59 protein-coding genes and 1 tRNA gene (2 of these 60 only partly in view) are annotated in these 55,857 nt (G+C 58.2%); 28 read left to right on the top strand and 32 right to left on the bottom strand.

The window, feature by feature from the left end; genetic code table 11:
• The 3 genes from EDC30_RS05125 to EDC30_RS05115 form a co-directional block, all read left to right on the top strand.
• Nucleotides 1–86: the end of a pseudouridine synthase gene (locus EDC30_RS05125; protein WP_132257701.1), read on the top strand. 475 nt of this gene lie to the left of the window's left edge; only the last 86 of its 561 coding nucleotides appear in the window; its start codon lies off the left edge, out of view; it ends in the stop codon at nt 84–86.
• Nucleotides 87–281: 195 nt separating this feature from the next.
• Nucleotides 282–467 (top strand): hypothetical protein, encoded by a 186-nt coding sequence (locus EDC30_RS05120; RefSeq protein ID WP_132257700.1) that lies wholly within the window; start codon nt 282–284, stop codon nt 465–467.
• 99 nt (nt 468–566) lie between these two features.
• Nucleotides 567–1,019 (top strand): DUF192 domain-containing protein, encoded by a 453-nt coding sequence (locus EDC30_RS05115; RefSeq protein ID WP_132257699.1) that lies wholly within the window; start codon nt 567–569, stop codon nt 1,017–1,019.
• A gap of 91 nt (nt 1,020–1,110) precedes the next feature.
• Here the strand turns inward: EDC30_RS05115 and rpsT are convergent, their stop codons facing one another.
• Nucleotides 1,111–1,374, bottom strand: coding sequence for a 30S ribosomal protein S20 (gene rpsT / locus EDC30_RS05110; protein WP_132257698.1), 264 nt, complete (start codon nt 1,372–1,374; stop codon nt 1,111–1,113).
• Nucleotides 1,375–1,653: 279 nt separating this feature from the next.
• Here rpsT and murJ point away from each other — a divergent pair, with 279 nt between their 5' ends.
• Together murJ and EDC30_RS05100 are read left to right on the top strand one after the other, a co-directional pair.
• Nucleotides 1,654–3,204, top strand: coding sequence for a murein biosynthesis integral membrane protein MurJ (gene murJ, locus EDC30_RS05105; protein ID WP_132257697.1), 1,551 nt, complete (start codon nt 1,654–1,656; stop codon nt 3,202–3,204).
• A 62-nt stretch (nt 3,205–3,266) separates the two neighbouring features.
• On the top strand, nt 3,267–4,100 hold the full coding sequence (locus EDC30_RS05100) for a SirB1 family protein (protein WP_132257696.1): 834 nt from the start codon (nt 3,267–3,269) through the stop codon (nt 4,098–4,100).
• Nucleotides 4,101–4,111: 11 nt separating this feature from the next.
• Here EDC30_RS05100 and EDC30_RS05095 read toward each other — a convergent pair whose 3' ends face one another.
• Nucleotides 4,112–6,055 (bottom strand): ATP-binding cassette domain-containing protein, encoded by a 1,944-nt coding sequence (locus EDC30_RS05095; RefSeq protein ID WP_132257695.1) that lies wholly within the window; start codon nt 6,053–6,055, stop codon nt 4,112–4,114.
• Nucleotides 6,056–6,254: 199 nt separating this feature from the next.
• On the opposite strand from EDC30_RS05095, the gene EDC30_RS05090 reads away from it, so the two are divergent.
• Both EDC30_RS05090 and EDC30_RS05085 read left to right on the top strand, forming a co-directional pair.
• Nucleotides 6,255–6,329, top strand: a tRNA-Arg gene (locus EDC30_RS05090).
• Nucleotides 6,330–6,537: 208 nt separating this feature from the next.
• Nucleotides 6,538–7,107 carry a PEP-CTERM sorting domain-containing protein gene (locus EDC30_RS05085; protein ID WP_132257694.1) on the top strand — a complete coding sequence of 190 codons (570 nt, stop codon included), beginning with the start codon at nt 6,538–6,540 and terminating at the stop codon, nt 7,105–7,107.
• Here EDC30_RS05085 and EDC30_RS05080 read toward each other — a convergent pair.
• Together EDC30_RS05080 and EDC30_RS05075 are read right to left on the bottom strand one after the other, a co-directional pair.
• Nucleotides 7,104–7,898, bottom strand: coding sequence for a hypothetical protein (locus EDC30_RS05080; protein ID WP_132257693.1), 795 nt, complete (start codon nt 7,896–7,898; stop codon nt 7,104–7,106). The two genes, EDC30_RS05085 and EDC30_RS05080, sit on opposite strands and share 4 nt — an antisense overlap.
• Nucleotides 7,899–8,100: 202 nt before the next feature.
• The gene (locus tag EDC30_RS05075; RefSeq protein ID WP_132257692.1) at nt 8,101–8,676 is read right to left on the bottom strand and encodes a hypothetical protein; all 576 of its coding nucleotides are present in this window, start codon (nt 8,674–8,676) and stop codon (nt 8,101–8,103) included.
• A 455-nt stretch (nt 8,677–9,131) separates the two neighbouring features.
• On the opposite strand from EDC30_RS05075, the gene EDC30_RS05070 reads away from it, so the two are divergent.
• Nucleotides 9,132–9,983, top strand: a complete 852-nt coding sequence (locus tag EDC30_RS05070; protein ID WP_132257691.1) for a fumarylacetoacetate hydrolase family protein — start codon at nt 9,132–9,134, stop codon at nt 9,981–9,983.
• 64 nt (nt 9,984–10,047) lie between these two features.
• Here the strand turns inward: EDC30_RS05070 and EDC30_RS05065 are convergent, their stop codons facing one another.
• The 6 genes from EDC30_RS05065 to EDC30_RS05040 all read right to left on the bottom strand — a co-directional run bounded on the left by EDC30_RS05065 (nt 10,048) and on the right by EDC30_RS05040 (nt 15,338).
• Nucleotides 10,048–10,803 carry an ABC transporter ATP-binding protein gene (locus EDC30_RS05065; protein WP_132257690.1) on the bottom strand — a complete coding sequence of 252 codons (756 nt, stop codon included), beginning with the start codon at nt 10,801–10,803 and terminating at the stop codon, nt 10,048–10,050.
• Complete coding sequence (locus EDC30_RS05060) at nt 10,800–11,615, bottom strand: ABC transporter ATP-binding protein (RefSeq protein WP_424446899.1); 816 nt, start codon at nt 11,613–11,615, stop codon at nt 10,800–10,802. Before EDC30_RS05060 ends, EDC30_RS05065 begins: the two co-directional genes overlap by 4 nt.
• Entirely contained in the window at nt 11,612–12,784 is a 1,173-nt protein-coding gene (locus EDC30_RS05055; protein ID WP_424446902.1) for an ABC transporter permease subunit, read from the bottom strand. The genes EDC30_RS05060 and EDC30_RS05055 overlap by 4 nt, the downstream gene beginning before the upstream one ends.
• A 49-nt stretch (nt 12,785–12,833) precedes the next feature.
• On the bottom strand, nt 12,834–13,763 hold the full coding sequence (locus EDC30_RS05050) for a branched-chain amino acid ABC transporter permease (RefSeq protein WP_132257689.1): 930 nt from the start codon (nt 13,761–13,763) through the stop codon (nt 12,834–12,836).
• Between the two features lie 120 nt (nt 13,764–13,883).
• Entirely contained in the window at nt 13,884–14,831 is a 948-nt protein-coding gene (ispH, locus tag EDC30_RS05045) for a 4-hydroxy-3-methylbut-2-enyl diphosphate reductase (RefSeq protein ID WP_132257688.1), read from the bottom strand.
• A 51-nt stretch (nt 14,832–14,882) separates the two neighbouring features.
• Nucleotides 14,883–15,338, bottom strand: a complete 456-nt coding sequence (locus EDC30_RS05040; RefSeq protein WP_132257687.1) for an FKBP-type peptidyl-prolyl cis-trans isomerase — start codon at nt 15,336–15,338, stop codon at nt 14,883–14,885.
• Between the two features lie 121 nt (nt 15,339–15,459).
• Here EDC30_RS05040 and radC point away from each other — a divergent pair, with 121 nt between their 5' ends.
• From radC to rpmG, 3 genes are all read left to right on the top strand, one after another.
• Nucleotides 15,460–16,134 (top strand): RadC family protein, encoded by a 675-nt coding sequence (gene radC, locus EDC30_RS05035; RefSeq protein ID WP_132257686.1) that lies wholly within the window; start codon nt 15,460–15,462, stop codon nt 16,132–16,134.
• 232 nt (nt 16,135–16,366) lie between these two features.
• Nucleotides 16,367–16,603, top strand: coding sequence for a 50S ribosomal protein L28 (gene rpmB, locus EDC30_RS05030; protein WP_132257685.1), 237 nt, complete (start codon nt 16,367–16,369; stop codon nt 16,601–16,603).
• Nucleotides 16,604–16,633: 30 nt separating this feature from the next.
• Complete coding sequence (rpmG, locus tag EDC30_RS05025; RefSeq protein ID WP_119785276.1) at nt 16,634–16,801, top strand: 50S ribosomal protein L33; 168 nt, start codon at nt 16,634–16,636, stop codon at nt 16,799–16,801.
• A gap of 192 nt (nt 16,802–16,993) precedes the next feature.
• Here rpmG and EDC30_RS05020 read toward each other — a convergent pair whose 3' ends face one another.
• From EDC30_RS05020 to EDC30_RS04995, 6 genes are all read right to left on the bottom strand, one after another.
• Nucleotides 16,994–18,193 (bottom strand): DesA family fatty acid desaturase, encoded by a 1,200-nt coding sequence (locus EDC30_RS05020; protein ID WP_132257684.1) that lies wholly within the window; start codon nt 18,191–18,193, stop codon nt 16,994–16,996.
• Between the two features lie 116 nt (nt 18,194–18,309).
• Nucleotides 18,310–19,602, bottom strand: coding sequence for a mechanosensitive ion channel family protein (locus EDC30_RS05015; RefSeq protein WP_243656654.1), 1,293 nt, complete (start codon nt 19,600–19,602; stop codon nt 18,310–18,312).
• A gap of 5 nt (nt 19,603–19,607) precedes the next feature.
• Entirely contained in the window at nt 19,608–20,864 is a 1,257-nt protein-coding gene (locus tag EDC30_RS05010) for an RsmB/NOP family class I SAM-dependent RNA methyltransferase (RefSeq protein WP_132257683.1), read from the bottom strand.
• A 48-nt stretch (nt 20,865–20,912) separates the two neighbouring features.
• Complete coding sequence (purN, locus tag EDC30_RS05005; protein ID WP_132257682.1) at nt 20,913–21,524, bottom strand: phosphoribosylglycinamide formyltransferase; 612 nt, start codon at nt 21,522–21,524, stop codon at nt 20,913–20,915.
• 122 nt (nt 21,525–21,646) lie between these two features.
• The gene (locus tag EDC30_RS05000; RefSeq protein WP_424446898.1) at nt 21,647–22,102 is read right to left on the bottom strand and encodes a barstar family protein; all 456 of its coding nucleotides are present in this window, start codon (nt 22,100–22,102) and stop codon (nt 21,647–21,649) included.
• A complete protein-coding gene (locus tag EDC30_RS04995) occupies nt 22,065–22,433 on the bottom strand; it encodes a guanyl-specific ribonuclease (protein WP_243656653.1) in 369 nt (122 codons plus the stop codon). Before EDC30_RS04995 ends, EDC30_RS05000 begins: the two co-directional genes overlap by 38 nt.
• Nucleotides 22,434–22,757: 324 nt before the next feature.
• Here EDC30_RS04995 and EDC30_RS04990 point away from each other — a divergent pair, with 324 nt between their 5' ends.
• Nucleotides 22,758–23,099, top strand: a complete 342-nt coding sequence (locus tag EDC30_RS04990) for a PXPV repeat protein (protein WP_132257680.1) — start codon at nt 22,758–22,760, stop codon at nt 23,097–23,099.
• Nucleotides 23,100–23,148: 49 nt separating this feature from the next.
• Here the strand turns inward: EDC30_RS04990 and EDC30_RS04985 are convergent, their stop codons facing one another.
• The 8 genes from EDC30_RS04985 to EDC30_RS04950 form a co-directional block, all read right to left on the bottom strand.
• Nucleotides 23,149–24,390: a patatin-like phospholipase family protein gene (locus EDC30_RS04985; protein WP_132257679.1), complete on the bottom strand. Its 1,242-nt coding sequence runs from the start codon at nt 24,388–24,390 to the stop codon at nt 23,149–23,151.
• Nucleotides 24,391–24,557: 167 nt separating this feature from the next.
• Entirely contained in the window at nt 24,558–26,612 is a 2,055-nt protein-coding gene (locus EDC30_RS04980; RefSeq protein WP_132257678.1) for a sodium-translocating pyrophosphatase, read from the bottom strand.
• A gap of 162 nt (nt 26,613–26,774) precedes the next feature.
• Entirely contained in the window at nt 26,775–27,431 is a 657-nt protein-coding gene (adk, locus tag EDC30_RS04975; RefSeq protein WP_132257677.1) for an adenylate kinase, read from the bottom strand.
• A gap of 157 nt (nt 27,432–27,588) precedes the next feature.
• On the bottom strand, nt 27,589–28,341 hold the full coding sequence (kdsB, locus tag EDC30_RS04970; RefSeq protein ID WP_132257676.1) for a 3-deoxy-manno-octulosonate cytidylyltransferase: 753 nt from the start codon (nt 28,339–28,341) through the stop codon (nt 27,589–27,591).
• A gap of 74 nt (nt 28,342–28,415) precedes the next feature.
• Nucleotides 28,416–28,613, bottom strand: a complete 198-nt coding sequence (locus EDC30_RS04965) for a Trm112 family protein (RefSeq protein ID WP_132257675.1) — start codon at nt 28,611–28,613, stop codon at nt 28,416–28,418.
• A complete protein-coding gene (gene lpxK / locus EDC30_RS04960) occupies nt 28,594–29,652 on the bottom strand; it encodes a tetraacyldisaccharide 4'-kinase (RefSeq protein ID WP_132257674.1) in 1,059 nt (352 codons plus the stop codon). Before lpxK ends, EDC30_RS04965 begins: the two co-directional genes overlap by 20 nt.
• 14 nt (nt 29,653–29,666) lie before the next feature.
• Nucleotides 29,667–30,098, bottom strand: coding sequence for an ExbD/TolR family protein (locus tag EDC30_RS04955; protein ID WP_132257786.1), 432 nt, complete (start codon nt 30,096–30,098; stop codon nt 29,667–29,669).
• 21 nt (nt 30,099–30,119) lie between these two features.
• A complete protein-coding gene (locus EDC30_RS04950) occupies nt 30,120–30,725 on the bottom strand; it encodes a MotA/TolQ/ExbB proton channel family protein (RefSeq protein ID WP_132257673.1) in 606 nt (201 codons plus the stop codon).
• Here EDC30_RS04950 and EDC30_RS04945 point away from each other — a divergent pair.
• From EDC30_RS04945 to EDC30_RS04895, 11 genes are all read left to right on the top strand, one after another.
• Nucleotides 30,708–31,001 (top strand): hypothetical protein, encoded by a 294-nt coding sequence (locus EDC30_RS04945; protein ID WP_165973733.1) that lies wholly within the window; start codon nt 30,708–30,710, stop codon nt 30,999–31,001. The genes EDC30_RS04950 and EDC30_RS04945 overlap by 18 nt on opposite strands.
• Before the next feature lie 78 nt (nt 31,002–31,079).
• Nucleotides 31,080–32,441, top strand: a complete 1,362-nt coding sequence (gene xseA / locus EDC30_RS04940) for an exodeoxyribonuclease VII large subunit (RefSeq protein WP_132257671.1) — start codon at nt 31,080–31,082, stop codon at nt 32,439–32,441.
• A 100-nt stretch (nt 32,442–32,541) separates the two neighbouring features.
• On the top strand, nt 32,542–33,120 hold the full coding sequence (sodB, locus tag EDC30_RS04935) for a superoxide dismutase [Fe] (protein WP_132257670.1): 579 nt from the start codon (nt 32,542–32,544) through the stop codon (nt 33,118–33,120).
• 321 nt (nt 33,121–33,441) lie between these two features.
• Nucleotides 33,442–34,062: an NAD(P)H:quinone oxidoreductase gene (gene wrbA / locus EDC30_RS04930; protein ID WP_132257669.1), complete on the top strand. Its 621-nt coding sequence runs from the start codon at nt 33,442–33,444 to the stop codon at nt 34,060–34,062.
• Between the two features lie 216 nt (nt 34,063–34,278).
• A complete protein-coding gene (locus EDC30_RS04925) occupies nt 34,279–34,686 on the top strand; it encodes a DoxX family protein (protein WP_207907209.1) in 408 nt (135 codons plus the stop codon).
• Nucleotides 34,686–35,069 (top strand): OsmC family protein, encoded by a 384-nt coding sequence (locus EDC30_RS04920; RefSeq protein ID WP_132257668.1) that lies wholly within the window; start codon nt 34,686–34,688, stop codon nt 35,067–35,069. Before EDC30_RS04925 ends, EDC30_RS04920 begins: the two co-directional genes overlap by 1 nt.
• Nucleotides 35,070–35,071: 2 nt before the next feature.
• Nucleotides 35,072–36,001 carry a pirin family protein gene (locus tag EDC30_RS04915; protein ID WP_132257667.1) on the top strand — a complete coding sequence of 310 codons (930 nt, stop codon included), beginning with the start codon at nt 35,072–35,074 and terminating at the stop codon, nt 35,999–36,001.
• Nucleotides 36,002–36,317: 316 nt separating this feature from the next.
• Complete coding sequence (locus EDC30_RS04910; RefSeq protein ID WP_132257666.1) at nt 36,318–37,496, top strand: cation:proton antiporter; 1,179 nt, start codon at nt 36,318–36,320, stop codon at nt 37,494–37,496.
• Between the two features lie 4 nt (nt 37,497–37,500).
• On the top strand, nt 37,501–38,625 hold the full coding sequence (locus tag EDC30_RS04905; RefSeq protein WP_132257665.1) for a YbdK family carboxylate-amine ligase: 1,125 nt from the start codon (nt 37,501–37,503) through the stop codon (nt 38,623–38,625).
• 181 nt (nt 38,626–38,806) lie between these two features.
• Nucleotides 38,807–40,420: a sensor domain-containing diguanylate cyclase gene (locus EDC30_RS04900; RefSeq protein WP_165973732.1), complete on the top strand. Its 1,614-nt coding sequence runs from the start codon at nt 38,807–38,809 to the stop codon at nt 40,418–40,420.
• Between the two features lie 377 nt (nt 40,421–40,797).
• A complete protein-coding gene (locus EDC30_RS04895) occupies nt 40,798–42,141 on the top strand; it encodes an alpha/beta hydrolase family protein (protein ID WP_243656652.1) in 1,344 nt (447 codons plus the stop codon).
• Nucleotides 42,142–42,295: 154 nt separating this feature from the next.
• Here EDC30_RS04895 and pcaC read toward each other — a convergent pair whose 3' ends face one another.
• Complete coding sequence (gene pcaC, locus EDC30_RS04890) at nt 42,296–42,688, bottom strand: 4-carboxymuconolactone decarboxylase (RefSeq protein ID WP_424446897.1); 393 nt, start codon at nt 42,686–42,688, stop codon at nt 42,296–42,298.
• Between the two features lie 294 nt (nt 42,689–42,982).
• Here pcaC and EDC30_RS04885 point away from each other — a divergent pair, with 294 nt between their 5' ends.
• Nucleotides 42,983–45,148 (top strand): YgiQ family radical SAM protein, encoded by a 2,166-nt coding sequence (locus EDC30_RS04885; RefSeq protein WP_243656664.1) that lies wholly within the window; start codon nt 42,983–42,985, stop codon nt 45,146–45,148.
• A gap of 35 nt (nt 45,149–45,183) precedes the next feature.
• On the opposite strand, the gene EDC30_RS04880 is transcribed toward EDC30_RS04885, so the two are convergent.
• A complete protein-coding gene (locus tag EDC30_RS04880; protein WP_243656651.1) occupies nt 45,184–46,344 on the bottom strand; it encodes an HPP family protein in 1,161 nt (386 codons plus the stop codon).
• A gap of 140 nt (nt 46,345–46,484) precedes the next feature.
• Here EDC30_RS04880 and EDC30_RS04875 point away from each other — a divergent pair, with 140 nt between their 5' ends.
• From EDC30_RS04875 to EDC30_RS04860, 4 genes are all read left to right on the top strand, one after another.
• A complete protein-coding gene (locus EDC30_RS04875) occupies nt 46,485–46,907 on the top strand; it encodes a MarR family winged helix-turn-helix transcriptional regulator (RefSeq protein ID WP_132257662.1) in 423 nt (140 codons plus the stop codon).
• Nucleotides 46,908–46,934: 27 nt separating this feature from the next.
• Nucleotides 46,935–48,692: a chloride channel protein gene (locus tag EDC30_RS04870; protein ID WP_132257661.1), complete on the top strand. Its 1,758-nt coding sequence runs from the start codon at nt 46,935–46,937 to the stop codon at nt 48,690–48,692.
• Between the two features lie 86 nt (nt 48,693–48,778).
• Nucleotides 48,779–49,135, top strand: coding sequence for a hypothetical protein (locus EDC30_RS04865; protein ID WP_132257660.1), 357 nt, complete (start codon nt 48,779–48,781; stop codon nt 49,133–49,135).
• An 84-nt stretch (nt 49,136–49,219) separates the two neighbouring features.
• Nucleotides 49,220–51,232, top strand: coding sequence for a TonB-dependent receptor (locus EDC30_RS04860; protein ID WP_132257659.1), 2,013 nt, complete (start codon nt 49,220–49,222; stop codon nt 51,230–51,232).
• A 13-nt stretch (nt 51,233–51,245) separates the two neighbouring features.
• On the opposite strand, the gene EDC30_RS04855 is transcribed toward EDC30_RS04860, so the two are convergent.
• The 6 genes from EDC30_RS04855 to EDC30_RS04830 all read right to left on the bottom strand — a co-directional run.
• Entirely contained in the window at nt 51,246–52,010 is a 765-nt protein-coding gene (locus EDC30_RS04855; RefSeq protein WP_132257658.1) for a Mut7-C RNAse domain-containing protein, read from the bottom strand.
• A gap of 31 nt (nt 52,011–52,041) precedes the next feature.
• The gene (gene phaP, locus EDC30_RS04850; protein WP_132257657.1) at nt 52,042–52,599 is read right to left on the bottom strand and encodes a TIGR01841 family phasin; all 558 of its coding nucleotides are present in this window, start codon (nt 52,597–52,599) and stop codon (nt 52,042–52,044) included.
• Between the two features lie 107 nt (nt 52,600–52,706).
• Nucleotides 52,707–53,966, bottom strand: coding sequence for a TIGR03862 family flavoprotein (locus EDC30_RS04845; RefSeq protein ID WP_132257781.1), 1,260 nt, complete (start codon nt 53,964–53,966; stop codon nt 52,707–52,709).
• A gap of 11 nt (nt 53,967–53,977) precedes the next feature.
• Complete coding sequence (locus EDC30_RS04840) at nt 53,978–54,703, bottom strand: pseudouridine synthase (protein ID WP_132257656.1); 726 nt, start codon at nt 54,701–54,703, stop codon at nt 53,978–53,980.
• 75 nt (nt 54,704–54,778) lie between these two features.
• Nucleotides 54,779–55,699, bottom strand: a complete 921-nt coding sequence (locus tag EDC30_RS04835; RefSeq protein ID WP_243656650.1) for an RluA family pseudouridine synthase — start codon at nt 55,697–55,699, stop codon at nt 54,779–54,781.
• 16 nt (nt 55,700–55,715) lie between these two features.
• A protein-coding gene (locus EDC30_RS04830; protein WP_132257655.1) for a CYTH domain-containing protein crosses the window boundary here: on the bottom strand, nt 55,716–55,857 show its 3' end. It continues 323 nt past the right edge of the window; the window shows 142 of its 465 coding nt (coding positions 324–465); its start codon lies off the right edge, out of view; the stop codon is at nt 55,716–55,718.

Genomic DNA, 55,857 nt, shown 5'->3' with positions numbered 1-55,857 from the left:
TCGCGATTGGCCCCTTTGCACTGGAAACCCACCCGCTTTTGCCGGGGGAGTGGAGCGAAGTCAGCCAGGAAGAATTGGTTAAATAAGTGGATCAAGCATTTTTGCCAATCCAGTCTGCCCGGCATATGCCTCGGCTGGGCATGGAATCGCAACAGTCAATTCACTCGACGAAAATAATTTGAATCGCCAGGCAATCTTGTCAACCGGATGCTCCAGGCATCGTTATAGGCAATGATTCGACAGAATCATCCAATCTCACGAATACTTATTAGGAGTCACACATGAAGAAGATTCTTGCTGCCCTGGTTGCCGGCCTGTTCGCCACTTCCGTTTTCGCTCAAGCTGCAGCTCCTGCTGCCGCTCCTGCAGCTCCTGCCGCTGAAAAAGCTCCGGCCAAGAAAGCAGCTGCGAAGAAGTCCCACAAAAAAGCCAAGCGCCATGCAAAGCATGCTGCCGCTGCCAAGTAATAGGCAATCAGTAATAAGCAAAAAGGCAGGCGCGTCCTGCCTTTTTTGTTTTCCGCTATTTTTGTATGATCAGCCTATTCCCATCTTTTTGACTTCAGCATGAAAAATCCTTTTATTCCGCTGTTCCATGCCACCCTGACTGCCGCGCTACTTCTTGGCGCCGGCACCGCGGCAGCCCAGCAGCCCACGAAATTCCGGACCATTCCGCTGAATATCGGCATCCATGTAATTCAGGCGGAAGCTGCCGCCACGCCTGCTCAGCGCGAACAGGGCTTGATGTTCAGGGAAAAAATGGGGACCAACGAAGGGATGGTGTTTTTGTTCGGCGCGCCGACCACGGTTTGCATGTGGATGAAGAATACCCTGATCCCGCTATCGGTAGCCTTTATCGACGACCAGGGAAAAATCGTCAATATCGCGGATATGAAGCCGCAAAGCACGGAGTCGCATTGCGGCGAGAAGCCGGTTAAATATGCCCTGGAAATGAATCAGGGCTGGTTCAAGCAGAAGAACATCAAGCCTGGAACCGTCGTAGAAGGCTTGCCCCGTTAAGCCGAAACACCAACAACAAAAGCCGCGTATGCTACGCGGCTTTTTCATTCACTGTACTGCCTCTGCCTGGAGCGGATCCAGGCAAGCCTTATCAGGCTAGGGCCTTGATGGCAGCAGCCAGGCGGCTCTTATGACGAGCAGCCTTGTTCTTGTGAATGATGTTCTTGTCAGCGATGGTGTCGATCGTGGACACGGATGCCTGGAAAACCTGAGTGGCAGCAGCCTTGTCACCAGCTTCGATCGCCTTGCGCACGGCCTTGATCGCGGTACGCAGCGTGGAACGCTGGCTGGAGTTATGAGCATTCAGCTTGACTGCTTGACGAGCACGCTTGCGCGCTTGTGCGGTATTTGCCATGAAAATATCCTAATCGATGTCCGAGTAATGCGTTCGCAATACCCATCGGTGCAGGTACCACGAGCCAAATTCTGTAAAGCCGTCGAGTATAAGCTTTTTTCATCGGGTTGGCAATCTATTCCTTGGTTTGCGGAATTTATCTGTCATGCCACGTCTTCCAGTCACTTGTTAATCGCCTCATATCTATTTGATTTCATTTGTTTTATTTCCATTTCAGTCGAGCAGAAGCACGCGCTTTTATCCATTGGCCATGCGGGCTTGCAAGCTATAATTGCCCGCATGAACCTGTATAAAGCCCTGGTCACCGTATCCGGCATGACCCTGTTATCGCGCATCACCGGCCTGCTGCGCGAATTCCTGATAGCCCGCGCATTTGGCGCTTCCGCATATACCGATGCGTTTTTCGTGGCTTTCCGCATTCCCAATCTGCTGCGCCGCCTGTTCGCCGAGGGAGCGTTTTCGCAGGCATTCGTGCCGATTCTCGCCGAATACAAAAACCAGCGCGGTGAAACTGCCACCAAGGAACTGGCGGATCATGTCGCCACCATTCTCGTGTGGGCACTGGTATTGACCAGCCTGGCCGGCATTCTTGCCGCACCGACGGTCGTGTATTTCATCGCGACCGGCTTGAAAGAGGAAGGCGACGTATTCCAGACCACCGTTACGATGACGCGGATTATGTTCCCCTACATCGGGTTCATGTCCTTTGTCGCGCTGGCCGGCGGCATCCTCAATACCTGGCGCGAATTCCGGGTTCCCGCCTTCACTCCGGTTTTGCTCAACCTGGCCTTTATCGCTGCTTCGCTTTTCCTCGCGCCGCACTTGAAGCAACCGGTATATGCCCTGGCGATCGCAGTCTTTATCGGCGGCGTGCTGCAACTGGCCATCCAATTGCCCGCATTGAAAAAGATCGGCATGCTGCCGAGGATCGCCATTAATCCTTTTACTGCATGGAACGATCCTGGCGTGCGCCGCGTCTTGCGGCAAATGCTTCCGGCCACATTTGCTGTCTCGGTCGGACAGGTCAGCATCATCATCAATACCAATATCGCTTCTCGGCTTGCAGACGGCAGCGTGTCCTGGCTGAACTATGCAGACCGCTTGATGGAATTTCCCACTGGAATGTTGGGCGTAGCGCTTGGCACCATTCTTCTTCCCAGTCTTTCAAAGGCGCATGCGGATGGCGACCCTGCGGAGTATTCGTCATTGCTGGACTGGGGCTTGCGCTTAACCTTCTTGCTTGCCTTGCCAGCCGCCGTCGCCTTGGCTGTCCTTTCCGAGCCATTGACAACCACTCTCTTTCACTACGGGAAATTCTCTGTGCAAGCGGTCAAAATGACTGAACAAGCCTTGATCGCCTATGGCGTCGGCTTGCTCGGCCTGATCCTTGTAAAAATTCTGGCACCAGGCTTTTACGCGAAACAAGATATCAAAACGCCTGTCAAAATCGCCATTGGCGTACTGGTTGCCACTCAGTTGATGAACTATGCTTTTGTACCGTGGATCGCGCATGCAGGACTGGCGCTGTCAGTGGGATTGGGCGCCTGCCTGAATGCGAGCCTGCTGTTCCGGGGATTGCGCCGGCGCGGCATCTATCATGCACAAAGCGGCTGGGCCCTCTTCTTCGTCAAACTGGCTGGCGCCGTCATCCTGATGGCAGGCGCGGCTTCATGGAGTGCAGGTCACTTTGACTGGATCGCGTTGCAGGCTCAGCCTTTATTCAGGGTGGGCGCACTGGCCCTCGTGGGGAGCATCTGTGTGCTGACCTATTTTGCAGCCTTGTTTGTCATGGGTTTTCGCCCCAAGGATTTCAAGCGCAAGACTGCCTGACCCCATAGCATCGAGGGCGTCCAGGCAGTATGATGATTGATATATTGACTGTTTGGACAAAGATGATCAGCGCTCTCGATTACTTTTCCGCTCTGGTGCAACAGGACGAAGATTTTCCGCTGTTCGAAGCCGCGCTGGCGATTGCGCAGGACGCCGATCCATGGCTCGACTTCGGCGCCGTCCAGGAAACTGTCGACAGTTTTGCGGCGCAGTTGCAGCGCCGCTTGCCGGCGGACGCATCCGACATTCAGAAGCTGCGGATGCTGAACCATTACTTCTACAACGAACTTGGTTTTGCCGGCAACGTCAACGATTACTACGCTCCCGCCAATAGTTACCTGCAACGCGTCATCGAGACGCGGCGCGGCATCCCGATTTCGCTGGCAGTGGTCTACATGGAAATCGCGCTGCAAATCGGCCTGGAAGTGCGCGGTGTCGCCTTTCCCGGACATTTCCTGATGAAGCTGTCGATTCCCGCCGGTGAAATCATTCTCGATCCTTTCAACGGCATCAGTCTGTCACGCGAAGAACTGGAGGAACGACTGGAACCGTATCTGGGGCATTACCATCATCCGGAACTGTCGCTGGCGGCTTACCTGCAGACCGTCCCACCGCGCGCCATCCTGGCGCGCATGCTGCACAATCTGAAAGCGCTGTTTTCCGAAAATCAGGATTGGGAACGCATGCTGGAAGTGCAGCAGCGCCTGGTTATCCTGCTGCCCGGAGAAGTCACTGAAAGGCGCGACCGCGGCTTGGCATACGCTCACCTGGAATGCCCGCAGGCTGCCCTGGAAGACTTGCAGGCATACCTTTCAGAGTGCCCCTATGCCACCGATGCGCAAAGCCTGCGTGTCCGGCTTTCGGAATTGCGCCGGGCCAGCCGCGGCTTGAATTAAGCCGAAAGAAACTATCCCTTATTCAGGGATTCGATGGCTTCCCACTTTTCCAGGCTTTCCATCAGCAAATCATCGATTTCGGCATAACGATGATTCAGCAGCTGCACTTCTTGCGGCTGCTTGGAGTACAACTCCGGGTCGGCCAGGCGAGCCGCGATGGCTTTCTGTTCTTCTTCGAGCTTGGCGATCAGTGCCGGAAGTTCTTCGAGTGCGCGCTGTTCCTTGTAACTGAGCTTACGCGGCTTGTTGGCGGAAACCTGGGCGGTTTCCTTTCGGATCTCTGAGTTGGCCTCGGTCTTGGCTTCAGCCTTCACCTCCGGTTTCGCCGGATTTTTCGCCGATGAAGCCGGCGCTGCAGGCGCAGGACGCACGCGTTCCCAGTCGCTGTAGCCGCCGACATATTCTTGCCAGACACCATTGCCTTCAGCGACGATCACCTGGGTGACGACATTGTCCAGGAAGGCGCGGTCATGGCTTACCAGGAAAACCGTGCCGTCGTAATCAGTCAGCAACTCTTCCAGCAATTCCAGGGTTTCGATGTCGAGATCATTGGTCGGCTCGTCGAGCACCAGCACGTTGGCCGGCTTGGCAAACAGGCGGGCGAGCAATAGACGGTTACGCTCGCCACCCGACAGGGACTTCACAGGCGACCTGGCGCGTTCCGGCGCGAAGAGGAAATCGGCCAGGTAAGTCATGACATGCTTGCGCTGTCCATTGATCTCCACCCAGTCGCTCCCTGGCGAGATGGTGTCGGCCAGGCTGGTGTCCTCGTTCAGTTGCGCGCGCATCTGGTCGAAGTACGCTACCTGCAAGCGGCTGCCCTGACGGATCATGCCGCGGTCCGCCTGCTCTTCGCCAAGAATCAGTTTAAGAAGCGTAGTCTTGCCGGCGCCATTGGGACCGATCAGGCCGATCTTGTCGCCGCGCATCAAGATGGAAGAAAAATCGCGTACGATAACCTTGTCGCCATAGCGCTTGTCGACATGCTCCAGTTCCGCCACGATCTTGCCGGAGCGCTCGCCGGAAGCGACATCGAGCTTGACCTGTCCTTGCACATCGCGGCGTTGGCTGCGAGTGCGGCGCAATTCTTCCAGCCGCCTGACGCGCCCCTCATTGCGCGTGCGGCGCGCTTCCACGCCTTTGCGGATCCAGACTTCTTCCTGTGCCAGGAATTTATCGAACTTGGCATTTTCCACCGCCTCGTTTTCCAGCAATTCCTTCTTGCGTGCCTGGTAGGCGCTGAAGTTACCCGGGAAAGACAACAGGCGACCACGGTCGAGTTCGACGATACGCGTGGCGACATTGTCGAGAAAACGCCGGTCATGGGTAATGAACAGCACGCTGCCCTTGAAGTCGCGCAGCAAGCCTTCCAGCCACTGGATCGAGGTGAAATCGAGATGATTGGTCGGCTCGTCCAGCAGGAGCACGTCGGGAACGCTGACCAGGGCACATGCCAGCGCCACGCGTTTCTGCATGCCCCCTGACAGCGTCCCCATGCGCGCATCCTTGTTCAGGCTCAGGCGATCCAGCGTGGCCTCGACGCGACTCTTGAAGTTCCAGGCATCGGCGGCATCGAGCTGCACCTGGATATCGTGCATGCGCTCCATCAGAGCGTCGTCATTGTCGCCACCGAATTGTGTGGTCAGCTGGTCGTACTCGGTCAATAGCGCCTGCAGATTGCCCAAGCCGGAAGCGACAGCGTCGAATACCGACATATCGGCGGCAAACTGCGGCTCCTGTTCGACGTAGGCGATTTTTAATCCCTGTTGCATGACCAATAAGCCGTCATCAAGCTTGGAGGTGCCGGCGATGATTTTCAGGAGCGAGGATTTACCTGTGCCATTGCGACCGATCAGGCCGACCCTTTCGCCGGATTCCAGCGAAAAATCGGTATGGTCAAGCAAGGCGACATGGCCAAAAGCCAATTGTGCATCGGAAAGGGAAATGACTGCCATAGGAAGGATTATCAGGTAGGTGCAGACCGCATTGTACCGAGTCCGGGCCCATCCAGTGTATGCATTTCCACTCTTTCCATAACATGATTTATTGCAATTTTTATGCTGAACGCTCCGCTCTAACATGTAGTTTTCATCTTATTTTTCAAGCGGTCGGCTATAATCTCGGGCGCAGCGTGATTTAACTGCCTGCAAGCGTCTCGCCGTAGTTCAATGGATAGAACGAGTGCCTCCTAAGCGCTAGATACAGGTTCGATTCCTGTCGGCGGGACCAATTCCAAGCAATTCCCTCTTTTGAAATTTCAGTTAATAGCTGTCCTTTCAAGTCTTGCACCAAATAAATTAATTTAGTGCCAAATGTCGGCCCCTCTTACATTTCTAAGCCGCAAAAAAATCTAAGCCATTGAATTAATTAACATTTCTTAACTGGCACCTTTCTTGCAATTTCGATAGCATTCGATTTGAAAATATTTGGGGCCACCATGAGCGTTAAAAAATTACTGGGTTCATTGCTGTTTGCAGGCATCGCGCTACAAACCTCTGTGGCTTATGCTGCTTACGCTGTCGACACCAAAATCGGCGAAGCCAACCTGGCGAATTCTGGCGACGCCACAGAACTGGCGGCGCTGAAAACATTTACTGGCATTGATTCTCTTGTCTTGGATTTCAAGCTGGATTTCAATCTTGGCGACGCCTTCCTGAATCCTGGTACAACCGATCAATGGGTTCTCGACATTGCTCCCGATACGCCGGGTTACTTTATCCTTAAATTCGGGATTGGCGGCACCAACGCTACAGCAAATACGTTCTTTTTCCAGAACGTCGGCGAATTGACCAAGCTTGTCTGGTCCAATGCGGATGTCCAATACCTTTCTGGCGGTGACTGCCGAAATGGAAATGACAATGCCTGCAATATCGGGCGCCTGAGCCACTATAGCGGCTTCAATGGCGGCAGCGAGGTACCGGAGCCGGCAACTACTGTCCTGCTCGGCCTTGGATTGTTTGGCGTGGCGATGTCTCGCCGCCGCAATTCCGCCAACCGGTCCCGCTAACGAAGTCCCGCCAACACGGTTGCGACGCTCCTGGTAACGTCGCTTCCCGCCACCAGCAACTGCCGTTTCCCATCTCTCAGCAAGTAACTGACAGCATGTCCTGTTGCGACCTGATCCGCCAGCAAGCATGGTGACGGGCCGAACCGGATCGTCACATCGAATACATTTTTGCCGCTTGCCCTCGGCGTGAACGTGCCGCTGAAGTCGCAACCGGCAGAAGTCCCGGTATACGTGCCAGTCGACGAAATAGTCAGCGTAGCAGGAATGCCGGCCGCAGTGAACAAGTTCCAGACGCCGGCAATGTCTTCCAGCCTTGCCCGGGTATGGTAAGCATAAGTCGCGAGCGCGGATGAGGTGCCTGCATAGGTGACAGCGGTGCCGCGCGTGGTGAGCACTGCGCTGAAACTCGCTCCCGACACATACGAACCGCTCAATGTTCCGAGGATCGGCACTCCCAATGCGGGAAACTCTCTCGCATCAGCCGAAGTAAAACTGCCGTTGACCGATTGTCCGGTTCCCGTGATCAGGCCAGCGACGCCGAAGCTGTCTCCGGCCACTCCTCCATAAAGAATGTAGTACTGGTTATTCTCCAGCACCAGCGTATTGAAGTAGCGCCCGTTTGACGCAATGCCGGCATAAAGCCCTTCTGGTGTCGCCGTAGTCGCTGTGCTGGAGGTAGATGTAGCGTTAATGAACTCGCCGCCTGCGGTACTGTCACCACCGCCGCATCCGGCCAGGCACATTGTCAGCGTTGCCGCTCCCACAGAAAAATACGGCTTGATGTTCACCATGATTTTCCCGATCGGTTATCAGAATGGAGAATGGGCGCGGCAGGCATGCCGGCCCGATTTCGCTTAGGTGCGCAACGCTATGGTAACAAGGCATCCTGTCGCCGCAGGATGCCTTCGCTAGATCGGAATCAAATCCGGTCAATTCTAGGATGAATGTTCCACACTGCCGGAATCCTGTACCCCCGTTTCATTATTGTCGAAATCAGCGCGCATAAAACGGCGGCGTGCCATAAGTATTCAAGGGCACGCTGGTCTGAGCCGGCGTGGCCCAGAGGTTTGGATAGGACCTTGCGGCGCAGGAGCCGTCATACTGGCGCTCCGATTGAATTTGATATTGCGCGTAAGCTGGGTTCTCATTACTGACATACGCATTCCAGTCATTGCCCTGGCGGTATGGCGCGACGAGGTAACGCGAGCCATATGCTGGCGGGGAATACGCAGGGCCCGTAGTGGGCGTCTGGTTCTGGGTGCCCGATGTCGGGGCTGTCGGTGATGTCCCGATATAGGCTTGGCCAGTGCAATCCGCAGATTGATAATAGACCGGCACGCGCTTCCATGTCAGTCCGCTGGAAACAGGCCGGTTGGCTGCATAGTCATAATGCTGATCCAGGTAAATGCGTGCTGGCTGATTGTTATATTGGATGATTACCGAATCTCCTTTATATTGCCCAACCGCTTTGTCAGTCGAGTCATACAGGTCCGCGGTAACCTGTGCCCAGGCGGAGGACGCCGCCACGGCAATCACCGCGAAGGCTCCCGCATATCGTAGTTTTCCCATGATTATTCTCCATTCGTATGAAAGGGTTTCAAGAATGAATGACGCAATCAATTGGCTGCATCATCTTGAAGCTAATGGGTATCGCACGGGATAAAAGATCAGGTTGGTAATTTGACTTGATATCGCTCAAGAGAAATCCGGATCTACCTTGAGGAAAGATATGGGTCGGAAATGGCTTGACGAGGAAACAGCGGAACTTGCATGCGGCGCATTTTTCTAATCCGGCATGATCAAGTGAAAAGCCTCTCCCTCTACTTCCCGCAAAGGGCGCCAATGAAAATCCCTCTACTCGTCATGCTGATCCTGATCGCGATGTTGATCGGTCTGTCTCTCATCTTTGGCGTAGTCATTCCGAGTTGAAGCAGATCGCGCTTCACATATACACATACTTGCTTGCCAGCTGAACCAGCGCTCATGTACAGTCACTTTCCTTATTTGCACAACAAGGAAAGTATATGAAGCTGGTCCGCTATGGCCGCCCTGGCAAGGAAAAGCCAGGCCTGATCGATCAGGCAGGCATCCTGAGAGACTTATCGTCCGTTATTACGGATATTGACGCCAATCAGTTATCACCCAAGGCGCTCGCACGCCTGTCCAAGATTTCTCCCGAGCGCCTGCCGGCAGTGCGCGGCAAGCCGCGCTTCGGCGTGCCAGTCGCAGGTGTCGGCAAATTCATCGCGATTGGCTTGAACTATTCGGACCATGCAGCAGAAGCAGGCATGCCCTTGCCTACCGAGCCGGTCATTTTCATGAAGGCGACCAGTTGCCTGTCAGGCGCCGATGATCCGATCATGCTGCCCAAGGGATCAGGCAAGACAGATTGGGAAGTCGAGCTTGGCATCGTCATCGGCACCAAGGCGCAATATGTCACGCAAAAAGAAGCCATGGAATGCATCGCCGGCTATTGCGTCATCAACGATGTATCCGAACGCGAATTTCAGCTCGAGCGCGGTCCGCAATGGGATAAGGGCAAGGGTTGCGACACCTTCGGCCCGGTCGGCCCCTGGCTCGTGACGACGGATGAAGTGCCGCAGCCGCAGAGGCTGGGCATCTGGCTGGAAGTGAATGGCGAGCGCATGCAGGATGGGAATACCAAAACGATGGTGTTCTCGCCGGCGAAAATCGTCAGCTACGTCAGCCGCTTCATGACGCTCATGCCGGGCGATATCATCGCGACCGGCACGCCGCCGGGCGTCGGCATGGGCATGCGGCCGCCGCGCTTTCTCAAGCCTGGCGATGTCGTCACGCTCAGCATCGACGGCCTCGGACAGCAACAGCACGAGGTCATCGCTTATCGCAAAGGCTGAGGCAGGAGAGTCATGCGGCAGTACGCGATTTCGCTTGCCGCATGCAATGTGTCACTACGAAGCCTCAAGGCTCGCAAGCTTCGCCAAGATAGGCTTCGCGTACCCTCGGGTCGTCCAACAGCGAAGTGGCCGGCCCCGCCATGGTGATCAAGCCCGAATCCATCACATAACCGCGATCAGCGGCTTGCAGAGCCAGCCGGGCGTTCTGCTCGACCAGCAGGATGGTCATGCCTTGCGCCGAAATGTCGCGCACAACCTGGAAAATGCGCTCCACCATGATCGGCGCCAGCCCCATGGACGGCTCGTCAAGCAGCAGCAACTGCGGCCGGCTCATCAACGCGCGCGCCATCGCCAGCATCTGCTGTTCGCCGCCGGAGAGCGTGCCGGCCAACTGCGAGGACCGCTCCTTCAGGCGCGGGAAGATGCCATACCATTTTTCGATATCGGCCTCGATGTCGGCGCGGTCCTTGCGGGTATAGGCGCCCATCACCAGGTTTTCATGGATGCTCATGCGGGAAAACACGCCCCGCCCTTCCGGCACCATCGCCAGGCCGGACTCTACCAGCTGGAAGGAATGCAGCCCCTTGATGGTCTTGCCGAGGTATTCGATATGACCCTCGACACGGCACTGCGGCAAGGTGCCGGTGATGGCCTTGAGCGTGGTGGTCTTGCCGGCGCCGTTGGCGCCGATCAGCGTGACCAGTTCGCCGCGCCGCACTTCCAGTCCGATGCCCTTGACCGCCTGGATACCGCCATAGGCAATATGCAACTTATCGATGCGCAGCATGACTTCCGCTGCGGTTTTATCGAGTTCACTCATGCGCCCGAACCTCCCAGGTATGCCTCGATGACGGCGGGATTCTGCTGCACTTCAGCCGGCGTGCCTTCGGCAATCGGCTTGCCGTAATCGAGTACCGTAATGCGGTCACACAAGCCCATCACCAGCTTGACGTCATGCTCGATCAGCAGGATGGTCTTGCCATCGGCCTTGATGCGCAGGAGCAGTTCGCGCAGTCCCAGCTTTTCGGTGGCATTCATGCCGGCAGCCGGTTCGTCCAGCGCCAGCAGTTGCGGCTCGGTCGCCAGCGCGCGGGCGATTTCCAGGCGGCGCTGGTCGCCATACGACAGATAGCGCGCAGTGCGATTGGCCAGGCGGGCGATGCCGACATAGTCAAGCAGCTCCATGGCGCGGCGGCGGATGCCGGCCTCTTCCTCGCGCGCGGCCTTGTGGCGCAGGATCGCGCCCAGCACGCCTTGATGCGTGCGCACGTGGCGACCCACCATGACGTTTTCCAGCGCCGTCATTTCACCGAAGAGGCGAATGTTCTGAAAGGTGCGGGCTATGCCTGCCTCTGCCACCTTATGCGGAGCCGAAGGAGAATATGGCTTGCCGGCCAGCGAAAACGTGCCCGTGTCGGGCTGGTAGAGCCCGGTGATGACGTTGAAGCAAGTTGTCTTGCCTGCGCCGTTCGGGCCGATCAAGCCATACACCTGGCCCTGGCGCACGCGCAGACTGACATCCGAGAGCGCCTGCAAGCCGCCGAAACGCTTGCCAACGCCGGCGATTTCCAGGATGACGGGCGATTCCGCACCCATGCCAATGCGATTCGTATCGCTCGCCTGATGCATCATGCCGCCACCACGTCGGTCGATTTGCCGGGCTGGTCGACATCGGCGTCGGGCCGGTCTTCATGGCGCGGCGCGGGCCAGATGCCGGCCGGACGGAACAGCATGATCAGCACCATCGCCAGCCCATAGAGCAGTTGACGCAGCACCTCGGCCTCGATGACAACCTTGCCGAAGATGGCGTGCTGCGCCGGCTCCACCACGTGACGCAGGATTTCGGGCAAAGCCGCCAGCAAAACGCCGCCGAGGATCACGCCGGGAATGTGCCCCATACCGCCCAGCACCACCATCGCCAGCACGGCAATCGATTCCATCAGGGTGAAGGATTCCGGCGAAACGAATCCCTGGAACGAAGCGAACATCGCGCCAGCCACGCCGCCAAATGATGCACCCATGGCGAAGGCCAGCAACTTCATGTTGCGGGTATTGATGCCCATGGCCTTGGCGGCGATTTCATCTTCGCGGATCGCCACCCAGGCTCGCCCCAAGCGGGAATGCTGCAAGCGCCACGAAATAAAAACGATCGCCACGCACAAGAACAGGAACAGGAAGTAATAGGCGTTCACCGAAGGCATGGCGAACGAGCCAAAGTAAACGGTGGATTGCGAACCCGCCTCGCCGGCCAGCGACACGCCGCCAATGCGTATCGGCTCGATGAGGTTGATGCCTTGCGGACCATTGGTGATATTGACCGGGCCGCTCAGGTTGTTCATGAAAATGCGGATGATCTCGCCGAAGCCCAGCGTGACCACCGCCAGATAATCGCCGCGCAGCTTCAGCGTCGGCGCTCCAAGCAAGGCGCCCAGGATCCCGGCAAACAAGGCGCCCAGCGGCACGATCAGCCAGACCGAGAGGTGAATGCCATTCTTGGCGATCTCCGGGCCGAAGAAGGACACCAGCGACGCTCCCAGTTCAGGGTACTGATTGACGAAGGATTCCAGCACCACGGCGAATTGCGGCGAAGCCAGCAGGCCGGTCATGTACGCCCCCAGCGCATAGAAGGCGATGTAGCCGAGGTCCAGCAGTCCGGCAAACCCGACAACGATATTCAGCCCCAGCGCCAGCATGATATACAGCAGCGCGTAATCCATGATGCGCACCCAGGAATTGCCGAACTGCGACGCGACAAAGGGAAACGCGATCAGCACGACTGTCAGCGCAGCCAGCGTCAGGATCGTGCGGCGCGGATGATGGCGGTAGTCGAAATAGAACAAGGCTGCCTCCTTATGCGCGGTCAGCGACGCGCTCACCCATGATGCCGGACGGGCGCAAGGTCAGCACGATGATGAGGACGATGAAGGCGAAGATATCCTGGTACTGGCTACCGAGGAAATCGCCGGTCAATTCACCGATATAGCCGGCTCCCAGGCTCTCGATCAGGCCAAGCAGAATACCGCCCGCCATGGCGCCATAGATATTACCGATGCCCCCCAGGACAGCAGCAGAAAATGCCTTGATGCCGGGAGTGAAGCCCATGGCAAATTGCGCCGAGGCGTAATTCGCGCCCCACATGACGCCGGCTACGGCAGCAAGCGCGGCACCAACGGCAAAGGTAAACATCACCACGCGGTTGGCGTCCACCCCCATCAGGCCGGCAACCCGGGGATTCTCTGCCGTGGCCCGCATGGCGCGTCCCATGCGCGTCTTCTCAACCAGGAATACCAGGCCTGCCATCGATATGACAGCCAGCGCCAGCAACATGACCTGCGTGGACGACAGCAATGCGCCAAAAATCTCGAATGGTTCCGACGGCATCACCTGCGGGAACGGCAACGGGTTACGTCCCCAGATCATCATGGCAAACGTCTGCAGCAGGATGGAAACGCCGATGGCTGTAATCAGCGGCGCCAGGCGCGGCGCATTGCGCAAGCGGCGATAGGCCACGCGTTCGATAATCACGTTGACCAGCACACAGACAGGAATCGCGCCGGCGATGGCAATCAGCAGCTTTACCGGACCAGGCAAGCCGGGCATCGCGGCATCGACAAATTGAAGAATCCAGAGACCGACCATGGCGCCGATCATCAGCACATCGCCATGCGCGAAGTTGATGAGGTTAAGCACCCCATACACCATGGTATAGCCAAGGGCAATCAGCGCATACATGCTACCCAGGACCAGGCCGTTGAGGATCTGCTGGATGAATATGTCCATTTTTAATAGTTATAGTGTGTGGCGATTACGGTGCAATTGCTGCTGTCTCCATCGCAGCAAGAACCATTCCTGGCTGACAGGCACTCTGCATGGCGGGATGCAGAGCACGGCCTGCCTTTATCAGCCTTGCGCTAGCTGTTGCCCGCTCAGGCCTTTCGGCAATGGGAAAGTCACGTTTTCTTCGACGCCTTCCAGCGGGCGCACGCTTTGCGCGCCATATTCCTTCAGGCGATCGATCACCTGCTTCACCAGTACTTCCGGAGCCGATGCGCCCGCCGTCACGCCAACCCGCTTTTTATCCTTCAGCCATGCCGCATCGATTTGGCTCGCATTGTCGACCATGTAGGCTTCCGTGCCCTTCTTGCGTGCGACTTCGCGCAGACGGTTGGAATTGGAGCTGTTCGGGCTGCCGACCACGATCACCAGATCCACCTGCGGCGCCATGAACTTCACAGCTTCCTGGCGATTGGTGGTGGCGTAGCAAATATCGCCTTTCTTGGGTTCGGCAATCGCAGGGAAGCGCCGCTTGAGCGCGGCAATGATATCGGCCGTATCGTCCACCGATAAGGTAGTCTGCGACACGTAAGCCAGCAATTCCGGGTTGCGCACTTCCAGCCGCTCGACATCCTCGACGGTTTCGACCAGGTGCATTCCCTCTTCCACCTGGCCCATGGTGCCCTCGACTTCCGGGTGGCCGGCGTGGCCGATCATGATGATTTCGCGGCCTTCGCGACGCATCTTGGCGACTTCCATGTGGACCTTGGTCACCAGCGGACAAGTCGCGTCGAACACTTTCAGTCCACGCTCTTGCGCTTCCGCCTCGATGGCCTTGGATACGCCATGCGCGGAAAAGATGACGGTATTGCCAGCCGGGACATCCGCCAGCTCCTCGATGAAGATCGCACCCTTGTTGCGCAGGTCTTCCACCACATAGGCGTTGTGCACGATTTCGTGGCGCACGTAGATCGGCGCACCGAATTGAGCCAATGCGCGCTCGACTATTTCAATGGCGCGGTCGACACCTGCACAAAAGCCGCGCGGCTGCGCCAGTAGAATTTCTTTATCCATGCTGGATCCTTATTGCTGGCGGAATCGGCACCAATGCCGGTTCGCTTATTGTTATAGCACGCCGATGATCTTGACTTCAAACTTGACCGGCTGGCCGGCCAGCGGATGGTTGAAATCGAACAGCGCATCGTTATCGTTAATCTCCAGCAGCACGCCGGCAAAACGACCGCCACCGGGCGCGGCGAAATCCACCAGGTCGCCCACGGTAAAGCTTTCGCCGGGATTGGAGTTTTCTTCCAGAGTAGTGCGCGATACCCGCTGCAGCAAATCCGGATTGCGCGGACCGAATGCCTGTTCAGGCGTCAGCTCGAATGTTTGATGAGTTCCCTCGGGCAATCCAAGCAGGATTGCTTCCAGCGATGGCGCCAACTGGTTCTGGCCAAGCTGCAGCGTTGCCGGCGTGTCCTGGAAGGTGCTGATGATATCCTCGCCCGCCATCGAAGTCAGACGGTAATGCAGGGTGAGATAGGACGATTCGGTAACGACTGGTTGTGACGAATTTGACATGGAATATTCCGAAATGCAGAGCAACCGCCTATTTTAAGCCAGCTCGGAACAAAAGCGTTGTTTCTCATGTTCTTGCGCATACGCAAAGCCATTACAAAGTAACAATATATTCTCGTTGCCTATGGCAATTACTGACTGGCCCGAAGAACAACGTCCGCGCGAACGCCTGATCCGACAGGGCGCGCAGGCGCTATCCGATGCCGAGCTTCTCGCCGTATTTTTGCGTGTGGGCGTGCCCGGCAAAAGTGCGGTGGATCTTGGGCGAGACATGGTCGGCCATTTTGGTTCGTTAAACCGCTTGTTCTCTTCCCGGCTTGCCGAGTTCTCTCAAATCAATGGTCTCGGTCCGGCAAAATACGCGCAGTTGCAAGCCGTGCTGGAACTGGCGCGACGCGCGATGGCGGAACAGCTAAAAGCCGGCACGACGCTCAGTTCGCCGCAAGCCGTGCGGTATTACCTGCAATTGCTGCTGGCCACAAAAGCCTATGAAGCTTTCGTTGTATTGTTCCTTGATGTAAAAAACCGCCTGCTCGCCAGTGAAGAGCTGTTTCGCGGCACGCTCACGCACACCAGCGTCTATCCGCGTGAAATCGTCAAGGCCGCGCTGGCTCATAATGCGGAAAGCGTCATCTTTGCGCACAACCATCCTTCCGGCACTCCGGAACCCAGCGCTGCCGACCACAGCCTGACGCAAGCCCTGAAGCAGGCCCTGGCGCTGGTGGATGTGCGGGTACTGGATCACTTCATCGTCGCGGGCCACCAGGTCCATTCGTTCGCGGAGCATGGGCAGCTGTAGCGCTTGATTAATAGCGCTTTATTAATCAAGCTTTATTCACAGCGCCTTTTCCAGAATCGTTGATTAGCCCTCTCTTGAAAAGCGTTCTTTACGGTTGTTATACACAACACGCACATTGTTAAATAAAACCATTATTTTAAGACACAATTGTTTTTCGCAAGTTATTGAAATACCGAGGTTTTTCCGATAAACTCACGTTTTTCCAAATTTCGGAATTTTTAAGGAGTTAATCATGGCACGTGTTTGCCAAGTCACCGGGAAGGGGCCGATGGTCGGCAACAACGTTTCCCATGCAAACAACAAGACGAAGCGTCGCTTTTTGCCGAACCTGCAAAACCGCCGCATTTTCGTTGAATCCGAAAACCGCTGGGTTTCGCTGCGCCTGTCCAACGCCGGCCTGCGCGTCATCGACAAGATCGGCATCGACGCCGTTCTGGCCGACATGCGTGCTCGTGGCGAAAAGATCTAAGCTGCAGTAATTTAAACAAAGGAATTCATCATGGCGAAATCTGGCCGCGACAAAATCAAGCTGGAGTCGACCGCAGGTACCGGTCACTTCTATACCACTACCAAGAACAAGCGCACCATGCCTGAAAAAATGGCGATCATGAAGTTCGATCCCAAGGCACGCAAGCATGTCGAATACAAGGAAACCAAGATCAAGTAATTGATCCTGGAATCGCAAAAAACCCGCAGCGAAAAACACTGCGGGTTTTTTATTGCCCTGCCACTGGCTTGCGTTGGTCAAGCTTGCCCGTCAATTTGCTTGCAGAGCCGGATCGGGCCTTTAGAAGAGCACGCACCCTGAAAATAAAAACGGCCCGCATGGCGGGCCGTCTCTTTTACATCGCACTAAGCCTTAGGCATAGCTGCGCAAACGCATCGAGAATTCCTGCAGCGCCTTGATGCCGGAAGATTCGGCACGCGCGCACCAGTCTTGCAGTTGCTGGAGCAATTGTTCGCGGCTGGCATGCGAACGATCCCAGATTCCAGCCAGTTCGACACGCATGTCGTGCATGGTTTTCAGTGGCTTGCTATGCGCCAGCACGGCAGAAAGCTGCAGCTTTTGCGGCTCAGCCAGCTTGGCCGGTTCACTCTCCAGCAGCTTGCGCGACGATTTCAGCACGCCCGACTCCAGCTGCGACTTGGATTTCAAATGCTCCAGTTCTTCGTGCCAGGCTTGCTTCAATGATTTAGCGTACTTCGCCATGACATCGTAGCGGTTGGCGATGACTGCCTGCAGGGTAGCAAAGTCGGCGACCAATTTCTCGCGGTCGAACTTGGGCACGGGCGCAACCTTCTTTACCTTGGCCAGGCCGACGCTCTTCAGGATGCAGATATACATCCAGCCAATATCGAACTCGTACCACTTCGAAGAAAACTTGGCGGAAGTACCGAAAGTGTGGTGATTGTTGTGCAGCTCTTCACCGCCGATGATGATGCCCCATGGGAAAACGTTGGTCGATGCATCAGTGCAGTCGTAGTTGCGGTAGCCCCAGAAGTGACCGATACCATTGACCACGCCGGCAGCCCAAAAGGGAATCCAGAACATCTGCACCGCCCAGACGGACAGGCCAATAACGCCGAACAGCAGGACGTTAATGATCAGCATGAGCACGATGCCTTTGCCGCTGTGCTTCGAGTACAGGTTATGTTCGATCCAGTCATCCGGCGTGCCATGGCCGTATTTCTCCATGGTTTCGGCATTCTTGGCCTCGGCGCGATACAGCTCGGCGCCTTCAAGGAAGACCTTTTTAATGCCGCGCGTGACCGGGCTGTGCGGATCTTCTTCAGTTTCGCATTTGGCGTGGTGCTTGCGATGGATGGCTGCCCACTGCTTGGTCATCATGCCGGTGGTCAGCCACAGCCAGAAGCGGAAAAAGTGACTGGGGATGGCGTGCAACTCCAGTCCCCGATGAGCCTGGCAACGATGCAGATACAGCGTCACGCCCGCGATGGTGATATGGGTCACTATCAGAGTGTAGACGAGTATTTCCCAGCCGCTGGCGCCAGTCAGACCATTCGCCAGAAAATTCAAGATTGTATCCAATGTGTTCATGCTCCAAAAATTCATCTCTTCCTCAGCTTCGCCTAATGCTCAAAGCCACGTTTAAACCCATGTTTTTATTGATCTTCTCTGCATTGTACCCTTTTTTCTCCAGGCACCCCGAGAAATCAAGTTTCATTTTTGCTAACTAATCTTACTTCACGCTGTGGGTATGGAATATTGATCTGATGCGCATTGAGAGCGCGCAGGATGGCAATATTGACGTCCGACAACACATTTCCCCGTCCATTTTCCGGGTCGCCAATCCAGAAAGACACATCCAGTTCCAGTCCGTCTGCCCCGAGATTCATCAGGAATACAGCTGGAGCGGGGTTTTGCAACACTCTTGGCACGCTTGCCACCGTATCCCCCAGCAAGCGCAACACCTGATCGATATCCGACTCATAACCCACGCTAACTTTTGTTACCTGACGTATTGACCGATCACTGAGGTACTGGTTCTGTACCGCGTTGGACAAAAGCATTTCATTGGGAATGATCGCATCCGCCCCATCGCCACCACGCAATGTTGTATATCGGGTGTTAATTTCGCGGATCGTACCGGTATATTTATCGACCGTTACCACGTCGCCGATCGTCAGGCTGCGCTCCAGCAGGATGATGAAGCCTGACACATAGTTACTGACGATTTTTTGCAAGCCAAGGCCAAGGCCGACCCCCAATGCGCCGCCGAATACCGACAATACCGTCAGGTCGATCCCGACCAGCGATAGGCTGATCAGCACTGCCACCACGATCAAGACCGACTTATTGAGACGTACCAGCACCACGCGCAAGGAACGATGCATGCCGTCGATATGCATCAGACGCGCCTCGATCGTCGCGCCGATCCATAAAGCGGCGATCAATGTGACGATAACGAAAAGCGCTGCCTGGAGAATCGCCAGGATGGAGACTTGACTCTTTCCAATTGGTAATTTGGTCTGCGCCAGGAATTCGAGCAATTCAGGCAGGAGTCCCGTCACGTGCAAGGCAACGCCAGCCCAGACCAAGGTGGAGATCGCCCGCTCCACCAGCAGGAGTGTGGGGCTGACCCGCCCGCCGCGCACGAATACCCGGCGCAAAACGTAGAAGGCCAGGCGAATCAGCGCGAAACTGCCGATCAGCGTCGTCGCCAGGCGCAACAGATGAACCGACTGCCACTGGCTGAAAGCGATCCGGGTCAACCAGGCCAGCAGAAATGCCAGCAAGGGCCATAAAGCCGGGGCAATGCCTTCGACGCCCATCTGGAGAATCCGCCGCTGCCGGTCTTGCGCCGACAAATGCGGCCGCAAGATCCGCGCAATTCCCCATGAAACCGCCACACAAGCTGCGACGGCAACGACTTGCCATAGCACGTCGGGATGCTGCAAATCGTTCCAGACGTCTTGCCACAAGGGCGACAACAGCGTCGACTTCACAGTATTTACTTCCCGCGTTGCAGGACGGCGGCAAAGAAGCCGTCAGTCTGGTGCCGTTGCGGCATCATCTGCAAGTAGCCTTGCATTTCCAGCGCGATTTTTTGCTCGGCCAGCACTTCGCTCATCGGCACCAGCGCAAAGTCGGCATGGGTAGCCAGGAATTGTTCGACGATTGCCTGGTTTTCTTCATCCAGCAGGCTGCAGGTGGCATAGACCAGGCGTCCGCCGGCTTTCACCAGGCGCGAGGCGCTGGCGAGGATCGATGCCTGCTTGCCGTTCAGTTCAGCGACCGCTTCCGGCGTCTGGCGCCACTTCATGTCCGGATTGCGGCGCAAGGTGCCCAGTCCTGTGCAAGGTGCATCGACCAGCACGCGGTCCACCTTGCCCGCCAGGCGCTTGACCTTGGCGTCGTTCTCGTGGGCGATGACGACCGGATGCACGTTGGATAAACCGCTGCGCGCCAGGCGCGGCTTCAACTTAGCCAGGCGCTTGTCGGAAACATCGAAGGCATACAGGCGGCCGGTATTGCGCATCGCCGCGCCGAGCGCCAGGGTCTTGCCGCCGGCGCCGGCACAGAAGTCCACCACCATCTCGCCGCGCTTGGCGCCGACGATCTGGGCCAGCAACTGGCTGCCCTCGTCCTGCACTTCGATGGCGCCGCTTTGAAACAGCGGCAGATTCTGCAATGCCGGCTTTTTCATGATGCGGATGCCCAGCGGCGCATAAGGCGTCGGCTCGGCAATAATCGGTGCTTGCGCCAATTCGCGAATGACATCCTCGCGCGAGGCTTTCAGGCTATTGACGCGCAAGTCGAGCGGCGCCGGACGATTCAAAGCCGCGGCCAATTCCTCAAGTCCGGCCTCTCCTTCGCGCGCCAGCAGCTTGTCGAACAGCCATGGCGGCAGGTTGGTACGCAAGGCCAAAGGCAAGGTGGCGCGATCGATCTGCATCACGCGCGACAACCATTGCGACTCTTGCTCCTCCAGCCCGCCCAGCGCATCGAAGCCGACGGTCTCCGCCAATCCGAGCAAGCTCATGCGGCGCATTGCCGGGCCGCTGCCGGACTCGGCGAAATTGGTGTAGACAAGCTTGTTGCGCAAAACTGAATAGACTGCTTCGGCAATCACGCCACGCTCACGCGAGCCGAGCTTGGGATGGTCGCGAAAATAACGTGACAACGTGACGTCCGCCGGCCCGGCGAAACGCAGGACTTCGCGCAAGACGTCATCGGTATGGCCGATGATTGCGGGTGGCAATCTCATGAATATTCCTTTTTTAAATGACTAACTTAGGGCGAGCTATGGCCAGGCTTAAACTTCGCCGGCGACTTCGACACGCCCTTCCACGATCGTCAGCCGCCCTTCGAGAAACCAGCGTACTGCGCGTGGATAAATAATGTGTTCCTGCTGCAAGACACGTTCGGACAGCGAATGTTCCGTATCTCCCGCCAGCACGGGGACAGCCGCCTGCGCCACGATAGGCCCGTGGTCAAGATCGGCAGTGACAAAATGAACAGTCGCGCCATGCACTTTGACGCCAAAGCTCAAGGCTTGCTGGTGAGTCGCCAGCCCCGGGAAGCTCGGCAGCAACGAGGGATGGATATTCATCATGCGGCCGGCATAATGCTCGACGAACGGGGCAGTCAAGATGCGCATGAAGCCCGCGAGAACTACCAGGTTGGGGGCATAACGGTCGATTTCAGCCTGCAATGCCGCATCGAATTCCGCGCGATCCGGGTAGTTCTTGCTCACGACTACTGCAGTTGGAATACCTTTGGCTGCAGCGTACTCAAGGCCGGCTGCATCGGCACGATTACTGATAACGGCGGCGATATTGACCGGCCATTTTTCCGATTGCGCCGCTTCAACGATGGCTTGCATGTTGCTGCCACGCCCGGAAATCAGAATAACTAGATTTTTCATGGCCGGCATTGTACCGCACGTGCACCCTTGCCCGGCAGGAAGCCTGCGTCGAAATGCAGGTCAAACGATGGCAAAACCGTCATTTATTGGCCAAATAAGAGAAAGCCAATACCGTGTGTCACTCACTGGAATGAATAAAAGACCCGGAACGGGACTTTTTTATCGGCCCAGAAATCCGCCGCATCGCGAAATACATCCAGCAGGGTTTCGCGGGCATCCCGGTCGAATTTCGGCGTATTGGGCAACTGTTCCAGGACGATCAGGAAACCAGGCTGCTTTCCCGCCTTGAATGGCAAATCAGTCAGGCAGTCTTCCAGGGCATCGAAGTTTTTTCCGAAATGCCTGGGGAAATGAAAAGCCGTGGCGATGACCGACAGGACCTGTAGTTTGGTAGTCGCATCAGCACAATAAGCATAAAGAAAATGCTGCCCGAGGCGCTTCGCCTCTTCCTGCAGATCGCTTACGCGAAAGGCGCGAATCGACTGCACCACGTTGGGCGACACGCTCATCAGCAAATTCATGGGCTCTGCGCCTTGATGATTATTCTCTGATACGCTTGAAACTGACATAGTGGTCATCGGTATAAAAGTATTCTTGCCCCTGCTGTAGCGTTCCGCCGGAAATGATCCGGCGTGCTCCCCGATGGCGGACGCCCGGCGTTTTCACCGTGAATTCGCGATAATACCCACGCTCTTTTCTAGGTAATATTCCCTCGTAATTTTTGAAAATTACGCCATCCTTGGCATAGGGATAGGGACCTCCGCGTTTGATCAGGACCAGGGTTTCTTGCGCTTCTACCGGCAAGTCGCGTACCGCGATAACGCCTAGCGGCGCTGGCCCCTTGGCCCAGACGCCAAAAGAGAGCAAGAGGGCTATGAAAGCAAAGATGATGCGTCTTGCCAGGTTCACGCCATAAACCTCATGTTTTCAATGCCAAGTTTCTTAAGCAGGAATTAAAGCACTAATGCTGTAGCGTAACTTGTTGCTGAAAATGAATCAACTAATTTACGTTTTTACAACGCATTACTCGATAGATTTGCCGACAAATCTGTAGCTTTATGCCAGGTGCAGGCATCAAAATACCTGTTAAGGATCAACATTAGTGATCTAACTTTTAAGATTCCAGAGCAGATACAAATTGTTGCAAAAATTTGTCGTCCACGAGCCGCATACGCTACCCCATTCCTCTAAAAACTGGCGTCTAATAGATACCAGTGAATATAAGGAATCGCCATGAACTCAAAATTTTTCTCTGCCACGCTTGCCGGTATGCTGCTTGCCTTGTCCGCAGTGACATCCGTGGCACACGCGGGCGACCGTTCCGGCGTCAACTGGTCGGTTGGCATTAGTTCCGGGCCTGCAGTAGTGTATGCTCCGCCACCGCCGGTGTATGCTTATCCCCAGCCAGTGTATGTGCAGCCTCAGCCGGTGTATGTGGAACCGGCTCCTGTAGTGGTGTATGGCGGCAGCGGCTACGTCACCTACGGACAGCCGTATTATGTCGAGCAGCGTCCCGGCCATCATCACCATCATCACCGCGACTACAATGGCGGCAATTTCCGCCAGGGTCGCTAGTAAGCCAGATAATAAACTTCCCGAAAGCCGGCACTAGCCGGCTTTCTTTTTACTCGCTACCTGCCGACATTTGTTCCGCCACGGAGGGTAGCACCGGTGTGCGGCGAACCAAGCGACGATCAGTCTCGAAAAAGGCCAGGACGTCGTCTTTACGTGCTTGCGTATCTTTCCATCCCAGCCGGATCAGCTCGCCGGTATAGCTTGCTTCAAACAGCAGATAGGAAGCCAGCGCCGCGCCGCGGACTTCGGTGGCGCCGATGCCGCGTAACAGCGTTCGGATCGGCAATGGCAGACTGCCGACATGGCGGCTGGCGATGCTGTCCAGCCGTTCGGACGGCGCGATGATCAGCATATCGACAGGCCGCAATGCGGTTTTTTTGCGCTGCTCCTCGGTCAACAGGGAAAGCGTATTGTTGATGCGATTCAGGCGTTCGATATCCACCGCCAGGCTATCCAGGAAAATGCTGGACAGCGCATGGCCGGCTATCTGCGCCAGGCTAGGATAGCCGGCTGCCCCGTGAGACGAAGCATCCGGCTCCACCAGGCGTCCGGCGCCGATCACCAGAACCTTGTCGGCCCCGAGATGAATCGCCGGAGAAATCGGCGCCAATTGGCGCATGGAGCCGTCGCCGAAATACTCCAGCCGGTCGTTGCAGTAGATAGGCGTGGCGGGAAATATGAGTGGGATCGCCGACGAGGCCAGCAGATGCTCGACGCTGATCTGCGTCTGCACCGCAAAGCGCTGGCTGCGCTTCCAGGGTTCGATATCGACCGCGCTCTGGTAAAAAGTAAGGTGGTGTCCTGCCGTATAGGATGATGCCGTCACAGCCAGCGCGCGCAAATCGCCATTTGCCAGCGCGGCGTCCAGGCGCGGCAGGTCCAGCATGCGGTGCAGCAGGCTGACCAGCGGTGTATTGTTCAAGAGAGACATCGGCGGACTGGCATGCCAGGCCCGCAGAAGCCAGCCGAACGAAAGGAGCGAGAGCCAGCGCGCGCCGGATCGCAAGACGCCCAGCGAATCCGCCCGGTACACCTGATCGACCTGGAAGTTTTCCCACACTTCCACCAGCTTGCCGACACCCTCGGCAAAGTCGTCGGCGCGGCACGCCAGTGCGGTTGCATTGATGGCGCCGGCAGACGTGCCGCAAACTATGTCGAATGGCGAGCGCGACTCCGCCCGCCCCGCTTCGCGCAAGATCGCTTGCACGGCTTGCAGCACGCCCACCTGGTAGGCGGCGCGCGCGCCACCGCCTGTCAATACCAGGCCGATTGTCTTTTGGTCTCCTGCCATGCCGACAGGGTAGCAAAGCTACCGTGCCTTGTGGGAATTCCTCACCGCCATGATGCGCAAATCATACGTAGCGCGTAGTAGGCAGCAGTCAATAGGCAGCACAAGCAGCGTAAGACCAAACAGAAAAGGCAGCCGCAGCTGCCTTCATTGAATGCGTAATGCGAATTTCAAGCCACAGCCGGCAATAGCGGCACGATCAGCAGCGCAACGATATTGATGATCTTGATGAGCGGATTGACTGCCGGTCCAGCCGTATCTTTATAAGGATCGCCCACGGTATCGCCGGTTACGGCTGCCTTGTGCGCATCGGAACCCTTGCCGCCGTGGTGGCCGTCTTCGATATATTTTTTGGCGTTATCCCAGGCACCCCCGCCGGTACACATGGAAATGGCCACGAACAGGCCGGTGACGATCGTGCCCATCAGCAGACCGCCGAGCGCTACCGGCCCCAACACAAGCCCGACCACGATCGGCACCACCACCGGCAGCAGCGATGGCAAGACCATTTCCTTGATTGCCGCCGTCGTCAGCATGTCCACTGCCCTGCCATACTCCGGCTTGCCGGTGCCTTCCATGATGCCATTGATGCTGCGGAATTGCCGGCGCACTTCCTCCACTACCGCGCCGGCGGCACGGCCGACCGCCTCCATGGCCATGGCGCCGAACAGATACGGAATCAGGCCACCGATAAAAAGGCCGATGATCACCATGTGGTCCGACAGGTCGAAGCGCAGGCTGATGTTGCGTGCTTCGAGCGCATGGGTATAGTCGGCGAACAGCACCAGCGCCGCCAGGCCGGCCGAGCCGATGGCGTAGCCCTTGGTCACCGCCTTGGTCGTATTGCCGACCGCATCGAGCGGGTCGGTAATATCGCGCACACTCTCAGGCAGCTCGGCCATTTCAGCGATGCCGCCGGCGTTATCGGTGATAGGTCCGTACGCATCCAGCGCGACGATGATGCCGGCCATCGACAGCATCGAGGTCGCTGCCACGGCAATGCCGTAGAGGCCGCCCAGACCATAGGACGTCCAGATCGCCGCACAGACAAAGAGCACCGGCCAGGCAGTGGATTTCATCGATACGCCAAGACCGGCGATGATATTGGTGCCGTGACCGGTGGTGGAAGCCTGCGCGACATGCTGCACCGGCTTGTAATTGGTGCCCGTGTAGTACTCGGTGACCCAGACCATCAATGCGGTCAGGAGCAAACCGACCACACAGGAACCGAACAGGGCGAAGGCGCCAATGGACTTGCCGCCGGCGACAGTCACCGGCTGGGGAAACAGCCAATCAGTGACGAAATAGAAGGCAACCAGGGAAATCACGCCGGCGACGATCAGGCCGCGATACAAGGCGGGCATAACGTTTCTCATGTCCGGCTTGGCCTTGACGAAGCTGCAGCCGATGATGGATGCGATGATCGACACGCCGCCCAGCACCAACGGATACAGCACGGCGTCGAGCGGCGCGCCCGTGACCATCAATGCGCCCAGCGTCATGGTAGCGATCAGCGTCACCGCGTACGTCTCGAACAAGTCGGCTGCCATGCCGGCACAGTCGCCGACGTTGTCACCGACGTTATCCGCGATCACCGCAGGGTTGCGCGGATCATCCTCGGGAATGCCGGCTTCGACCTTGCCGACCAGATCGGCGCCAACGTCTGCCCCCTTGGTGAAGATACCGCCGCCCAAACGCGCAAAAATCGAGATCAGCGATGCGCCGAAGGCCAGCCCCAGCAAAGGCTTGAGCGTACCGGCACTGACATTGGTGCCGCCGGTGAGATACCAGAAGAACAGGGAAACGCCGAGCAGCCCAAGCCCGACCACCAGCATGCCGGTGATGGCGCCGCCGCGGAAAGCCACATCCAGCGCCGGGCCAATTCCTCGCGTGGCGGCCTGGGCGGTGCGCACGTTGGCCCGCACCGAGACATTCATGCCGATGAAGCCGCAGGCGCCTGAGAGAACTGCCCCGAGCACGAAACCGGCGGCCGCGACCGCATCAAGGAAAACGCCGATCAGGATGGCCAGCACGATGCCGACGATGGCGATGGTCTTGTACTGGCGCGCGAGGTAGGCTGCCGCGCCTTGTTGCACTGCACCGGCGATTTCCTGCATGCGCGCATTGCCGGGATCCTGGCGCAGGATCCAGCTACGCGAGATCAGGCCATAAATGACGGCGATAAGGCCGCAGGCGACGGCGAACCATAGAGCTGCATCTCCCATTTCTCTCTCCCTGTTTAACGACAAAGTTCAGGCACTACCATGCAAAAACTTTTCCGCGGCCCGTTTGCTTATTATTTTGTGCGGGCCAATCCTGGCGACAGCCGAAGCCGGCGGCAGGATCCCTGGAGATGCAAAAAAGCGGACCTGAAGTCCGCTTTACTATCAGTTTTCCAGCGCCGCGAATGCTGCCTCGCGGATCGCTTCGACCGGTCCGACGCCGGCAATCTTGCGGTATTTCGGCGCGCCCGGCTGGCCGGACTGCGCCCACTTGTTGTAGTAATCCACCAGCACTTCGGTCTGGTCATGATAGACCTGCAGGCGCTTCTTGACGGTGTCTTCCTTGTCGTCGTCGCGCTGGATCAGTTCTTCGCCGGTGACGTCATCCTTGCCTTCGACCTTGGGCGGGTTGAACTTGACATGATAGGTGCGGCCGGATGCCGGATGCACGCGACGACCGCTCATGCGTTCGATGATGGCTTCGTCGGGCACGTCGATTTCCAGCACGTAGTCGATCGCCACGCCAGCTTCCTTCATGGCGTCAGCCTGGGGAATCGTGCGCGGGAAACCGTCGAACAGGTAGCCATTGGCGCAATCCGGCTCTTTCAGGCGATCCTTGACCAGGCCGATGATGATGTCATCCGACACCAGGCCGCCGGCATCCATGACCTTCTTGGCAGCCAGACCCAGCTCGGTGCCGGCCTTGACGGCTGCGCGCAGCATGTCGCCGGTCGAGATTTGCGGGATACCGTATTTTTCTTTGATATAAGTGGCCTGGGTGCCCTTGCCGGCACCTGGCGCTCCCAAAAGGATGAGACGCATCGTATTTCCTAAAACAAGTTTTGAAACCAGTTGACATGTCCGGCGCAACATCAGCCAGGACATTTGATGTATTTATATGCTTTTATACCACACTACACTTGCACGAAAGTTACCACAGAAATTGATCAAACCGGGGGTTTGCACTGTTTTGCGGCATTCAATCATTAAAATGCTGTCTAACGCGATCCAGATCTTCAGGCGTATCGACACCGGCTGCCGGCGCACTATCAGTGACATGAACTGCGATGGGATAGCCATGCCAGAGTACGCGCAACTGCTCCAGCGCTTCAATTTGCTCCAGCGGCGAGACTTCCAGCCTGGGATAATTCTGCAGGAACGCATTGCTATAGGCGTATAAGCCGATATGGCGCAATGGCGCGTAAGCTGACGGCAGCACTTCCCTACTATTTGCGAACCCATCCCGATGCCAGGGAATCGTCGCGCGCGAAAAATATAAAGCGCGGCCAGCCTTGTCGAGCACTACCTTGACGACGTTCGGGTTGAACACCTCCGCCACCTCGGCAATCGGGTGAGCGGCAGTCGCCATCGGCACATCCGCTGCAATGCAACGAGCGGTTGCGGCAATCAGGGCGGGATCGATCAGCGGCTCATCTCCCTGCACATTGACGACGACAGCTTCGGGAGGCAACTTGAGCGCAGCCGCGACTTCGGCGATACGGTCGGTGCCCGATGGATGATCCGCGCGCGTCAACTGTGCGGCTACGCCATGCTGCCTGCATGCGGCAAGAATATCGGCATGGTCGGTGGCGACGACAACCTGGGTTGCACCGGACAGTGCGGCGCGTTCGGCCACCCGCACGACCATCGGTTTGCCGCCCAGATCGGCAAGCGGCTTGTTGGGCAGGCGGGTCGACGCCATGCGAGCGGGAATAATGACAGTGAAGGACATTATTTTATCTATATATACTGCGAGGCCCGTTGGCCGAACGGGCGGCCGACGGCGGGACTAGCCCGATATTTGAATTAATCAGCCAGCGGCGCGGATTCTGCCGGCTTGGCGTGAAGGTCACGCGCTTCGTCGGCCCACATGATGGGAATGCCGTCGCGGATAGGATAGGCCAGCTTATCAGGGTTGCAAATCAGTTCCTGAGCTTTCTTGTCGTATACCAGCGGGCCCTTGCAAATCGGGCAAACCAGAACATCAAGCAGGCGAGCGTCCACGAAGTTTCTCCAGTAGTTGGTCAAGCAATGCGCCTTCGATCCGGGCCGTTACCGGCACCACCCACAAACGGGGATCGTGTTTCAGCGCATCCAGTTGCCTACATTTTACTGCATCCTTCTCCGTGATCAGGATGACATCGGCGGATATTCCCTCAAATGGGTTGCTGGCGAAGTCGAAATGGTCGGGTAATGGCAATTCTTCAAACTCCAGCCCGCTCGCACGCAGCATGGCGAAGAACCGACCCGGGTTGCCGATACCGGCTGCTGCAGCGAGCTTGAGGGATTTTGTTTCTGGCGCCGAAGAGAAGCCTGGAGTATTCGCCTGCCACCAAGCGGTGAGCGCTTGCTTCTCGCCGGAATTGGATAGGCGCTCGGCGAACGTGCCATCAAGCCGCATGCGGAAAGCCGGCTGCGGCACGTTGGGCAGAGCCCCGCTGGTATTCACAACGGTGAAGTCGCGGCGGCGGCGGGCCGGTTCGCGCAAGGGCCCGGCTGGCAAAAGCCAGCCATTGCCGTTGCCGCGATCGTCGCATAACACGATCTCGATATCGCGCTGCAAGGCATAGTGCTGCAGACCATCATCCGTAATGATCAGATCGACTTCAGGGTGTGCTGCCAGCAAGGCACGGCCCGCCGCTGCCCTGTCGCGCCCCACCATGACAGGGCAAGCTGCGCGCGAGGCGATCAGGAGCGGTTCGTCACCGGCTTCCGCCGGTGAGGACTGGGCTGTTACGTGGTGCGTGGCAGCGGCGCTGGCGCCATAGCCGCGCGACACGACTCCTGGCGAATACCCGGCATCGCGCAAGGCTTTTACCAGCCATATTGAGAAGGGAGTCTTGCCGGTGCCGCCAACAAAAATGTTACCGACTACGATGACCGGTACAGGCAAGCGGGAAGACGCCAGCCAACCGGCGGCATACAGCTTGCGGCGCACTGCTCCGATTATGCCGAACAGCCAGGACAAAGGCAGCAGCGCCAGCGCCAGCGGGCCGCGCCGCATCCAGGCGCGGGGCAACAGGGATTCCAGTCGCTGACGCATCGGCGGCCGACGACCTACTTCTTGCCGCCGGTCTGGGCTGCGAAGGTGATCTTGGCAAAGCCGGCCAAGCGCGCGGCTTCCAGGACATTGATCACGGTTTGATGCGCGGCGGCGGCATCGGCGTTGATGATGATGACCGGGTCTTCCTGGTTGCCGCCTTCAGCTGCGGCTTTTTTCAAGTCTTCGGCCAGGCCGGCGGGATCGTGGTAAGCCACTTGGGCATTATTGATGGCGTAGCGGTTTTGCGCATCGACGCCAACATTGATTTCAACCGGCCGCTTGACCGATTTTTCTGCTTCCGCCGTGGGCAGCGTGATCTGCAGCTCGGTGAAGCGGCTATAGGTGGTGGTAACCATCAGGAAGATGAGAATCACCAGCAGCACGTCGATGAACGGAATCAGGTTGATTTCCGGTTCTTCGCGCATGCGCCCTTTGCGAAAATCCATTGCCATGCTGATTGCGCCTCTTTACTTGCGCACGCTATGCACGGTATCGACGAATTTCACTGCCTGCTGCTGCATGTCGACAATGAAGCTGTCCACCAGCGCGCGGAAATGGCGGTAGAAAACCAGGGTCGGCATGGCGATCGCCAGGCCAAAACCGGTGTTGTACAGGGCTACCGAAATACCATGCGCCAGTTCGGCCGGGTTGGTGCCGGTGGCATTTTGCGCGCCGAAAATTTCGATCATGCCGACGATGGTGCCGAACAGGCCCATCAACGGCGCCAGACTGGCAATCGTGCCGAGCGTGGTCAGGAAGCGCTCCAGTTCGTGCGCCGTGCCTTGCCCGGCTTCTTCGATCGATTCCTTCATGACATCGCGAGGCGCATCCACATTGCGCAAACCAGCCGCCAACACACGTCCCAGCGGCGAATTCTGTTCCAGCTTGGTCACGACATCGGCATTGACCTTGCCATTGTGATAAACACGGATCACTTCCTGCAGCAAATTGGGGGGCAGGATGCGGTTACGGCGCAGGTACAATAAACGTTCAATGATGAGGGTAAGCGCGATGACTGAGGCGGCCAGCAAAAACCAGATGGGCCAGCCTGCCGCTTGGATAATGGCGAACAAAAGACACTCCTCGATACGATGCAACAGACAAAAGCGCGGCATGCCGCGCAAGGTGAAGAATGTAACGTGTTGGGCCATTGTGAGCAAGCATCATTGGAATACAGGCCACAACAGCCGCAATGTGAACAAATAAGCAATTTCTACACAGTTTCTGTGGATAACTTTGTGGGTATTTCTCAAATGTTGATGAAAGTTATTGATTTAGAAGAACAATTTCCCATTGCACAGTATGCGAGCAGGAAATATTATTCTTTTAAATCAAACACTTACGATTAACAAAAGGAAATAAATTTCCAAAGTAAAAGAAATTGACAAAACTCAACCATTGTGGATAGGTGATTCAGGTCAAGGGTTATGAACATAGACAAAGTAGACAGTGAACCAAGTAATGAGCAGCAAGTTCTAAGCGTTTCGGCCTTAAACCAGACCGTGGCACGCATGCTGGAAAGAAATTTTCCACTGTGCTGGGTGGCGGGCGAGATCTCGAATTTCACACGTGCGGCTTCCGGCCACTGGTATTTCACGCTAAAGGATGAAGGCGCGCAGGTGCGGGCGGTCATGTTTCGCGGGCGTGCCCAATACGCCGGCTTCATGCCGAAGGAGGGCGACAAGGTCGAGGTGCGGGCGCTGGTGACGTTGTATGCGCCGCGCGGCGATTACCAGTTGAACGTGGAAGCGATGCGCCGGGCCGGCCTGGGCAACCTGTACGAAGCCTTCCTGCAATTGAAGGACAAGTTGACCCGCGAAGGCTTGTTCGATGCGGCACGCAAGCGTCCCCTGCCCATTTTCCCGCGCACGATCGGTATCGTCACCAGCCTGCAAGCCGCCGCCCTGCGCGATGTGCTGACTGCATTGCGCCGGCGCGCGCCGCATGTGCAGGTGGTCATTTACCCTGCCCCGGTGCAGGGCGAAGGCGCTGGAGCGAAAATCGCCGAGGCAATCCGCACTGCATCGGCACGCGCCGAATGCGATGTGCTGCTGGTATGCCGTGGCGGTGGCAGCATCGAGGATTTATGGTCGTTCAACGATGAAGACGTGGCGCGCGCCATTGTTGCCTGCAGCATGCCGGTGATTTCCGGCGTCGGCCATGAAACCGATTTCACGCTGGCGGACTTTGCCGCCGACCTGCGCGCCCCGACGCCGACAGCGGCAGCTGAACTGGCCGCGACGCCGCGTGTCGATTGGCTGGCCACATTGGAAGCGCATGCCGACGACCTGACACGCGCCCTGCGCCGGCAACTGGCGGATGCATCGCAAACGGTCGACTGGTACTCGCGCCGGCTGGTCAGTCCGGCGGCCATGATCCGCCACGAGCACCTAAAGCTCAAGGGCATGCAGGCGCGCCTGGCGCATGCCACGCGCGACCCGCTGACGCGCGCGCGCCACCTCCTGGCGCAGGCGAGCATTCGCCTGTCGGCCAAGTTGCCGGAAACGGCAACGCATCGCCGCCGGCTGCTGGATCATGCCCGTTGCCTGCACGGCGCCATATCCAGCCAACAGGCCCAGCGGCGGCTGGCACTGGCCGGCCTGGCGGCGCAGTTGGAACTGCTCAACCCGCAGCGGACACTCGAACGCGGCTACGCCATGATCACCGATGCGCACGGCAATATCGTGCGCGCGCCGTCACAAGTCCATCCGCGTCAGAGTCTCAGCTTGCGGCTGGCGAAAGGCACGGTGGATATCGGAGTTGCGTCCGTGCAGCAGACTTTGGAATAGACAAATTTGCAGTGGCTGATCCTGCAATCCTGTCGCATCCGTCATACAATAGCGACGCTTTCAAGAAAACCATCATTGCCAACCGAGAAAGGATAAGCTCATGGAACATACCTTGCCGCCGCTGCCGTATGCGATGGATGCCCTGCAACCGCACATTTCCAAGGAAACCCTGGAATACCACTATGGCAAACACCATCAGGCTTATGTCACCAACCTGAACAACCTGATCAAGGGCACCGAATTCGAAAACGCTTCGCTCGAAGACATCATCAAGAAATCTTCCGGTGGCGTATTCAATAACGCTGCTCAAGTCTGGAACCACACGTTCTACTGGAATGGCCTGGCTCCCAACGCCGGCGGCGCACCGACCGGCGCGCTGGCTGAGGCGATCAATGCCAAGTGGGGTTCTTTCGACAAGTTCAAGGAAGAATTCACCAAGTCGGGCATCGGCAATTTCGGTTCCGGCTGGACTTGGCTGGTGAAGAAGGCAGACGGCTCGGTCGATATCGTCAACACTTCCAACGCCGCTACCCCGCTGACCAGCGCCGACAAGCCGCTGCTGACCTGCGACGTCTGGGAACACGCTTACTACATCGATTACCGTAACGCCCGTCCTAAGTACATCGAGTCCTTCTGGAGCCTGGTGAACTGGGATTTCGTCGCGAAGAATTTCGCGTAAGCGGATTGATTCCAAACTAAGGAGCCTGCGCGGTTGCGCATGGCTCCTTATTTTTTTTGCGCTGAGGCTCAAGCCGCCATACTGGCGCGAATCGGGTTCTATCTCGCAAGCATGGGATTGCTCCTCAAAGATAGCCAGCAAAGCCGCCAGTCGAACCTTCCCGCGCTTGATTCCCCCAAAGCAAACCATCCACACATTTGTCTAGACACAAATCTCGCTTAAAAAGCCTGAGCTGGATGGAGCCTGCGTCCTCCTAATAGATCAAATCCACTATTTCGCCTTGCCTATTCCAGGCGGCGAGCGCAACCGACAGGAGGCCTTATGGCGATCAAGGTGCAAGTGGTGTTCTACAGTTCCCATGGCCATATCTATAAGATGGCCGAAGCCGTGGCAGCCGGCGCAAACGAAGTCGATGACGTCGAAGTCACACTCTTACAGGTGCCGGAACTGGTTCCTGACGACGTGCTGGAAAAATCCGGCGCCAAGGCGGCACGCCAGGCTTTTGCGCACGTGCCCGTGGCTACCGTCGACCACTTGCCGGAAGCCGACGCCATCATCTTCGGCACGCCTACCCGCTTCGGCAACATGTGCGCGCAAATGCGCAATTTCCTCGACCAGACAGGCGGACTATGGGTCAAAGGCGCGCTGATCGGCAAGGTGGGCAGTGTCTTCACCAGTACCGCCACCCAGCACGGCGGCCAGGAAACCACGCTGACCAGCTTCCATACGACCTTGCTGCACCAGGGCATGGTCATCGTTGGCCTGCCCTATTCTGAAGCCCGGCAGATGTCAATGGATGCCATCACAGGCGGCAGCCCGTACGGCGCCTCCACCATTACCGCCGGGGATGGTTCGCGCATGCCGAGCGAGAACGAACTCGCCATGGCGCGGTTTCAGGGCAGGCATGTCGCGGAAATCGCGAAAAAACTGGCGCAAAAATAATGTGAACCTGCCCTTCGGGAAGCCATGCAGATCCTTTCAGCATGAGCTTCCTTCACGGGGACGCCCTGCCGGCATTCAGGTGATTGTGCAGTGGAGTATCATGCAATTGGCTGCTAGTGCAGGCATCCCACTTGATGCTCGAACAGCTTGACGACACCAAGCCAGGCCGCGCCAGCGAGTCGGACCTATTGATTGCGACACCTCGAGGAGATCGGCATGGATAAGGTACTGGAAATCGCGGCAAGAATCTTGATGTCGCATATCTACATTATTTCCGGCTGGAGCAAGCTCAGTAACTTCAGCGGCACTTCCGGATACTTTGCGCATCTCGGGCTGCCCATGCCGGCGGTCGTTACGCCGCTTGTCATCCTGATCGAACTGGGCGGCGGGCTGGCCTTGCTGTTGGGCTTCAAGACACGCTGGGTCGCGGCCATGCTGGCGCTCTTTTCGGTTGCCACCGCAGTGGTCGCCCATACCAACTTTGCCGATCCCAACCAGATGAACAACTTCATGAAAAACCTCGCCATGGCAGGCGGCTATCTGCTGTTCGTGAAATACGGCGCAGGCGCGCCCAGCATGGATAACGCTGCCGCGCGCAAGCGTTCCAGCTTCCGGGATCTGTAATGGAAGTTACCGTACGAAAGGGGACGGGCAAGCTGCAGCATGTGGTCAGCATCGGATCGCACCGGCTGCTCACGGATGAGTCGGCGCAGCATGGCGGCGAAGATACCGGCCCGTCGCCGCACGACTTGCTGGCTGCATCGCTAGGTTCCTGCACCGCCATGACGTTAGTCTTGTACGCACGCCGCAAGGCATGGCCGCTGGAGGATGTGCAGGTACGGATCGAGCATGGCCAGGAAGGCGATGCCTACCTGCTGCGCCGCCGTATCCGTTATGTCGGCGATCTCGGTGACGTGCAGCGCGCGCGGCTGACCGAGATCGCCAATAAGTGTCCTATGCATAGAGTCCTGTCCGGTGAAATCCGGATTGTCACCGAAGAGGAGTAGCGATGTCGCTCGAATTCGATTTGCCACCCGATAGCGACCTGGAAGTCGTGGTAGTGCCGCGCACTCACGACCTGGGCGATAACTTCGAAGTGCGGCGTGCCTTGCCCTCGCGGCAAAAGCGCATGGTCGGACCATATGTATTTCTCGACCAGATGGGACCGCACGTGTTTTCCCCGGGACGAGGGCTCGATGTGAGGCCGCATCCTCACATCGGGCTGGCAACGGTGACCTATCTGTTTTCCGGCGAAATCCTGCATCGCGACAGTCTGGGTAGCGTGCAAGCCATTCGGCCCGGCGACGTCAACTGGATGACCGCCGGCAGCGGCATCGTCCATTCCGAGCGCACAGCGTCGGAAACTCGCCAGCATGAATCCTCGCTGTTCGGCCTGCAATGCTGGGTAGCGCTGCCGCGCGCGCAGGAGGAATGCGCGCCCGATTTCCGTCACACCGGCATCGATGCCTTGCCAGTGGAAGAAGGCGAAGGCATCACGGCGCGCATCGTCGCCGGCAGCTGCTTCAATCGTCGCTCGCCGGTGCAAACGCTGTCCGACTTGTTTTATGTGGACCTCCAGTTGCAGGCGGGCGCGCGCATCGAACTGCCGGCCGACTATACCGAGCGGGCCATTTATATCGTGGAAGGCAAACTCGACCTCGGACGCGACGGCGCTTTCGATGCCGGCGAATTGCTCGTATTAAAACCCGGCAAACCTGTCACGCTGGCGGCAGTGTCGGCGAATGTCAGAGCCGTGCTGCTGGGCGGCGAACCGATGGATGGCCCGCGCTACCTGACCTGGAATTTCGTTTCCAGTTCTGCCGACCGTATCGAACAAGCCAAGCAGGATTGGCGCGAACAGCGCTTTGCGCCAGTGCCGGGAGAGACCGAGTTCATCCCGCTGCCCGATCTGCCCGGCAAGCCGGTACGCTATCCCTGAATGCCATCCGCGCCCTGGGCTTGAACGAGAACCATCCAAGGCCTAGCGGTTGGCAAACTGCCTTCAGGCCAAAATCCGCGAATTATCCGGCTATCGCTGTTGATTTTGCCTAAGGGAATAGTTGGCATATAATCGCACGGCCGAGCCGCTCCACAGGCTCTATTCAACCGCTGCATTGCACCTATTACAATGGGTGAGCGGTTCCGCCAAAGTACGCCATTAAGGCGCGTCGTACCCAATCAATCAGGTCTATATACCTGCTGTCGTCTGCATCCCGCAGCCGGCAGGTTATGCAGCCCTCTCAAAAAGGAAAGCTATGCTCGAAACACTTTCGATTCCGCAAGAGCTTGCCTGGCCGTTTGCAATCGCCATCGGCTGGATGGTAGGTGAATTTGGCCATCGCTGGACCGGACTGCCCCGCATCAGCCTTTACGGTCTGGTGGGCTTCGTGCTCGCCAGCACGCAGATCGGCTTTTTACCGAAAAGCGTGGATGGCAACATGCTGGCGCTGGCCGACATTGCTTTCGGCCTGATCCTTTTCGAGCTTGGCTACCGCATCAACCTGGACTGGCTGAAGATCAATCGCTGGATTGCCGCCTCGAGTGCGGCGGAGGCGGTCGGCACCTTCGCGGCCGTCTATTACATCGCGACTTGGTACGGCACCACCACCCTGACCGGCCTGTTGCTGGCATCGCTGGCGATGGCGACTTCGCCGGCCGGCATCCTGCGCGTAGTCAACGAACAGTCCAGCTCGGGGCAAGTGACCGAACGCGCCCTGCACCTGTCTGCGCTGAATTCCGTGATGGCGGTATTTGCCTTCAAGGCAATCGTCGGTTACTGGCTGTTCCAGAGTTCCGGCAGCATCCTCAAGGCAGGCTGGAATAGCCTGGTGGTGCTGATCCTTTCCGCCGTGCTGGGCGCGCTGTTCGGCGTGCTGGTGCCGGCCTTGCGCAGGCGGCTCGGGAATGTCGGCACCGATGCGACGGTCAGCTTCGCCATCGGCGTCATCCTCCTGGTGGCGCTGTCGCATACCCTCGATTTTTCGCCGATCCTTTCCACCCTGGCATTTGGCCTGGTGGCGCGACACCGGCGCGAGACCCTGAGCCAGACGCAGCGTAATTTCGGCGTGCTGGGCGACCTGCTGGTTATTCCTCTATTCCTGTTCGTGGCCACCACGCTGCAGTGGCAGCAGGCGATGTCAGGCATCGTCCTGGGTTTATTGATCATTGTCGTGCGAATCATTGCCAAGATCGCCGGTGTTACGGTTTTTGCCCATGTCAGCGGCATATCCTGGCGCAAGGGCTTGCTCACGGGCCTGGCGCTGAGTCCGGCATCGGTATTCGCCATCCTGATCCTGGAGCAAACCCGTTTGAGTATCGATCTGATGACCCAATTGGCGCCGCTGGCGGCGATGGTGCTGGTGATGGAAGTCGCCGGCCCGATCCTGACCCAGCGCGCGCTGATCTGGGCGCGCGAAACATCCCACGAGGAGTAACACGATGCCATTGGAAACCTTCAATACTTCCGAGGCGCTGACCATGGGCGTCGAGCTCGAGCTGCAACTGGTCAGCCTGTCAGATTTCGACCTGGTATCGGCCAGCCCGGACATGCTGGATCTGTTGTCACGCAAGCCCTTCCCGGGCAACGTGACGCCGGAAATCACCGAGAGCATGATCGAAATAAATACCGGCGTGCACAAGGATTTCACCAGCCTGGTGGATGAATTGCAGCGTATCCGCGATACGCTCGTGCATGCGGCGGACAAGCTCAACATCGGCGTCTGCGGCGGCGGCACCCATCCCTTTCAGCTCTGGTCGGAACGGAAGATTTTTTCCAAGCCGCGCTTCAAGGAAGTCTCGGCGCTATACGGCTACCTCGCCAAGCAATTCACGGTGTTCGGCCAGCACGTCCACATCGGTTGCGCTTCCGGTGACGATGCGCTGTTTTTGCTGCATGCATTGAACCGCTACGTGCCGCACTTTATCGCCCTGTCCGCCTCCTCGCCGTTTTTCCAGGGGCGCGATACCCAGTTCAGTTCCGCACGCCTGAATTCCGTTTCCGCCTTCCCCTTGAGCGGACGCGCGCCCTTCCTGCAGAGCTGGCACGATTTCGAGCATGATTACTTCGCCCGCATGGAACATACCGGCGTGGTCAAGAGCATGAAGGACTTTTATTGGGACATCCGGCCCAAGCCGGAATACGGCACGATCGAGTTGCGCGTGTGCGACACGCCGCTGACCGTGGAACGGGCTGCCGCGCTGGCCTGCTATCTGCAAGCCTTGTGCCGCCACCTGCTGCTGCGCGAGGAACCCGCCCCTGCGGAAGACGATTACCTGGTCTACAACTACAACCGCTTCCAGGCTTGCCGCTTCGGCCTCGATGGCACCATCGTGCATCCGAAAACCCATGAAACGCTGTCGCTGCGCGAGGATATCCTGGCCACGCTGCGCCGCATCGACGAGCATGCCGCCGTGCTGGGCGGGCAGTCGGCGTTCGAGCACCTCTACCAGGAATGCCAGGCCGGCAACGACGCCAATTATTTGCGCGAACAATATCTTGCCACCGGCAGCGCCGAAGGCATGGTGGATTCAGCCATCCAGCGCTTCCGGCAGGGCTGCGCCTAGCGTAACGACGAAGACAGCGCGCAGTTTGTCAGGATATGGCGACACTGCGCGCCGCCAACCCGCTCAAATACTGGCTCTCAGGCTTAAAGGAGAGTAAAGTACGCCGAATTTACAAAAATAATCAAGGGGAAGTGCGATGCCGTTTCTGTCGCCAGAGCGGACATGCCAAATCGTTAATCGCATGATCAATGCCGGGCGTCTGGACGACTTGCTCGATCTGCTTTGCGACGAAATTCAGGCGCTGGGAGTTGCGGACGGCTATTTGATCAATTTGCTCGACGCTTCGGGCAAATCCCTTACCTGCCTCAAGCTGCGCTACCCCACCGAATTCCAGAACCTGGAGAAATCCTACCTCGGCTACAAATTCGCCCTGAATAACGGACAGCTGAATGCCCGCACGATGGCATCGGGTGAAGTTATGCGGGTCACCGAGGACAATGCCACCAGCGAGGAAGTGAATATCCTGCGCTACTGGAAAATCCGGGAAATGACAGGCGTGCCGCTTTGCGCCCCGGGAGCTCGGCCCGCCAACCCGACCGGAGTGCTGATCCTTCTTAAACAGGAAGGCTCGATTCCTGACCAGGATCTGGCCAGGGTCACCGAACTCGTGAATCTCTTTCACGGCAGTCTGTCGCGCTGGTTGCGTTTTGCGCATCTGGAAATGCTGCATGAGGAATCCAAGGCGAGCGTGGCGGAAAACCGGCGCCACCTGCAGTTCCTGGACGAGATGACCAGCCTGACTTCAGTCGACAAGATTTACGAATTATTCGCCAATGAGCTGTTTCGCCAGCTGCCGCTCGATCTCATCAGTTTTTCATTGGTCGAGGATGGGCAAATGTTCCCTCGCAAGGTCGTTGCCAGCAAGCCGAAATTCGAATCCGTGCGTCGGGAATGGGAAAACTATCTCAAGCAAAACCCTTATTCGCTTGATCCGACCAGCAGCGGCTCGGCGCACGTTTTACAGCGAAACAAAGTCATGCTGTTTCCCGATTATCGGGATATTCAGCATTTGCCGATGGCGCTCCATGACAGAAAATCCCTGGCCATCGTCCAGCAAGCGCGCACCATTCTGATTTCGCCTATCCGGCACAATAAAAAACCCATCGGCACCTTTTTAAGCTTCAGCCTTGACAACCCGGTGACACTGTCGAGCGCCGATCTCGACTTGATCGACTACCTGACCTCCTTCCTCGGCACGGCAATCACCAACAGCAAGCTGTACGAAACCAGCCAGGCACAGATCGCGGAAATCCGCCATCTGAATGAAATGCTCGAAGAAAAAGTTCAGGAGCTGGCGCAACAGGCTTCCACCGACCAGCTGACCGGCCTGCTGAATTTCCGCGCGTTCGAGCAGGAATTGAACAAGCGCCTGCACGAGGCATCGCGCTACGGCGGCAAGGATTCGCTGGCGCTGGCCCTGATCGATATCGATCATTTCAAGTTATTCAACGATACCAATGGCCATGCCGCAGGCAACGATATCCTGGCCATGGTCGCTGAAGAAATCGGCCGGCACATTCGCCAGTCCGATCAGGCATGCCGGTACGGCGGCGAAGAATTCGTCCTGATTTTGCCGCGCTGCGATCTGGAGGGCGTGCGCGCACTATCCGAGCGCATCCGTGCCTCCGTCGAAGCGCGCCGATTCGAAACCTGCGCCGGTCCCTGTTCGATATCCCTCAGCATCGGCTGTACGGTCTACCGCTCCGGCGATGACCGGCATACCCTCTTCAGCCGTGCCGACAAGGCACTGTACCGGGCGAAAGAAAGCGGCCGCAATACCGTCTGCGCGTTTTAACAACACCTGAAGACGCCATCACGCATCGGCGTCATTCTCTTCTCCTCCCCTTCTCTTTTTACTTCCTGACATTGCAATGAGCCCAAGGAAATCGGCATTTCCTTGTCGGCCTTACAGCAACATTTCTATATTGCATGCCGCTCTGACATAAGAATAAAAATTTCTTTGCGGATTGTTCCTCTTTGGCATTGACTCTGCACATCTCGTATTTAGAATGGGCAAGAATTACTGCAAGAAAGAATTCTTACGGGATATAGCTGTCTACACGAAATATTGTGTGAGACAAATTTCTTGCAGTGATTCCCTGAGCTCCGGCTGGGAATGCATGACCTGAGCAAGACCTGTCTTTTTTCGATTTTGCAAAGCCATACGCCTCTATGCCTCATCTGACTGCCACACCCCGTTCCACCGCTCGACGCTTGAGCCTGGTTTTCCTTTTTGCCTTTGCTGCCATTCCCGCCATGGGCCTGGTTGCGCAAGGCTCCATTGCGCAAGTGCCGCACGCTGCGGCAGCGGCAGTCGCAACCGTGACCGCTCCTGCGCCCGCGGCCGCTCCAGTCGAACCGCAACATGTCAGCCTGGATTCGACATTGAATGAAGAAATCGTCATGGTGCCGGTGCATGGTCAGCAAGTGGCATGGTGGACTGGCAAATCCAACAAGTCCAGCGGTGCGGATGTCTCGGCGGCGACCAGCAATGTGCCGGCCGAACCGGCAAAGCGCAGCCGCAGCGGCGAACTCGAGACGACCGTCTACATGCCGCCCGGCGAAGGCCCTTTCCCGATCCTCGTGCTCAATCACGGCAAGTCGCTCGGCAACCCGCGTTCGCAGGAGCGCGCCCGCTTCCTGACCGTCAGCCGCGAATTCGTCAAGCGCGGCTATGCCGTGGTGATCCCGATGCGTACAGGCTTTTCCAAGTCGAGCGGCGAGTACGTCGAGGAATACTGCGACATGACAGCCAATGGCCAGATCCAGGCCAATGATCTCGATGACGTGCTGGCTTACGTCGCCCGTCAACCCTGGGCCGACATGCAGCGTATTCTGGTGGGCGGCCAGTCCTATGGCGGCCTGACCGCTGTGGCCTTTGCGACGCATAACTTCCCGGGCGTGAAAGGCGTGATCAACTTCGCCGGCGGCTTGAAGACCAACGGCTGCCAGTGGGAATCCTCGTTGGTGCAGGCCTTCGCCACCTATGGTGCCCAGGCCCGTGTGCCGAGCCTGTGGTTCTATGGTGAAAATGACAGCCACTTCGGCCCGGCGCTGGCAAGCCGCATGCATCAGGCCTACACCGCAGCCGGCGGCAACGCCACGCTGGTGAAATTCGGCGCGTTCAAGAACGATGCGCATGGCATGAGCGGCAGCCGCGATGGCATCAAGATCTGGCTGCCGGAAACGGAAAAATTCCTGCGCCAGATCGGCATGCCGAGCGAAGAAATTTTCAAGCTGGCCGAACCGGCTCGCCTGCCCAAGAGCGGCTATGCAGAGGTCAACAACATTGCGGCTGTGCCCTACCTGCGCGAAGATGGCCGGGAGCAGTATCGCGCCTTCCTGACCAAATCGAGCCCGCGTGCCTTTGCGCTTTCTTCCAGCGGCGCCTGGAGCTGGGTCGAGGATGGCGATGATCCGGCGGATCGCGCCATTGCGAACTGCCAGAAAAACAGCGTCTCGCCTTGCAAGCTGTATGCAGTTGACGGTGATGTCGTTTGGAGCGACAAGGTCTGACAGGGCTGCCCTGCAAGACAACATGACAACGCCGGCCATGAGCCGGCGTTTTTCATATGGCTGCCGATTTGGCAAAAAACGAGGATTGCCGCATTCTCAACACCTTGTCGGCACCACGGCGCCGCACGGGCAGGTTGATGAATGCGCCGGGCAATTACACCTTGCCGGCTTCCTTCAACACTTCGTGCGCCGCACGGAAGGCTTCCACCGCCAGCGGCACGCCGCAATACACGGTGGCATGCAGGAGCACTTCACGGATTTCATCGACGGTCGCGCCATTGTTGAGCGCGCCGCGCACATGCCCCTTCAATTCGTGCGAGCGGCCCAGCGCCGTCAGCATCGACAAGGTGATCAGGCTGCGGGTCTTGAAATCGAGTCCTTCGCGGCACCATACCGTGCCCCAGGCATTGCGCGTAATGTAATCCTGCAAGGGCTTGGTGAATTCATCGACATTGGCGAATGCCTTTTCGACAAAGGCATCGCCCATCACCTGCTTACGTACCTGCAAGCCATCCTTGTATTGGTCATCCATCGATTGCTCATCCATTTGCATTGTCCTATCAAAAAAATAACGGTGGCACGATACGCGAAGGCAGCGCCAGGGTCAACGTTACCTGTGGCTTGATCTTGTTGCATTCTCTTATCATTTGCGCATGGATGCCGGTTGAAAATCCGCCTCTTGGCAGCCTGTCATCCTGATGCGTACACCAGCCAGAAACGCCGCGGGAACCGGTGCTTTCAGGCGCTTTCCTGTACAATCCGGCCCATGATGCAAGCGCCGAAAAACCTCACCGCCTACGTCCCGAAAGGGTCCCGTCCTACCCCCGCTCCGTTCCTGCCGATGTCACGCAAGGAGATGGATGCGCTCGGCTGGGATTGCTGCGACATTATTCTCGTGACGGGCGATGCGTATATCGATCACCCCAGCTTCGGCATGGCGCTGATCGGCCGCCTGCTGGAAGCGCAGGGTTTTCGTGTCGGCATCATCAGCCAGCCGGACTGGCATTCGGCGGAACCATTCCGCGCCTTGGGCAAACCGCGCCTGTATTTCGGCATCACCGCCGGCAACATGGATTCGATGGTCAACCGTTACACGTCCGACCGCAAGATCCGTTCCGAAGATGCCTATACAGCGGGCGGCGAACCGAACAAGCGCCCGGACCGCGCCCTGACCGTGTATGCGCAGCGCGCGCGTGAAGCCTTTCCCGGCACGCCCATCGTCGCCGGCAGCATCGAAGCCAGCCTGCGCCGCATCGCCCATTACGATTATTGGTCCGACAAAGTGCGCCGCTCGGTGCTGCTCGATTCCAAGGCGGACATTCTCATCTACGGCAATGCCGAGCGCGCCTTGCTAGATCTTACGCATCGCCTGGCGGCGGGGGAATCGATCAAGACGATCCGCGACTTGCGCGGCACCGCCTTCATGGTGCCGGCCGGCTGGAAGCCTTCTGACGACTGGACCGAAGTGAATTCGACCCGGGTCGACACGCCGGGCAAGGTCGATGCGTACATCGATCCCTACGCGATGACGCCGGCCAAGGAAGAAAGCTGCGCCACTACAGCCGCCAAGGCGGGCGAGCCGGAAGTCAAGCCGGTCAAGATCATGACCCGGGAAGAGCGCCAGGCCGCGCTGAAGGAAGCGCGCGGCAAGACCGTGGTGCGCCTGCCCTCTTATGATCAGGTCAAGGATGACCCGGTGATGTATGCGCATGCCTCGCGCGTGTTCCATATCGAATCCAACCCGGGCAATGCGCGCGCGCTGGTGCAGAACCACGGCGACCGCGATGTCTGGCTGAATCCGCCGCCGCTGCCGCTGGCGATGGAAGACATGGATTACGTCTACGACATGGCGTATGCGCGTGCGCCGCACCCAAGCTACGGCAAGGCAAAGATTCCGGCCTGGGACATGATCCGTTTCTCGGTCAATATCATGCGCGGCTGCTTCGGCGGCTGCACATTCTGCTCGATCACCGAGCACGAGGGCCGCATCATCCAGAGCCGCTCGGAGCCATCCATCCTGCGCGAGATCGAAAACATCCGCGACAAGACCAAGGGCTTCACCGGCGTCATCTCCGACTTGGGCGGGCCAACCGCCAACATGTACCGACTCACTTGCAAGGACAAAGCGATCGAGGAAAGCTGCAAGCGTCCTTCCTGCGTGTATCCGAGCATTTGCGTCAATCTGAATACCGATCACAGCAAACTGATCCAACTGTACCGCAAGGCACGCGCCATTCCCGGCGTCAAAAAGATCCTGATCAGCTCGGGGCTGCGCTATGACCTCGCCGTGCGCTCGCCGGAATACGTCAAGGAATTGGTGACGCACCACGTCGGCGGACTCTTGAAGATCGCGCCCGAGCATTCCGAGGAAGGGCCGCTGTCGAAGATGATGAAGCCGGGCATGGGCGCCTATTACCGCTTCAAGGAATTGTTCGAGAAATATTCGAAGGAAGCCGGCAAGGAACAGTACCTGATCCCCTACTTCATCGCCGCCCATCCGGGCACGACCGATGAAGACATGCTGAACCTGGCGCTGTGGCTGAAGCAGAACAATTTCCGCCTCGACCAGGTGCAGACCTTCCTGCCGACGCCGCTCGCGACGGCGACAACCATGTATTACACGCGCAAGAATCCCTTGCGTAAGGTCTCGGAGGACTCCGAAACGGTGGAGACGCCGCGCCTGGGCAAAGTGCGCAAGCTGCACAAGGCTTTCCTGCGTTATCACGATCCGGAAAACTGGCCGATCCTGCGCGAAGCGCTGCAGCGCATGGGGCGTTCGGACCTGATCGGCAGCGGCGAGCGTTGCCTGGTGCCGCGCAATGCCGCGCCGACGCCGGCGCTGGCGGCAATCGAACGACGCAAGGAAACGCCGGGACCGGCCAAGGTGGCGAAGAAGTTCGGCATCATGAAACCGCGCGACGGCGCTGCCATCGCACGCACGCCGGCAGGGGCTAGGCCGCAGCAGCGCAAGTCGGCTGCCACGCAGTCGCGCGGCAAGCGCAAATAATTTCTTCGTTATTGCGCCGGCCTCGCGAGGCGGTGTCAGGCGGCGGCTGTGGTATCGGCAAGCCGCCCGCGATACAGCGCACCGATCAAATCGGATTGCGTCAGCATGCCAACCAACCTGCCCTCATCATCGACGACCGGGACATGGTGCTTGCCTTGGTTCGACAGCATGGGAACCAGTTCGACAATATGCATTTCGGCGTGAACCGCCTGCACGGTCGAGGTCATGATCTGCCCAATGACTTCCGGTTTGTCGGAATGCGTATGCAGAGTCCGGCGGATAAGCTTGCGTAATTTGGCGTCGAAACCAGCGTGGATATCCAGGTTGGCGTGCCGCATGAAATCCATCAGCGTCACGATGCCGATCACGCGACGCGCGCGGTTAATCACCGGCAGCGCCTTGATGTGATGCCTGCGCATCAGCATCCATGCTTCTTCCAGGGTCGTGCCGAATTCGGCTGTGATCACATCGCGCGACATGATGTCGCCGCAAGTGATTTCACCGAAGCGGCGGCGATATGCATGCATCTCCGTCTGCATGAACAATGCAGCCAGGTCGTCGCGGCTGACGTCGACGATCTGCCCTTGTTCCTTCAGCACCGCATCCAGGTCATCGAGCGTGAAGCCAAGCCGATCGATCGGCGGCACATCCTTGGTGCCATGCTGCTGCGCGTGGCTGGCTGGCGCGTGAGGATAGCGGCGGCCCAGCGCATTGTTGAAAGCCAGCGCGGCCAAAAGAAGAAATAAAGAATTAACGCCCACCGGCCAGAATACAAAATCATAGCCTGCCGCATGCACAGCCGGGCCGCCGAGCACCGCCGTCAGCGCGACCGCGCCGCTCGGCGGATGCAGGCAGCGCAAGCCGAACATGGCGCCGATGGCCAATGCGCCGGCAGCGCTGGCCGCCAGCATCGGATCGCCGATGAACCTGGCGCAAGTCACCCCGATCGTCGCCGATACCAGGTTGCCGCCGATGATAGACCACGGTTGCGCCAGCGGACTCGACGGTACCGCAAACAGCAGCACAGCCGACGCCCCCATCGGCGCGACGAACCAGATGTTCAAGTCACCGAGCGCATATTTGCTGCTCAGCTGCGCCAGCAGCAGCCCGATGCACGCGCCGAGACAGCCATACAGCTTTTCCCGCTTACCGGCGATGATGGGCGGCGGCATAAAGCCGCGCAGCCACGCGTTCAAACCAACTATCTGCATTTCATTCTGTTTCTGTGAGTGTTGTATCGCCGGCATAAATCGAGATCGGACGAAAAAGCCGCAAAATATATCATGACGTGATATATTTGTCGATTTTTCGCATCGACCGCATAGACGTCCCAGCAATGCCGCTTTCAAAAAAACAATATGAAGCCTTATCCGAATTCCGCTATCAGCTGCGGCGCTTTTTGCACTTCAGCGAAACCGCCGCGCACGCGGAAGGGCTCACGCCGCTGCAATATCTGGTGTTGCTGCATATCCGCGGTTTTCCCGGAAGGGACTGGGCCAACGTCAGCGAACTGGCGGAGCGCCTGCAAATGCGGCATCACGGCGTCGTGGCATTACTGACGCGCTGCGAAGAAGCCGGCCTGATCGTCCGTGAAAAGAGCCAGGCAGACCGTCGCCAGGTCGAGGTGCGGCTGCTGCCGTTAGGCGAGCGATATCTCGAAAAGTTGGCGAGCCTGCATGAAGCCGAGCTGAAATCCTTACGCGGCACGTTCCAGGTGGCGCGGATTACTGCCTTCAACGATCTCGACAATCAGCAATAGTTACCAATCAAAGTGGATCTGAACCATATGTCTATCACCAGACTGCACCAGGATGCCGCACGTCCTGCCCTCAAACGCGACTACGCTGCGGACCATAGCCTGATCCTGCTCTCGCTTGCAGCGCTCGTCATCGGCGCGCTCAGCACTGTCGCCGGTTGGGTTCTGCTGGCGCTCATCCGCTTCTTTACCAATTTGTTTTTCTTTCAAACCCTGTCGTTTGCCGAACGCGCGCCCGCTCATCACACCCTCGGCGCCTGGGTCATCCTGCTGCCAGTGGCAGGCGGCTTGCTGGTCGGCCTGATGGCGCGCTATGGCAGCGACAAGATCCGCGGTCACGGCATCCCCGAAGCGATCGAAGCCATCCTCTTCGGCAAAAGCAAGATGTCGCCCAAGGTCGCTATCCTCAAGCCGCTTTCATCCGGCATCGTGATCGGCAGCGGCGGGCCGTTCGGCGCAGAGGGGCCGATCATCATGACCGGCGGCTCGCTGGGATCGCTGATCGGGCAGTATCTGCACCTGACCGCGGCGGAACGCAAGACGCTGCTCGTCGCCGGCGCGTGTGCCGGCATGACGGCCATCTTCGGCACGCCGGTGGCGGCTGTCCTCCTGGCAGTGGAATTGATGCTGTTTGAATTCCGTCCGCGCAGCTTGCTGCCGGTTGCCCTGGCCTGCTCGGTGGCCGCGTTCATCCGGCCGTTCTGGTTCGAAGCCGGCCCCTTGTTTTCCATGCATACCGCGCCTGTCACCACCATCGCGCTGCTGTCATGCATCCTTGCCGGCCTGGCTTGCGGCGGCTTAGCGTCGCTCTTGACCCATGCGCTTTACAAGGTCGAGGATTGGTTCGGCAAATTGCCGGTGCATTGGATGTGGTGGCCGGCGATCGGCGGTCTTGCCGTCGGTATCGGCGGCTATTTCGAGCCGCGCGCCCTGGGCGTCGGCTATGACGTCATCGGCGATTTGCTCAACAATCGCTTGCTGCTGGCGACCGTCGCCTCCCTGCTGACGGTGAAGGCGGTCATCTGGGTAATCGCCCTGGGATCGGGTACCTCGGGCGGCGTGCTCGCGCCACTGCTGATGATGGGAGCAGGTCTTGGCCTCGCACTGGGTCACGTGCTGCCGGGAGGAAGCCCGTCGCTGTGGGCGCTGGTTTGCATGGCCGGCATGCTGAGCGCCATCATGGGAGCGCCGCTGACCGCCGTGGTTTTTGCCGTCGGCATTACGCATGACAGCGGCGCATTGCTGCCATTGCTGCTGACTTCGGCAGTGTCATATGGGTTGCATGTCCTGACGATGCGGCGCTCGATCATGACGGAGAAAATCGCCCGGCGCGGCCGGCATATCTACCGTGAATACGGCGTCGACCCACTGGAACGCTGGCATGTCGAAGATCTCATGACGCGAGAAGTGATGACCATCGATGCCGACACGCCCGTCGGCGAAGCGGCCCGGCTTTATTTCGGAGCCGACCAACGCCACCGAAGCTATCCAGTTGTCTCCGCAGGCCGTTTGCTGGGCATGATCGACCGTGAGCTCCTGCAGACCGCGAGCTCGCCGGCGATGCCTTGCCGTGAGCTGGTATGCCGCGATGCCGTGACGCCGGTAGCGCTGCCCGGTGAGGCGGCACGGACCGTCGCCGGCCGCATGGCCCTGGGCGGATACGAGCGTTTGCCAGTCGTCGACGGGAGCGATCGCATGCACTTGATCGGCTTGATCAGCCGCAGCGATATTTTAAAATCCGGCCACGACGCGTTTGTGGAAGAAACCGTGCGAGAAAAGTTGCGCTAACACCCAGTAGCCGGCGCCATAGGCATCATTTGATCGCATGGCTAATGCTATGATACGCATAGCTCACATTCCCTCGCCTGCGGCACATGCGACCCAATCAACCAACAGCGCGCCCGACTTCGCTGACCACCGCATTGGTGGTCCTGGCGATGCTGTGCGCGCAATGGGTTGGCTTAGCGCATAGCATCGCGCATAGCGGCAGCAAGCAAGAGTCCCCCTACTTTTCCCTGTATGTATCGGCGCCGGACACGGGCGGAGATAAATTCTCCGCGCACTCCTGCGTGCTATTCGAAGCTGCCGCCATCGCCGCATCCCTTGCGACGCCGACAGTCAACCTGACACTGCCACTCAGTGTGCATGCACTGGCGCTTTGGCTGGCCTTCGCCTCCTGGGATGCGCCTTTCCTCTGCCACTTCTCTCCGCGCGCACCGCCTGCCGTTTGATTTCCCTGATTTAGCGATCTTTTCATGATGCGACTGCCCCGCATGGAGGTATTCGCTCGCGCACTCATTTTTTAGGAAATCAGCATGGAATTTCAACGTACGCCCATGGCGCGCGCGATCATGGCTACTGCCGCCGCGTTGCCGCTCGCCGCTTTCGCCCAAACCGATACGCAAACCCTCGCCCCCGTCGTGGTACACGCCACCCCGTTCAGCGCCAGCGAAGACTCGCAAATCCTGACGCCTGCCAAGATCCTGACTGGTAACGAGCTGCGCGACAAGCTCGGCAACACGCTGGGCGAAACGCTGTCTCACGAGTTGGGCGTGTCCGCATCGGCTTTCGGCGCGGGCGCTTCCCGCCCGATCATCCGCGGCATGGAAGGTCCGCGCGTGAAGATTCTGCAAAACGGCATGTCGGTCTCGGATGTATCCAGCCTGTCCAACGATCACGCCGTCGCTGCCGACTTCGGCACGGCACGCCAGATCGAAATCCTGCGCGGCCCGGCGGCACTGCTGTACGGTTCCGGCGCCATTGGCGGCCTGGTCAATATCGTCAACGAGCGCATCCCCACCATGCTGCTGCCCAGGCCGACTGGCGAAGCAGAGGTGCGCGCCAGCTCAGCAGACCGTGGCAAGGCTTTTTCCTTCAGCGCCGACGGTGCTGCCGGCAAGATCGGCCTGCATCTGGATGCCCAGACGAACGAAACGGATGATTACCGGATTCCCGGCCTGGCCAACCCCGCCGATCCCGCATCCGCTTCCGGACGATTGCCCAACTCCTTTACGCGCCGACAGAATCTGGGACTCGGCATCTCGCACGTGGACGACTGGGGCCATATCGGCGCCTCGATCGGCGTGCTCGACGACCACTATGGCATTCCTACCGATGAACGCGCTTACATCGACCTGCATAAAAAGCGCTTCGATGTCGATGGCCTTTTCCATGAGCCGCTGCCCTGGCTGTCTTCGATCAAGCTCAAGCTTGGCGCGACCGATTACCGACACACCGAAAAAGAACCGGATGGCACGCCCGCCACCGACTTTCTCAACCGCGCGGTAGAAACCCGTATCGAAGCCACGCACGTGCCGCTCGCAGGCTGGCAAGGCAGCTTTGGCCTGCAAACCGAGTATGGCAATTATTCCGCCTTGGCTGCTGACACCGGCGCTCCCAACGCCGTGCCCAAAACCCGTTCGACATCGATTGCCGGCTTTCTGGTCGAGGAACGCGACTTCGGCCCGGTGCGCGTCAGTGCCGGTGCGCGGCTGGAATCCGTCAAGCGCGATCCGGATGCGGCTAGTGGGTTCGCGCAGCGCAGCTTCACGCTGGCGTCGTACTCGCTAGGCAGCCTATGGCAATTCATGCCAGGCTATGGAGCCGGCCTTACCTACTCGCTGGCGCAACGCGCGCCCAGCACCGAAGAACTGTATTCCGGCGGGCCGCATGAATCGACCGCGACGTTCGACATCGGCGACTCCGCGCTAACGAAAGAAACCTCGCGCAATATCGAACTCAGCCTGCAAAAAACCGAAGGCTTGGTGCGCTGGAAAGCCAACCTTTTCCATAATCAGGTCAGCAATTTCATCTATGGCCGCACCACGGGCGTCACTGTCGACGAGGATGGTGGCGCCGATCCAACAGGTGAATTCACCCAGCGATTCTGGTCGCAGGGCGATGCAGTCATTCATGGCGCTGAAGCCGAAATCAGTTACAACCTGCGCGGCGAAGGCTGGTCGGTGCGCGGCTTTGCCGACACCTCGCGCGGTCGCCTGGAAGGCAACGGCAGTCTGCCGCTGCAACCCGCCACGCGCTACGGCATCGACCTGGGATACCGGCAAGGGGCGTGGCGCAGCGGCCTGTCGGTATTGCACGCGCAAAGGCAAGACCGCCTGGCATCGTTTGAAACCTTTGCCACACCAGCCTATACGCAGGTCGACGCCAACCTGTCCTGGAAAAAGAAATATGGCAGCACCCGGCTTACCTGGTTCGCCCTCGCCAAGAATCTGCTGAACGAAGATATCCGCGTCTCCACATCCATACTGCGCGACCGCGCGCCGCTGGCCGGCCGCAATCTCGTACTCGGCATGCGGGTGAATTTTTAAAACCAGCGTGGCATCAGTTGGCAGGTATGGCCATGCAGGTGACAGTCAGTAATGTATCGATACGACGGCGCATGCGTGTCACGTGGGATCCTTCCCAATACACATGACCGCAGGCCTCGCAGCGCCGGAAATCCTCGTGCAGGATGGCGCTGCGGGGCGGCACCTGCTGCGCCACTTCTTTCCTGGATACCGTCTCAAGAACGCCATTGCAATCCAGGCAGCGCGACAAGGGCTTTGCCTTTTCGGCGAGGCGATATCGCCGCATAATTTCCAACAGCTGGGTATCGCTGTCGGTGGAGTAAAGATAAGCGCCGCGCACAATCGGCTTACGCATCAACAGGTCACGATCGCGGGTCAGCACGATCCGATTCTCTTCCACCGCGAGACGGACGATTTCATCATCGGAAAAATCGTTGCGGTATAGAGCGTCGAATCCCAGCATGCGCAAGTCGCGCGCCAGCCGGCCCATGTGGGCATCCGCGACAAATGCCGGCGGGCCCGCAGGCTGCAGCAGTATCGGCATTGGCGCATCGTCTCCCAGATGCAGGAAGCCGGGATAGACGCTGACACAATCCTGGTGGCACAATCGATAGGAAAAATCCACCGGCTCGCCATTCACCAGGATCAGTGCCACTTCGGTGTGCGGCACGCCGAAGACTTCAATCATATGCTTGACGCTGGCATCCCTCGCGCATGCGTGTTCAAACGGCCGCTGCCGGTATGGCGGCGCCACGAACACATTCAACTCGGCATAGAAACGGAACCAAGCTCTTGTCACGATATGCAGGCCCGCGAAGGACAGGATTGTCTTACCCTGCGCGCGCAACACTCCTGAAGGATTGATCAAACTGGCGTGCAGCGGCGATGAAATTCGTCTCGAGCGTATCGAGGACCTGGCGGCTGGCGTGCGTAACACGCTCGAATCCGGCATTGGCATGGTCGAAGCTTAAGCGCATCATCGGAATCAGGCGGCCATATGCACCGGGATTACTGCGCGACACATCCGCCATCAATTCGACGACTTCGGTATTGGTTTCGGTAATCTGCACGCCCAGAAGTCCAATCAATTCGGATTGCGTACCCACGGCGATGCCGGCGACGTTGCAGGCATACGATGCCGCCTTTCTGGATGTTGCCTTTGCCTGGTTGGTCGCCATGTCGGCAAAATCCTGCGCACTATTTGCCCACAATCCCACGCGCAGCATCTCTTCCGTTTCATGCAAAGACCGTTGCGCAACGCGCGCATTCAGATCGGCGAATCGTTGCGCGCCTTCCAGAAGCTTATGGCCCATGGCGGTATGCAAATCGACTTGCGTTTCCATGCATCCCTGGCTTGCATCAGAAAAATGATCGCGCTTTGAAAACATTGCCTTCTCCTTTCGCTTCCATGATTCATTGTAGAAGTCAGGACAGTGAAATCAAGAATAAATTCGTGCAACGCATCAATCGAGGTCAATCATCCTTCATTCACGCATTATTGATTGGCACCAGGAACATTCCGTAGCCATGCAAGCATGCCTTGCGCCGCTGCACGGCCGCTGGCAAAGCACCCTGTCAACAAATACCCGCCGGTAGGCGCTTCCCAATCCAGCATTTCACCGGCACAAAATACGCCAGGCAAACGTCGCAACATCAAATTCTCATCTAACGCTTCGAAACGCACGCCGCCAGCACTGCTGATCGCCTCATCGATCGGACGCGTGGCAACAAGGCGTAGCGGCAAGGCCTTGATTGCCGCAGCGAGTTTGCCAGGATCGGCGACATCTTCCTTGCTCAGGCATTCACGCAGCAATCCCATCTTGACGCCGGCAATGCCAACGCGGCTCTGCAAGTGGCTTGACAGCGAGCGCGAACCTCGCGGGGATGCGACTTCTTCCATCACGCGCGGCAACGGCTTGCCGGGCGCGAGGTCGACATGAACGAAGGCTCTGCCATCACGGGCAATCTGTTCCCGCAACGCCGACGAAGCCGCATACACGAGGCTGCCTTCGATACCGCTATCGCTGATGACAAATTCTCCCTGGCGCCGCACTTCTGCACCATTCTCATCCGTCCAGGCAAACGCCACCGACTTGACGGGATGGCCGGCGAAACGCTCGCGAAAATGAACGCTCCACGGCAGTTCAAATCCGCAATTCGCCGGGCGCAGCGACGACACTTCGACGCCGCGTTGCGACAGCCATGGCATCCAGGCGCCGTCCGAGCCCAGACGCGCCCAGCTTCCCCCGCCCAGCGCCAGCAGCACTGCCCTTGCATGGACTTCCATCTCGCCAGATGGCGTGGCAAACCGCAAGCCGCCGTTTGCGGCATCGCTCCATCCCAGCCAGCGATGACGCATATGAAATTGCACGCCCTGCGTGCGCAGGCGATGGAGCCAGGCGCGCAACAGCGGCGCCGCTTTCATGTCGACCGGGAAGACGCGCTTGGAAGAACCGATGAAGGTGGCAATCCCCAGGCCATGCACCCACTCCCGCAGCGCGTCAGCGTTGAATGCATCGACCATGGGGGCAATGTATTTTCGGCGACTGCCGTAACGCGACAGCAAGGCCTCATGCGGCTCGGCGTGGGTCAGGTTCATGCCGCCCTTGCCAGCCAAAAGAAATTTCCTTCCGACCGAAGGCATGGCGTCATACACATGCACTTCCAGTCCATGCGCGCTCAGCACTTCGGCCGCCATCAGCCCTGCCGGTCCGCCTCCTATCACCGCCACGCTTGAAGTGGAAGACTGCATCATCGTCTCCTCGGTCAAGACGATGCCGGCGTCAGCAATTCCAGCTGCGCCTGGTCGAGATAACACCATTCTCCTTCTTCCAGCTCCAGCGTATCGAGCTCGAGGCCGCCGATGGCGGTACGGCGCAATGCGCTGCAATGATTGCCGGCAGCCGCCAGCATGCGTTTGACCTGGTGATACTTGCCTTGCTCGAGCACGATCTCCAGGCGGTGCTCGTCCAGCATCCGGCAAGTGACTGCCGCCAGCGGCGCCGGCTCGTCATGCAATTGCACACCGCTCAGCAATTGTGCAATCAATTCCGGCGTCACCGGATCATGAGTGGTCGCGACATACAGTTTCGGCACATGGCGCCGTGGCGAAGATTGCGCATGGATGAACGCGCCGTCATCCGACAGCAGCAGCAAGCCGGTGGTATCGTGATCCAGCCGCCCTACCGGCTGCACATCACGCCAGGTAAATTGTTCCGGCAACAGGCTGAGCACGCCGGGATGATGACTAGGCTTGCGCGAACACTCATAGTTGGCAGGCTTGTTGAGCGCGATGTACACATGCTCGCGATATAGCCATTCCTCATCGAACACGGAAAAATTCAGGTTAGCGGTATCGAAGCTGGCGCGGTAATCGGCGACTACTTCACCTGAAACCATGACTTCGCCATCGGCGATCAACTGGCGGCAATACTTGCGGGTGCCGAATCCCTGCGATTGCAGGATACGGTCAAGACTTAATCGAGAGCTCATGGAAAATTCGGATAAAGCGGAATTAGCTGCGGAACAAGCGGCATTGTATGCCGCAACGCGATTCAAGGCGCGGAACTAAGGTACAAAATTCAGGCTTCTTTCACTGACAAAGTGCCTCATCGCGCCTGTGATCGGGTCGGTAAAGCGGATTTCTCGCGCCAGCAGTTGCAACGGCCTGGAAACATCATCGCCTTTGCAGGGCAGCGCCACCGGATAAAACGCATCGTTCACAATCGGCATGCCGAGCGCCGCCATATGCAGGCGAATCTGGTGCTTTCGTCCGGTAACAGGGTGTAAGCGATACAGGCTCAATTCACCAAGGCACTCCAGCACCTCGATATGGGTTTCGGAATTCGGCTCGCCTTCCACTTCCGTCATGCAGATGAAAGGCTCGCCATCGACCATCCTGCTGCGCCGGACCAGTGGAAACGTCAGGTCAGGCCGCGTCGGCGCCAGCGCTTCATAAACCTTGTCCATCGCCCGCTTCTGAAACAGGGACTGGTAAATGCCGCGCGTGGCGAGGTTATGTGAAAACAGCACCACTCCCGCCGTTTCGCGGTCAAGGCGGTGAATCGGGGTCAGGTCCGACAGGCCGGTCTTATGCTTCAACCGCACAAGCAGCGTCTCGCGCACGAAACGCCCGGTCGGAATCACCGGAAGAAAATGCGGCTTGTCGGCCACCAGAATATGCTCATCCTGGTACAGGATGGTTTCGGCAAAAGTAATGGGTGTTTCATGCGCCAGCTCGCGGTAATAGAAAATGCAGGTACCGCGCCGGTATGGGCTGTCGGGCCGCAGCCGAGTTCCCTCCAGATCCACGACTTCGCCGCGTTCCATGCGTGCGGCCCACTCAGCCTCGCTCACCGCCGGGAAACGCGCCGCCATGAAAGCCAGCACGTTGGGCCAGTTGCCCTCGCCCAGCCATACATGGCTCGCCGACACGCCATCCCGCATCGGCAATGGCGACGCCACCTTTCTGCGCTTGGACCGGCTCATGATGCAACCTGCGGATTCACCATTGGTTGAAGGGATGGGCAATCAGGCTGGAATTATAATAACGCGCGTCGCCGGTGACTTCACTGCCCACCCAGTCAGGCAGCTCGACAACCTGATCGGCGCTATCCAGCTCCACTTCCGCCACGACCAGGCCGCGA

Source organism: Paucimonas lemoignei, from assembly GCF_004342585.1.
In the GTDB taxonomy this organism is placed as follows: domain Bacteria; phylum Pseudomonadota; class Gammaproteobacteria; order Burkholderiales; family Burkholderiaceae_D; genus Paucimonas; species Paucimonas lemoignei.
This window is presented reverse-complemented; position numbering and strand designations above follow the sequence as displayed.

Excerpts from the sequence above, each read along its gene's own strand:
- EDC30_RS05120 (WP_132257700.1), top strand. The coding sequence starts at position 282 with ATGAAGAAGATTCTTGCTGCCCTGGTTGCCGGCCTGTTCGCCACTTCC.
- EDC30_RS05115 (WP_132257699.1), top strand. The coding sequence starts at position 567 with ATGAAAAATCCTTTTATTCCGCTGTTCCATGCCACCCTGACTGCCGCG.
- rpsT (WP_132257698.1), bottom strand. The coding sequence starts at position 1,374 with ATGGCAAATACCGCACAAGCGCGCAAGCGTGCTCGTCAAGCAGTCAAG.
- murJ (WP_132257697.1), top strand. The coding sequence starts at position 1,654 with ATGAACCTGTATAAAGCCCTGGTCACCGTATCCGGCATGACCCTGTTA.
- EDC30_RS05100 (WP_132257696.1), top strand. The coding sequence starts at position 3,267 with ATGATCAGCGCTCTCGATTACTTTTCCGCTCTGGTGCAACAGGACGAA.
- EDC30_RS05095 (WP_132257695.1), bottom strand. The coding sequence starts at position 6,055 with ATGGCAGTCATTTCCCTTTCCGATGCACAATTGGCTTTTGGCCATGTC.
- EDC30_RS05085 (WP_132257694.1), top strand. The coding sequence starts at position 6,538 with ATGAGCGTTAAAAAATTACTGGGTTCATTGCTGTTTGCAGGCATCGCG.
- EDC30_RS05080 (WP_132257693.1), bottom strand. The coding sequence starts at position 7,898 with ATGGTGAACATCAAGCCGTATTTTTCTGTGGGAGCGGCAACGCTGACA.
- EDC30_RS05075 (WP_132257692.1), bottom strand. The coding sequence starts at position 8,676 with ATGGGAAAACTACGATATGCGGGAGCCTTCGCGGTGATTGCCGTGGCG.
- EDC30_RS05070 (WP_132257691.1), top strand. The coding sequence starts at position 9,132 with ATGAAGCTGGTCCGCTATGGCCGCCCTGGCAAGGAAAAGCCAGGCCTG.
- EDC30_RS05065 (WP_132257690.1), bottom strand. The coding sequence starts at position 10,803 with ATGAGTGAACTCGATAAAACCGCAGCGGAAGTCATGCTGCGCATCGAT.
- EDC30_RS05060 (WP_424446899.1), bottom strand. The coding sequence starts at position 11,615 with ATGATGCATCAGGCGAGCGATACGAATCGCATTGGCATGGGTGCGGAA.
- EDC30_RS05050 (WP_132257689.1), bottom strand. The coding sequence starts at position 13,763 with ATGGACATATTCATCCAGCAGATCCTCAACGGCCTGGTCCTGGGTAGC.
- ispH (WP_132257688.1), bottom strand. The coding sequence starts at position 14,831 with ATGGATAAAGAAATTCTACTGGCGCAGCCGCGCGGCTTTTGTGCAGGT.
- EDC30_RS05040 (WP_132257687.1), bottom strand. The coding sequence starts at position 15,338 with ATGTCAAATTCGTCACAACCAGTCGTTACCGAATCGTCCTATCTCACC.
- radC (WP_132257686.1), top strand. The coding sequence starts at position 15,460 with ATGGCAATTACTGACTGGCCCGAAGAACAACGTCCGCGCGAACGCCTG.
- rpmB (WP_132257685.1), top strand. The coding sequence starts at position 16,367 with ATGGCACGTGTTTGCCAAGTCACCGGGAAGGGGCCGATGGTCGGCAAC.
- rpmG (WP_119785276.1), top strand. The coding sequence starts at position 16,634 with ATGGCGAAATCTGGCCGCGACAAAATCAAGCTGGAGTCGACCGCAGGT.
- EDC30_RS05020 (WP_132257684.1), bottom strand. The coding sequence starts at position 18,193 with ATGAACACATTGGATACAATCTTGAATTTTCTGGCGAATGGTCTGACT.
- EDC30_RS05010 (WP_132257683.1), bottom strand. The coding sequence starts at position 20,864 with ATGAGATTGCCACCCGCAATCATCGGCCATACCGATGACGTCTTGCGC.
- purN (WP_132257682.1), bottom strand. The coding sequence starts at position 21,524 with ATGAAAAATCTAGTTATTCTGATTTCCGGGCGTGGCAGCAACATGCAA.
- EDC30_RS05000 (WP_424446898.1), bottom strand. The coding sequence starts at position 22,102 with ATGACCACTATGTCAGTTTCAAGCGTATCAGAGAATAATCATCAAGGC.
- EDC30_RS04990 (WP_132257680.1), top strand. The coding sequence starts at position 22,758 with ATGAACTCAAAATTTTTCTCTGCCACGCTTGCCGGTATGCTGCTTGCC.
- EDC30_RS04985 (WP_132257679.1), bottom strand. The coding sequence starts at position 24,390 with ATGGCAGGAGACCAAAAGACAATCGGCCTGGTATTGACAGGCGGTGGC.
- EDC30_RS04980 (WP_132257678.1), bottom strand. The coding sequence starts at position 26,612 with ATGGGAGATGCAGCTCTATGGTTCGCCGTCGCCTGCGGCCTTATCGCC.
- adk (WP_132257677.1), bottom strand. The coding sequence starts at position 27,431 with ATGCGTCTCATCCTTTTGGGAGCGCCAGGTGCCGGCAAGGGCACCCAG.
- kdsB (WP_132257676.1), bottom strand. The coding sequence starts at position 28,341 with ATGTCCTTCACTGTCATTATTCCCGCTCGCATGGCGTCGACCCGCCTG.
- lpxK (WP_132257674.1), bottom strand. The coding sequence starts at position 29,652 with ATGCGTCAGCGACTGGAATCCCTGTTGCCCCGCGCCTGGATGCGGCGC.
- EDC30_RS04955 (WP_132257786.1), bottom strand. The coding sequence starts at position 30,098 with ATGGATTTTCGCAAAGGGCGCATGCGCGAAGAACCGGAAATCAACCTG.
- xseA (WP_132257671.1), top strand. The coding sequence starts at position 31,080 with ATGAACATAGACAAAGTAGACAGTGAACCAAGTAATGAGCAGCAAGTT.
- sodB (WP_132257670.1), top strand. The coding sequence starts at position 32,542 with ATGGAACATACCTTGCCGCCGCTGCCGTATGCGATGGATGCCCTGCAA.
- wrbA (WP_132257669.1), top strand. The coding sequence starts at position 33,442 with ATGGCGATCAAGGTGCAAGTGGTGTTCTACAGTTCCCATGGCCATATC.
- EDC30_RS04925 (WP_207907209.1), top strand. The coding sequence starts at position 34,279 with ATGGATAAGGTACTGGAAATCGCGGCAAGAATCTTGATGTCGCATATC.
- EDC30_RS04920 (WP_132257668.1), top strand. The coding sequence starts at position 34,686 with ATGGAAGTTACCGTACGAAAGGGGACGGGCAAGCTGCAGCATGTGGTC.
- EDC30_RS04915 (WP_132257667.1), top strand. The coding sequence starts at position 35,072 with ATGTCGCTCGAATTCGATTTGCCACCCGATAGCGACCTGGAAGTCGTG.
- EDC30_RS04910 (WP_132257666.1), top strand. The coding sequence starts at position 36,318 with ATGCTCGAAACACTTTCGATTCCGCAAGAGCTTGCCTGGCCGTTTGCA.
- EDC30_RS04905 (WP_132257665.1), top strand. The coding sequence starts at position 37,501 with ATGCCATTGGAAACCTTCAATACTTCCGAGGCGCTGACCATGGGCGTC.
- EDC30_RS04900 (WP_165973732.1), top strand. The coding sequence starts at position 38,807 with ATGATCAATGCCGGGCGTCTGGACGACTTGCTCGATCTGCTTTGCGAC.
- EDC30_RS04895 (WP_243656652.1), top strand. The coding sequence starts at position 40,798 with ATGCCTCATCTGACTGCCACACCCCGTTCCACCGCTCGACGCTTGAGC.
- pcaC (WP_424446897.1), bottom strand. The coding sequence starts at position 42,688 with ATGGATGAGCAATCGATGGATGACCAATACAAGGATGGCTTGCAGGTA.
- EDC30_RS04885 (WP_243656664.1), top strand. The coding sequence starts at position 42,983 with ATGTCACGCAAGGAGATGGATGCGCTCGGCTGGGATTGCTGCGACATT.
- EDC30_RS04875 (WP_132257662.1), top strand. The coding sequence starts at position 46,485 with ATGCCGCTTTCAAAAAAACAATATGAAGCCTTATCCGAATTCCGCTAT.
- EDC30_RS04870 (WP_132257661.1), top strand. The coding sequence starts at position 46,935 with ATGTCTATCACCAGACTGCACCAGGATGCCGCACGTCCTGCCCTCAAA.
- EDC30_RS04865 (WP_132257660.1), top strand. The coding sequence starts at position 48,779 with ATGCGACCCAATCAACCAACAGCGCGCCCGACTTCGCTGACCACCGCA.
- EDC30_RS04860 (WP_132257659.1), top strand. The coding sequence starts at position 49,220 with ATGGAATTTCAACGTACGCCCATGGCGCGCGCGATCATGGCTACTGCC.
- phaP (WP_132257657.1), bottom strand. The coding sequence starts at position 52,599 with ATGTTTTCAAAGCGCGATCATTTTTCTGATGCAAGCCAGGGATGCATG.
- EDC30_RS04845 (WP_132257781.1), bottom strand. The coding sequence starts at position 53,966 with ATGATGCAGTCTTCCACTTCAAGCGTGGCGGTGATAGGAGGCGGACCG.
- EDC30_RS04840 (WP_132257656.1), bottom strand. The coding sequence starts at position 54,703 with ATGAGCTCTCGATTAAGTCTTGACCGTATCCTGCAATCGCAGGGATTC.
- EDC30_RS04835 (WP_243656650.1), bottom strand. The coding sequence starts at position 55,699 with ATGAGCCGGTCCAAGCGCAGAAAGGTGGCGTCGCCATTGCCGATGCGG.